This is a genomic window from Sinisalibacter aestuarii, from assembly GCF_027923545.1.
Lineage (GTDB): Bacteria > Pseudomonadota > Alphaproteobacteria > Rhodobacterales > Rhodobacteraceae > Sinisalibacter > Sinisalibacter aestuarii.
On sequence record NZ_BROH01000009.1, the window covers coordinates 56,761 to 113,692 of the forward strand.

Genomic DNA, 56,932 nt, shown 5'->3' on the forward strand with positions numbered 1-56,932 from the left:
CCCAGAAACGCCACTTTCGCCATTTCACCGCTCCGTCAATTGCATGCGCGTCAGACTGCCTTTATTGACGGGAGCCTGAGAGCAGGTCAACAAAGGTGGCGCATGGCAGGGGTGTTTCGCTGGACGGTCCGGGTGGTGACGGCGGTGCTGGTGCTCGCGGTGGCGGCGTTCGGCTTTGCCTATTACCTCGCCTCGCGTTCCCTTCCCGATTACGACGTGACCCGCCCGGCGCGCGGGATCACCGCGCCGGTCGAGATCGTGCGCGACCATGCCAATGTGCCGCATATCTTCGGCGAGACCGATGAAGACGTATTCTTCGGCCTCGGCTACGCCCATGCGCAGGACAGGCTGTGGCAGATGATCATGCTAAGGCGCACGGCGCAGGGGCGGCTGTCGGAGATCTTCGGCGCCCGCACGCTGGCGGTGGACGAACTCATGCGCCGGCTCGATCTCTATGCGCTGGCCCAGCAGGCGGTGGCCTATCAGAGCGACGAGACCCGCGCCGCGCTCACCGCCTATGCCCATGGCGTGAACGCCTGGCTCGACCGGGTGAACGACGAGGCGCTGGGGCGCGGCGCGCCCGAGCTCTTCCTGTTCGACAACGATATCTCTCCCTGGGTGCCCGCCGACAGCCTCGCGGTGCTGAAGCTCATGGCGGTGCAGATGGGCGGCCATATCCAGGAGGAAGTGCTGCGTGCCCGGGTGGCGCTGGCGCTGGACACGGACCGGCTGCACGACATCCTGCCCGACGCGCCCGGCACCGGCGTGGCGGCGCTGCCGGAATATGCCGCGCTGTTCGGGCTGGAGAAAACCGATTTCGCCGCCCTCGCCCCGCTGTCCGGGGGCGATCCGCTCTCGCCCGTCGCCGCGCCCGGCATGGCGGGGGCCTCCAATGCCTGGGCCGCCGCGCCCTCGCGCTCGGCCGCAGGCGGCACGCTGCTCGCCAACGATCCGCATCTGGGCTTCACCGCGCCGACGATCTGGTATCTCGCCCGGCTGGAACTGCAAAGCGGCGGCATCATCGGCGGCACGATCCCCGGCATGCCGGTGCTGCTGCTCGGCCGCTCCGAAAGCTTCGGCTGGGGGCTGACCTCGTCCTACATGGACGACCAGGACGTGTTCATCGAAAAGCTGAACCCCGACGCGCCGGGCGAAGTGCTCACCCCCGACGGCTACAGGCCGATGGAAGCCCGCGCCTCGATCATCCGCGTGAAAGACGCCGCCCCAGTCACCATCGAGCTGCGATGGACGGAGAACGGCCCGGTCCTGCCCGGCAGCCATTACGGGCTGGCGGCGGTCACCCCGCCCGGCCATGTCGCCGCGATCGGCTGGACGATGCTCTCGGCGCGCGATCGCTCGATGACCTCGGCGATGCGGCTCATGCAGGCGAAATCGGTGGCCGAGGGGATCGCCGCGGGCGCAGACTTTCTCGCCCCGTCGCAGAACGTGACGATGGTGGACGGCGAGCATATCGCGCTGAAGACCGTGGGCGCGATGCCCCGGCGCGCCGCCGATCACATGACGCTGGGCCGGATGCCCGCCCCGGGCTGGGAGGCGCAGAACCGCTGGCTCGGCTTCGAGGCTTATGAAGCCAATCCCGAATTCAGCGATCCGGCCGGCGGCATCGTCGGCAACACCAACAACAAGATCGTCGAGCGCCCTTTTCCGCTGCATGTAAGCTGGGACTGGGGCGACACCCAGCGCGTGCAGCGCTGGCAGCGGCTGATGCAGGCGCGCGAGGTGCATACCCGCGAAAGCTTCATCGAGGCACAGCTCGACCCGGTCTCGATCACCGCGCGCAACCTGCTGCCGCTGGTCGGGGCCGATCTGTGGTTTACCGGCGAGGCCGCACCCGATGGCACGCCCGAGCGTGCCCGCCAGCGCGCCCTGCAATTGCTCGCCGACTGGAACGGCGAGATGAACGAGCATATGCCCGAACCGCTGATCTACATGGCCTGGATGCGCGCGCTTCAGGACCGGCTGATCCGCGATGAGCTGGGCCCGCTCGCCAATGCGTTTACCCATGTCGAGCCGGTCTTCATCGAGCGGGTCTTCCGCGATGTGGACGGCGCCGGCGCCTGGTGCGACGTGGTGCAATCGGCGCCGGAGGAAAGCTGCACCGAGATCGCCCGCATCGCGCTCGATGAAGCGCTGATCTGGATCGGCGAGAATGTGGGCGGCGAGACCGAGGCGCTGCGCTGGGGCGATGTGCACCAGGCCACCCATGACCATGCGGTGCTGGGCGGGGTGCCGTTCCTGAAATGGTTCGTCAATATCCACCAATCCACCTCCGGCAGCGACAACACGCTGAACCGGGGCCGCACCATCGGCACCGGGCCGAACCCGTTTCTCAATGTTCACGGCGCGGGCTACCGGGGGGTATATGACTTCGCCGATCCGGATTCGTCGCTGTTCATCACGGCGACGGGGCAGTCGGGCCATTTCCTGAGCCGCCATTACGACGATCTGGGCGAGCTCTGGCGGCGCGGCGAATATATTCCGATGTCGCTCGACGAGGGCCTGGCCCGCGCCGCGGCCGAGGGGGTAACGACGCTGGTGCCGATGCAATAGCGCCGGGCGGGAGAATGCCCGGGAATCTCTCCGGAGCGGCTGCTAACCAATTGACTCTGAATGAAACTCTACGATTCTAGAATCCTGGAGTCGTAGACAGATCCCGGAACAGACTCTCCCCAGGCAAAGCCCGGCTTCTTTCTAAGAAACCGGGCCGAAATCTTAGAAAGATTTCGCTCTATCCATGGAGCTTCTGAAATTCCGCCTTCTGCCGCGCCGTCCAGGTCACATCGAGCGTCCAGCCCGCCTCGCCCTGCCGCTCGGCTTCGACCACATGCGCCTCATGCAGCCAGGCGCGCGCCTTGCCCTCGGCGAAGGCGAGCACCAGCGTTTCGCGGCTGCTCTCCTCGGCAAGCTGCGCCTCGACGGCGGCGGTGAGCGCGTCCAGCCCGGCCCCGGTCAGCGCCGAAATCGCCACCACATGATCGTTGCGCGCGGCTTCGGTCTCGCGCGCGGCGCGGGGATCGGCGTCAAGCAGGTCGGTCTTGTTCCAGACCTCGATGCGCGGCACGTCGCGCGGCATCCCCAGCTCTTCGAGGATCGCCTCCACGTCGCGCGCCTGCGCCTCGGTCTCGGCGGCCGAGATGTCGCGCACATGCAGGATCACATCCGCCCCGAGCACCTCTTCCAGCGTCGCGCGGAAGGCGGCGACAAGCTGGTGCGGCAGATCGGAGATGAAGCCCACCGTATCCGACAGGATCACCTTGCGCCCGGACGGCAGAACGAGGCCGCGCATCGTCGGGTCGAGCGTGGCGAAGAGCATGTCCTTCGCCATCACATCCGCGCCCGTCATCCGGTTGAACAGGGTTGATTTGCCGGCATTGGTATAGCCCACCAGCGCCACCACCGGAAACGGCACCTTGGCGCGGGCGGCACGGTGCAACTCGCGGGTTTTCACCACCTTGGCGAGCTGTTTGCGCAGCCGGGCGAGCTGTTCGTCGATCGCGCGCCGGTCGGCCTCGATCTGGGTTTCGCCGGGGCCGCCGACGAAGCCAAGGCCGCCGCGCTGGCGCTCAAGGTGGGTCCAGGCCCGCACCAGCCGCGTGCGCTGATAGCTGAGCGCGGCCATCTCGACCTGCAACACACCCTCGCGGGTGCGGGCGCGGTCCGAGAAAATCTCCAGAATAAGGCCGGTCCGGTCGAGGATCTTGACCTTCCATTCCTTTTCCAGATTGCGCTGCTGCACCGGGCTGACCGGCCCGTCGATCAGCACAAGCTCCACCTCGCCCGCCTGCAACCGCGCCTTGATCTCCTCGATCTTGCCGGTGCCGAACAGATGCCCCGGATGTGGCTTGGCAAGGCGCACGATCTCGGAGCCGGCCACCTCAAGGTTGGGCAAGGCGCCCGCCAGCGCCACGCCTTCATCGAGCGCGGCCCGCGGCTCGCGCCGCTCGCGGTCGGAGGTCAGCTCGGGATGGATCACCCAGGCGCGGGTGGCGGTTTTTTCGTGAGAGGTGAGGTCGGTGATCATAGGATATCACATGGGGACGGAGAGGCGCTTTCGAAAGCACATGCGATGGCGTTTCGCAACGCCACCGCCCCGCCGCGACTACCGTCGGGGCGGGAAAAGGATCGCGTTGTCCTGACGATTTGGATCAGCTCTCGTCGCCGTCGTAGAGGTTGATCGGCTGGGCCGGCATGATCGTCGAGATCGCGTGCTTGTAGACGAGCTGGCTCTGCCCGTCGCGCTTGAGCAGCACGCAGAAATTGTCGAACCAGGAAATCACCCCCTGGAGCTTCACGCCATTGATGAGGAAGATCGTCACCGGAACCTTGGCCTTGCGGACATGGTTCAAGAACGCATCCTGAAGGTTTTGCTTATCGGCAGCCATCGCTTCTTGCCCTTGTTCTCTCGTGCTGCCGCGATCCGGCAGGAATTACCCAACAACCTCAGTATGTAATGCCTCGGGGGCGATTTCCACCCCCTATTTCAAGGCTTATCTGCGCCACAGGTCGGGGCTGAACAGCGCGACGATGGCGAGCGTTTCGAGCCGGCCGAGGATCATCGCGGCGGTGAGCACGTATTTCGCCCCCACCGAGAGCGCGCCGTAGCTGATCGGCTCCACCTCCGCCAGCGCGGCCAGCGGCCCGGTGGTGGTGAGTGCCGCGACGGTCAGCACCAGCGCCTGTTCGAAGCTCTCGCCGGTGAAGGAAAACGCCCCCATCACCAGCGCCACCGACAGCGCCATCAGCATGAAGAACAGCCAGGCCATATAGGCGCCGCGCCGGCGCAAATGCCGCGCATCGCCGCCCGAGCCGCCAACCGAATGCGGATGCACCAGCCGCTCCAGCTCGCGCACACCATGCTTGTAGAGCGCGTAAACCCTGAGCAGCTTCGCACCCCCCGCCGTGGTCGCCACCCCGCCACCGATCAGCGCAAGCCCGAGCAGGATCAGCCCCGGTGTCTGCAGGCCCGACCAGTCCTGGCTCGCGGTCCAGGCCTCGCTGTGCCAGCCTGCGGTGGTCAGGAAGGACAGTACGGTAAAGACCGAGCCCCAGAGCGCGCCCAGCCCCTGCCAGACGCTCATCTCGCTGCCGCCCACCTCGTAGGCCCCGAGGAAGTGGCGCAGGAACAGAAAGCCCGGCACCAGCGTGATCAGGGCAAGCGCGATGCGGATTTCGGGATCGTGGCGCAGCGAGGCGAATTCCATCCCCTGCCCCTCGCGCGCGAAGGTGATGCGCGACAGCGCGAAGACAAGAAAGACGGCCACGACCACCTCGCCGCCCCAGCCCGCAGCGCCGCCACCGAGCCCGCCGACCGGCGAGATGCCGGAGGTCGACAGGGTCGACATTGCATGAGCCAGCGCCACCGAGGGGCTGTCGCCCGCGATCAGCAGCCCGCCCCAGAGCAGCAGCGTCAGCGCGCTGTAGATCGGCAGAAGCTGCGCGGCATGGGCGCGCACCCGTTGCGACAGATCGGCCCGCTCGGTGATCTGCGCATAGCCCAGCGCCACCACCTCTTGCGAGGGGGCACGGCGGCGCACCTCGAACCCGCCCAGCGCCATCGGTGCCAGAACCGAGATGGCGCCGACCCAGATGAACAGCCCGCCGAGCCAGCCCACCGTGGCACGCCAGGTGTGCAGCGGCGGCGCGAGCCGGGCGGGATCGTCAAACAGCGTGGCCCCGGTGGTGGTGAGCGCCGACACCATCTCGACATAGGCGTTGAGAAAGCTCGTATTGCCCACCGCCTCGTAAAACGGCAGCGCGAACAGGAAGGGCAGCGCCACGAACAGCGCCAGCAGCCCGGCCAGGTGGCGGCGCGGATGTTCGCGGCGCGGACGGCCCGCCATCGCGATGCCGATGAACAGCGCCACCACCAGCGTCAGCGCGCCTTCGTAGAAGAAGATCTCGGCAATCCGCGCCTCGCCGGTCGCCGCCGCATGGATGGCTGGGATCAGCATGGCAAGCCCACCCACCCCGATCAGGGTGACGATGAGCGGCAGGCGGGCGACCCAGGCGAGCATGGCGCGGGCGTCCTCAGAAGAAGTCGATCGAGACTTGCAGCAGGCGCTCGACCTCGGGCACGTCGGCGGCAAGGGCGAAGATCACCACCACGTCGCCTTCCTCGATCCGGGTGCTGCCCACCGGCTTGATCACCTCGTCGCCCTTCATCACCGCGCCGAGCAGCACGCCCTCGGGAAATTCGATATTGCGCACCTCATGGCCCGCGATCGGCGAGGTGGAGAGCACCTGCGCCTCGATCACCTCGGCCTCGGCATCGCCGACCGAGTAGACGCCACGCACCCGCCCGTGGCGGATATGGCGCAGGATCGAGCTTACCGTGGTGGCGCGCGGGTTGATATGCGCGTCGATATCGAGCGGCTCCATCAGCGGGATGAAGGAGGTATCGTTGATCAGGCAGATCGCCATCGGGCAGCCCGCCGCCTTGCCGCGCACGGCGGCGAGGATATTGACCTTGTCGTCGTCGGTAACGGCCAGGATCGCATCGGCCCGGGCGATGCCGGCTTCCTTCAGCAGTTCCATATCCATGCCGTTGCCATGCAGCACCACGGTGCGCTCCAGGGCGTCGGCGGCCTGTTCGGCGGTGTTGCGGTTGAGCTCGATCACCTTGGCGCGGATCCGGTCGCTGCGCTTTTCCAGCGCCTCGGCCACGGCGAGGCCGACATTGCCGCCGCCCAGGATCACCACCCGCTCCTGCCGCTTCACCTGCTTGCCGAAAATCTCCAGCGTCCGGTTCACATCGCCGGTTTCGGCGAACACGTAGATCTGATCGCCGGCAAAGAGCTGGTCGGAGGCTTCGGGCGCAAACAGCCGCCCCTCGCGCCGCACGCCGACAACGATGGCCTTCAGCGTCGAGAACAGATCGGTGAGCTGGCGCAGCGGCGTGTTGATCACCGGGCAATCGTCGTCGAGCTGCAGGCCCAGAAGCGTGCCGCGCCCGCCGAAGAAGGTCTCGGCATCGAAGGCGGCGGGGGCCGCGAGGCGGCGCAGCGCGGCCTCGGCCACCTCGCGCTCGGGGCTGATCACCACGTCGATCGGCAGATGCTCGCGGCGGTAGAGATCGGAATAGATCGCGTCGAGATAGCTCTGCGCGCGCAGCCGGGCGATCTTGCGCGGGATGGCGAAGATCGAATGCGCCACCTGGCAGGTGACCATGTTGACCTCGTCGGAATGGGTGGCGGCGACGAGCATATCGGCATCGCGCGCACCGGCGCGTTCCAGCACATCGGGGTAGGAGGCAAAGCCCGTCACCCCCTGCACATCGAGGGTTTCGGTGGCGCGGGCAACGAGATCGGGGTTGTTGTCCACCACCGTCACATCGTTGTTCTCGCCGGAAAGATGACGCGCGATCTGCCAGCCCACCTGGCCCGCGCCGCAGATGATGACCTTCATATGGGTCTCCGTTCTGTCACGTCGGATGATTGGCAGAGGCAGGGGGAAAGGTCAACGCGGGCGGTGATGCCGGGTGAGGAAGCGCAATGGCAGCGTTCACACGTCGCCATTGTCCAACCCTAAGGCTCGCGGCGCGCGCTGTCCTGCAAGGACCGCAGTATCTCGACGGCCCTTTCGCACAGATGTTCGGGAACAAACACATGATCGTGGTGAAACGCCGCGATCATGTTGCAGGGTATGTCGTGATCCGCCAGCGCCCCTGACACTGCCGCCGTCAGGCCAACGCCATGCAGCGAGGAATATACATTGAGGGTAATGCCGCGCATGGGCGCATCCGCGTTCAGACCATGTTTCAAAGCCACATCGCCCGGGATGAGAAGGGATGTGCCCTCGGCCTCACGAAAGACCGCACGGGCGCTGGACATCAGCCGCGCTTCCAACGCGCTATCCGTGATTGTAACGAACACGAACCTGCCCGCGCGCAGCTCCGGGGTCATACCCGAAACCATATCATGGGCCGTCTCGGCGCGTTTCACCATGTATTCCTCTCAATCGCTAAAGGTCTCGCGCAGGCGAGCGGCTATCCTGCGTCGCCGCTGTTCGGCCAGCCTACCCGGCACGCGCCGCAGATGATGATTTTCCAAGGGGTCTCCCGGCCGTCACGGTGAAGGATTGGGGGAGGCGGGGGGAAAGGTCAACGCGGGGGTGATGCGGGCAGCCGGTTTCTTTCTAAGAAACCGGCCCGAAATCTTGGAAAGATTTCGGAGCGTGCTGCGTCTGCGGTTCAGAACATGTCGCCATGAGCGCCGTAGCCCTTTTCGTCGATCTCCTGAAGCGCGCGGTAGCGTTTCACCCCCACCGCGTGGTTCGACATGACATTGGCGGCCCGGATGAACCATTCCCCGCGCTCCTCCTCGGTCTGGCGATTGAGCGCATCGTGATCGACCTTGTGATTGATCCACGGCCCGATCATCAGAAGTGAAATGGTTTCGCGGTGATGGTTGCAGACGGAATGCGCGAGCCGGTCGGCCGAATATTCCTGCGCCCGAACCTGGCTGACCCCGAAGGCCGGGATCAGACGCGGAAGGAAGGTGACGACGAGCCGCAGCAGCGACACATGGCGCAGCCGGTGATGCGAAAGCTCATGCGCGAGCACGAATTCGACGGTCTCGGGCGAGGTGTCCATCAACAGCGCGATCTCGGCATGAAGAACCACATATTTGGCGCGGGTATTGCACGACATCGCGTAGGCATTCACCACGCCATTGCCGTTCTTGATATAGAGCCGCGGCGGCGCCTCGAACCCAAGCCTCCGTGCAACATCCTGATAAAGCGCCCAGATTTCGGGAAACTGCTCGGGCCCCACGCGGACGGCATTCGCCTTGTCGCGCGCGATCTGGTAGAAGCGCATCACGAAGATGTAGAGCGGCGCGGCCAGCAGAAGCAGCGCATATGAGCCGAAATCAATGGCGTCTTCGCCCGCAGCATCCGCCGTTTCGGCGACCGCGCCCGGATCGGGCGTTGCCAGCCCGGCAATCAGGCTGACCAGGCCGACGGCCAGAACGACCAGCGAAATCAGAATACTGAGCGCCACCAGCGGCATTTCCCACCGGTGGCGGTAGCGCATTGGACTGCTTTTCGGATCGGCGAAGGCGGTGGCTTCGGGGCGTGGCGTGGACGTGTCGGCCATGGTGGCGGCTCCGTTCCCGGTGCCCCGATGCGGGGCGGGCTGGGGCAAGTTTACAGGCGCATGGCGATCCGGCCAATACCTGTTGGCTTTGTCCCACAGGGCCGGAACCTACTCCTCCCCCTCCTCCGCCACGTACGCCACCCGCGCGCCAGACTTCGTTCCCGTCACCACGCCGAGCGATTTCAGCTTGCGGTGCAGCGCCGAGCGTTCCATCCCGACGAAATTCGCCGTGCGCGAGATATTGCCGCCGAAGCGGTTGATCTGGGTCAGCAGATATTCCCGCTCGAAGGCCTCGCGCGCCTCGCGCAGCGGCAGGGTGGCCAATGCCGCGGGCAGGACCACACCGTCGCCGTCGCCGCTGCCGGTCTCCACCTCGTTGAGTTCGCCCGCCTCGATCGGCCCGGTGCCGTCGCCGAGGATCAGCACCCGCTCGATCACGTTCTTGAGCTGGCGCACGTTGCCCGGCCAGGTCATCGACTGCAGCATCGCCTTGGCCTCGTCGGTGATGTCGCGCAGCGGAAGGCCCTGATTGGCGTTGAAAATCCTGATGAAATAGCCCGCGAGCTCGGGAATGTCCTCGCGCCGGTCGGCCAGCGGCGGCACCGGGATCGGCACCACGTTCAGCCGGTGATACAGCTCCTCGCGGAAGCGCTTGGCCTCGATCTCGGCGGCGAGGTCGCGGGTGGTCGAGGAGATCACCCGCACATCGACATTGATCTTGTCGGCGCCGCCGACGCGGGTGAAGCTCTGCTCCACCAGCACCCGCAGGATCTTCGACTGGGTGCCGAGCGGCATGTCGGCCACCTCGTCGAAATAGAGCACGCCGCCATGCGCCTCTTCCAGCAGCCCCGGCTCGACACCGCGCTCGGCGGTCTCGCGGCCGAACAGAACCTCTTCCATCCGGTCAGGCTCGACGGCGGCGGAATTGACCACCACGAAGGGCGAGCGCGCCCGGTCGCTGCCGCCGTGGATGATCCGCGCCGCCAGTTCCTTGCCGGCGCCCGCAGGCCCGGTGAGCATCACCCGCCCGTTCGAGCGCATCACCTTGTCGAGATTGGATTTCAGCGTCTTGAAGGCGGTGGAGCGCCCGACCATCTCGACCGGCCCCTGATCCTTGCGCTTGAGTTCCACGTTCTCGCGCCTGAGCCGCGAGGTTTCCATCGCCCGGCCGATCACCACCATCAGCTGGTCGATGTTGAACGGCTTTTCGATGAAGTCGTAAGCGCCCTGCTTGATCGCGGCCACCGCGATCTCGATATTGCCGTGGCCCGAGATGATCACCACCGGCACTTCCGGGTGCTCGCGCTTGACCATCTTCAGGATGTCGATCCCGTCCATGGCCGAATCCTTCAGCCAGATATCGAGGATCATCAGCGCCGGAAGCTCGGCCTTGACCTGCGCCACCGCCTCGTCGGAGGTGCCGGCGAGCCGGGTGGTGTAGCCTTCGTCTTCGAGAATATCCGAAATCAGCTCGCGGATATCGCGTTCGTCGTCGACAATCAGGATGTCAGCCATGGGTCTCTCTCGTCCTCGTCACTCTGCGGCGTCGGGCACGGCTTCCGCCGGGTTCACCGGCAGCCGCACCACGGCCATCGCCCCCGGCCTGTCGGTGCCGCCGAACATCTCGGCGTCGACAAGCTGGAGCGTGCCGCCATGTTCTTCGATGATCTTCTTCACGATGGGCAGGCCGAGGCCGGTGCCCTTGTCGCGGGTCGTTACGTAAGGCTCGAACAGCCGCGAGCGATCCTCCGGCAGCCCGATCCCGTTATCCGAGATCGTGACGATCCCGGTTTCATCGTCGCGGGCCAGAACCACCCGGATCGTCGGCGTATGGCCTTCCGGGGATTCGCCCTTTTCCTGCAAGCTTTCAATGGCTTCGCCCGCATTCTTGATCAGGTTGGTGAGCGCCTGCCCGATCATCGTCTCGTCCAGCTCGGCATGGATCGGCGCGCCCGGCAGAGCGGCGGAAATCTCCACTCCCACCTGGCCCGCCTTTTGCAGCGTCACCGCGCCACGCACCAGCTCGACAAGGTCGGCCGGCTTCTTCACCGGCTCCGGCATCCGCGCGAATTTGGAAAACTCGTCGACGATCCGGCGCAGATCCTCGGTCTGGCGCACGATCACGCCGGTCAGGCTTTCAAGATCCTCGGCATCCGCTTCTTCCATCTTGCGCCCGAACTTGCGCTTGATCCGCTCCGCCGAAAGCTGGATCGGCGTGAGCGGGTTCTTGATCTCATGCGCGATCCGGCGCGCCACGTCGCCCCAGGCGGCCATGCGCTGCGCGGTGACCAGATCGGTCACATCGTCGAAGGCGATCACGTAGCCCTCCAGCGCGCCATCGTCGGAAAAGCGCGGCGCGATGCGCACCAGCAGCCGCTCCTGCCGGCCCATCCGGCTCAGCCCCAGCTCTTCCTGCACCCGCTCGCCGCCCTCGGCGCGCAGCCGGTCGAGCAGCGGCGCGAATTCCGGCACCACCAGCGCCAGATCGTCATGCGCCGGATCGCCGGCGTCGAGCCCCAGCATTGCCCGCGCCGCCCGGTTGAGGAAGGTCACCTTGCCGCCCGCGTCGAGCCCGACCACCCCCGCCGTCACCGACGACAGCACCGAATCGAACAGCCGGCGGCGGCGCTCGATCTGTTCGGTGTTTTCCAACAGGGCATCGCGCTGCACCTTGAGCTGGCGGGTCATCTTGTTGAACAGCCCCGAAAGCTGTTCGATCTCGTCGCCGGTCTCCTCCTCGACCACCTGCACGTCAAGATCGCCCTCGCCCACCCGCTCGGCGGCGGAGGCGAGCCGGCCCACCGGGCGGGCCAGCCGCTCGGCAAACCACATGCCCAGCCAGGTGGCGGCGAGCACGAGGATCGCGGCAAAGCCGAGATAGATCAGGCCGAACTCGAACAGCACCTGCCCGCGCTGGCTTTCAAGCTGCTGGTAGAAGCGCACGGTCTCCTGCGTCTCGTCGAGCAGATCGAGGATCTTGCCGTCCACATCGCGCGACACATAAAGCAGATGGTCGGGATAGGCGCCAAGATTGACCAGCGCGCGGAACTCGTTGATGTCCCAATCCTCGATCACCACGGTTTCGCCCGCCTGCGCGCGGGCGATGGCATCGGCATCGGGCTTTTCGAAGTCGAAGAGATAGGAGCGGTCGCCGCGCAGCCGGATTTCGCCATCTCCGTCAATGATATAGGCTTCCCGAAGCCCGCGCTGGATGCGCGTCTGCGCCTGCGCCAGCGCCTGCCGAAGCTGCGCCTCGGAAATGAAGACATTGGTCTGCTTGGCGAGGTTCAGAAAGCCCGCCACCGCCTCGGCATCGGCGACCAGCCCATCGCGGTGTTCGCTTTCATAGGCCTGCGCGGCGGCGAGCGAATTGCCCACCACCCGGCTTACCCGGTCGGAAAACCAGCCCTCAAGCCCGACATTCACCGTCAGCACGGCGAAGACGGCCACCAGCACGGTGGGCAGGAGCGCGAGAAAGGCGAAAACGCCGGTCAGCCGCAGGTGCAGCCGCGAGCCCGCCGATTTGTTGCGCCGCGCCATCACCATGCGCACCACGCCCGAGAGCACCAGCGCGGCCACGGCCAGCACGTAGACGAAATCCGCCAGCAGCACGAGGCGCAGCGCGTTGGATTGCACGCCCTGCTCCAGCGGGCCGAGCACGAGATAGGTCAGAATCGCCAGAACCGGGCCAAGCGTGACCACGCCGACGCTCAGCAACGAGCGGGTCTGGCGCAGGCGGCGCAGACGCGCGAGCCGCTCCCATGTCCAATGGCTGTTCGCGCTGCGCGCCACGTCGATCCCCCAAGGCCCGAATAATCGCCCGGCCTCCCGGCATCCGGTGGCAGCGCGCCCTCGTAATGCGGCGCATATGCCACGGCTGTGGCGGTTTTACATCAACTTGCGGCGGCGTGTCACCTCGATTCCCAGCTCGGTGATCTTCTTGCGCAAAGTATTGCGGTTGATCCCGAGCAGCTCCGCGCAGCGCGCCTGATTGCCGCCGGTGGCGTCGAGGGCGATCTCGATCAGCGGCACCTCGATCTCGCGCAGCACCCGCTGATAGACGCCGGGGGGCGGCAGCGCGCCGCCATGCAGATCGAAATAGCGCTTGAGATGGCGCGCGACCGAGGCCGACAGGTTCTCGGCCTCGTCCAGCGTCACCACCGGGCCGCCGGCGGGCGCGCCCAGGGTCTGCTCCACCTCGGCGCGCGAAATCTCGGCCTCGGCGCCGGTGACCATGAGCCGCTGAATGGTGTTTTCAAGCTGGCGCACATTGCCCGGCCAGGGATAGGCGCGCAGGATCTCGGTCGCCTCGGCGCTGAGCGCGCGGGGGCTGAGCCCGTCGCGCTCGGCGCGGGCGAGGAAATGCTCGGCCAGCGCCGGGATGTCTTCGAGCCGCTCGCGCAGCGAAGGCACCGGAATGGTGACGCCACCGAGCCGGTAGTAAAGATCCTGCCGGAACTCGCCCGTTTTCAGCCGGCGCGACAGATCGCCCTGCGAGGTCGACAGCACGCGCGGCGCCGGATCGGTCAGGCTGTCGAGCATCCGGGTGATGCGGGCCTGCGCCTCGGCGTCGAGATCGCCGATCTCGTCAAACAGCAGCGTGCCCTGCCCGACCTTGGCGAGAATCTTCGACGGCCCCTCCATCGGCACCAGATCGTCGGGCGTAACCACCACGAAGGGCAGGTTGCGCCGGTCGGAGAAATCGTGGATCGCCCGCGCGATCAGGCTCTTGCCGGTGCCGCTCTCGCCGGTGATCAGCACCGGCAATTCGGTGTTCATCACCCGCGCCACCAGCCGGTAGAGCGATTGCATCGCCGGCGTGCGGCCCACCAGCGGCAGATCGTCCCCCTGCCCCGCGCCGGCTTCGCGCACCGGCTTCGGCACGCGCCGCTTCTGCTCCAGCGCCCGCGCCGCCCGTTTCATCAGATCGGGCAGATCGAAAGGCTTCGGCAGGTAGTCGAACGCCTCCTTCTCCGCCGCCTGGATCGCGGTCATGATCGTGTTCTGGGCCGAGATCACGATCACCGGCAGGTCGGGCCGCGATTGCGCGATCTCCGGCAGCGCGTCGAGCCCGTTGCCATCGGGCATGACCACATCGGAAATCACCAGATCGCCCCGCCCCTCATCGACCCAGCGTTTGAGCGTGACCAGCGACGAGGTGGCATGCACCCGGCATCCCGCGCGGGTGAGCGCCTGCGTCAGCACGGTGCGGATCGTGCGGTCGTCATCGGCGACGAGAACTGTGCCGTCCATCTGGGTTTACTCCTTGTCCTTCGGGGCTACGGGCAGCGAAATGCGAAACTTGGTCTGACCGGGCACGCTGTCGACCGAGATCCAGCCGTCATGGTCAGAGATGATCTTGGAGACCAGCGCAAGGCCGAGCCCGGTGCCGTTTTCCCGGCCCGAAACGAAGGGCTCGAACACCTGGGCGGCGATCTCGGGCGGCAGGCCCGGCCCGTCATCGCTGATCTCCACCTGCAGGGGCAGGCCGGTGCCGGAGCCATCGGGGCGCCGGAGCCTCAGCGCGTGGTCATAGAACGTATGGATGCGGATCGTGCCGCCCTTGTCGCCCGCCGCCTCCGCCGCGTTCTTGAGCAGGTTGAGAAACACCTGCATGAGCTGGTCAGGATCGACATAGGTGTTGGGCAGCGAGGGGTCGTAATCCTCGACCAGCTTCATCCGGGCGGCAAAGCCCACCTCGGCCGATTTCTGCGCCCGGTCGAGCAGATCGTGGATATTGACCGATTTGCGCTCGGGCGGGCGCAGGTTGCCGAATTGCTCGACCTGTTCGAGCAGCGCCACGATGCGGCGGCTTTCCACCACGATCAGATCGGTCAGCTCCTGATCTTCGGGGCTGAGGCTCATCGACAGAAGCTGCGCCGCGCCGGTGATGCCGGCGAGCGGGTTCTTGATCTCATGCGCCAGCATTTCGGCCATGCCGATCGCCGAGCGCGCGGCGGTTTTCACCCCGAGCGATTTGCCCAGCTTCATCGCCAGCTGGCGCGGATGCATCAGGATGAGGATCTCGCCGTCGCGCCCCGTCACCGGCGCGATCTGCACATTGCATTCCACCGGCGGCGCATGGCCCGAGCCGACATCGACATTGTTGAGAAACATCGGCCCCTGATCGCGGCGGACCCGGGCGAAGGTGCCCTCTATGTTGGCGTCGATGCTGAGCCGGTCGAGCAGCGGCTTGCCGACGAGCGATTTCACACTGGCGTTCAGAAACGCCTCGCCCGCCGAATTCACCTCGCGGATGCAATCGTCGGGGCCGATCAGCAGCGCCGGCACCGGCAATGTGCTCCAGAGCGCATCGTTCTCCATCACGCAGCCTCCCTGTGTGGGCCGAGAGCGTCGGGCAAAAGCGCCAGCACGCGGGCCGGTTCGGGGGCCGAGAGAACGCTGCGGCGCAGATCGGGCGGGGTGGCGGCCTCGTCCATATACCAGCCCAGATGCTTGCGGATCACCCGCTTGCCCAGATCGGCGCCGTAGAAATCGAGCGCCGCCTCGTAATGCCCCGCCACCATCTCGACCAGCGCCGCGCCCTGCGGCACCTGCGGCGCCTCGGCGCCGGTGAGCGCCGCCGCGATCTCGGCCACGAGCCAGGGCCGCCCGCCGGTGGCCCGGCCCACCATCACGCCATCGGCGCCGGACTGGCCCAGCGCCGCCTCGGCATCGGCGGGCGAGGCAATGTCGCCATTGGCGATCACCGGGATCGTCACCGCCTGTTTCGTCGCCCGGATCGCCGCCCAGTCGGCCTTGCCCTTGTAGAATTGCTGCCGGGTGCGGCCATGAATGGTGACCATCTTCACCCCCGCCCCCTCGGCGCGGCGCGCCAGTTCCGGCGCGTTCAGCCGGTCGTGATCCCAGCCCAGCCGCGTCTTCAGCGTCACCGGCACCGAGACCGCGCCGACCACCGCCTCGATCAGCGTGAGCGCATGGTCGAGATCCTTCATCAGCGCCGAACCCGAAAGCCCGCCCACCACCTTCTTGGCCGGGCAGCCCATATTGATGTCGATGATCCGCGCGCCGTTTTCTTCCACCATCCGCGCCGCCTCGCCGATCCAGTAAGGGTCGCGGCCCGCCAGTTGCACGGCAGTGCCCGAAAGCCCAAATCCAAGCTCGGCCCGTTCGCGCACACCGGGCTTGGCCTGCACCATCTCCTGGCTCGCCACCATCTCGCTCACCACCAGCCCGGCGCCGAAGCTCTGGACGAGCTGGCGAAAGGGCAGATCGGTGATCCCGGCCATCGGGGCCAGAAAAACCGGGGGATCGAGTGTGATGTCGCCAAGCCTGACGGCCATATGCCTAATCCTTGAGCAGATGCCTGAGATATAGATGCGGCGCGCCGGAGCTGCAAAAATCCGCGCCACTTGCATGCGCGAAATTTCACCATTGCACAATATTTAATCAGTTGACCCCACGGCCAGCAGGCCCATTGTTCTTGAAATCGGCAACGCATAAACAAAGCGCATGGAAATCGCATGCATCATCGTCGCCGCCGGACGCGGCACACGGGCGGGTGGAGATGTGCCGAAGCAATGGCGCCACCTCCATGGCCGCCGCGTCGCCGACTGGACGGTCGCGGCCTTCCGCGAGCATGGCCGGATCGACCGGGTGGTGCTGGTGCTGCATCCCGACGATCTCGGCCAGGCGCGCGGCTTTCGCGATGTGCTGATCGCCGCCGGCGGGGCCACGCGCGATGCCAGCGTGCTGGCCGGGCTGGAGGCGCTGGCGGGCGATCCGCCCGATCTCGTCCTGATTCACGATGTCGCCCGCCCGCTCGTCGGCCCGGCGGTGATCGACCGGGTGATCGACGCGCTGGAGCACAGCGCCGGCGCGGCCCCGGCCCTGGCGGTCACCGATGCCCTCTGGATGGGCGATGGCGGGCGTGTCGCCGGCACGCAGGACCGCACCGGCCTCTACCGCGCCCAGACGCCGCAGGGCTTTCGCTACGGCGCGATCCTTGCCGCCCACCGCACCCATCCCGGCGGTGCTGCGGATGACGTGGAGGTCGCGCGCCATGCGGGGCTTGACGTGGCCATCGTCGAAGGCGACGAGGCCAATATGAAAATCACCGGCCCCGCCGATTTCGCGCGGGCCGAGAAACTTATGCAAAACGCGATGGGAGACGCCATGGATATCCGGGTCGGCCAAGGCTATGACGTTCACGCTTTCGAGCCGGGCGAGGCTTGCATCATCTGCGGCGTGCCGGTGCCGCATGACAAGAAACTCAAGGGCCATTCCGACGCCGATGTCGGCATGCACGCGCTGACCGATGCGATCTACGGCGCGCTGGCCGAGGGCGATATCGGCCAGCATTTTCCGCCCTCCGATCCGCAATGGAAGGGCGCGGCCTCGGATATCTTCCTGGCCCATGCCATCGAACTGGCCCGCTCGAAGGGTTTTGAGCTGGCCAATTGCGATGTGACACTGATCTGCGAACGGCCCAAGATCGGCCCCCATGCGGGCGCGATGCGGGCGGAACTGGCGCGGATCATGGCGGTGGATGCCGAGCGCGTCTCGGTCAAGGCGACCACATCGGAACGGCTCGGCTTCACCGGCCGCGAAGAGGGGATTGCGTCGATGGCCGTCGCAACGCTGGTGAAAGCATGAACAAGCTCATTGCCACCTTCTTCGGCGCGGGGCTGTTGAAGCCCGCCCCCGGCACCTGGGGCTCGCTCGCCGCCCTGCCCTTCGTCTGGCTGCTGCATGTGCTTGGCGGGCCCTGGCTGTTTGGCGTGGCCATCGTCGCGGTGTTCCTTATCGGCTGGTGGGCCACCAGGGGCTATACCGCGATGACCGGGGTCGAAGACCCCTCCGAAGTGGTGATCGACGAGGTGGTGGGGATGTGGATCGCCATGCTGCCCGTCTCGATCGGCGCGGCGGCGGCCGGCGCGGGCATCTTCGCGCTCTATCCCGGCTGGATCGCCGCCTTCTTCCTGTTTCGCTTCTTCGACATCGTGAAGATGGGGCCGGTCCGCTGGGCCGATGACCGGGGCGACGCAATGGGCGTGATGCTCGACGATGTCTTCGCCGGGATCTTCGCCGCGATCGTCGTGATCGCGCTCGCCGGGTTTTCGCATCTGGTGCTGATGTAATGACCACGCCGGCGGAGATACTCCGGCTCTGCCGCGTCAAAGGACTGACCGTCGCCAGCGCCGAAAGCTGCACCGGCGGCATGGTCGGCGCGGCGCTGACGGATGTGGCGGGCTCGTCCGATGTGTATGAACGCGGGGTCATCACCTATTCCAACGCCGCCAAGATGGCGCTGCTTGGCGTGAAAGCCGAGACGCTGGAAGCGGTCGGCGCGGTCTCGGAAGAGGTGGCGCGCGAGATGGCGGAAGGGCTGCTGGCCGCCGCGCCGGTGGATATCGCCGTTTCCGTCACCGGCATTGCCGGGCCGGGCGGCTCGGAGCACAAGCCCGAAGGCCGGGTCTGCTTCGGTCTCGCCACGAAAGCGGGCTGCACGGTGCGGACGGTGGAGTTCGGCGCATTGGGCCGGGCCAATGTGCGCGCCGCCGCCCGCGACCATGCGCTTGAGCTGATCGCCATCGCCGCGCGCGAGGCCTGAGGGCCGCTTGCCCCCTCTCACGGCGCCGCCCGCGGCCATGCGCCGGAGCAACGGTTTCATTTCCGCCGCCTCCGGGGGCAATCCGGCGCCATATTTGCTCAATTATTGATCATTTCTGAATCTGCGCGCTTTTTCATCATGCCGCGCGGGAAATGACGTTTGCCCACACGCCGACCCGGTCCATGAGACCCCAACCAAACAAGGAGGGGACAATGAACGGGGCTGATACCGCCTGGATCATCGTGGCAACCGCGCTCGTGCTGTTCATGAGCCTGCCGGGGCTCGCGCTTTTCTACGGAGGGCTGGTGCGGGCGCGCAACGTGCTCTCGGTTTTCATGCATGTCTACGCCATCGCCGCGCTGATGAGCGTGCTCTGGCTGGTCGTCGGCTATTCCATCGCCTTTGGCGAGGGCAATGCTGTCTGGGGCGGGCTGAGCAAGATGTTCCTCGGCGGCATCGGGGCCGACACTCTCTCGGGCACGATCCCCGAAGTGCTGTTCTTCGCCTTCCAGATGACCTTCGCCATCATCACCCCGGCGCTCATTGTCGGCGCCTATGTCGAACGGGTGGGCTTCGGCTTCGTGCTGACCTTCTCGGCGCTCTGGATGCTGCTCGTCTATGCCCCCGTCACCCACTGGATCTGGGGCGGCGGCTTTCTCGCCGATGGCGGCATCTTCGGCGCGACCGGGGTGAAGGATTTCGCCGGCGGCATCGTCGTGCATGAAACCGCCGGGATCGCGGCGATCCTGATCGCCGTCTTTCTCGGCCCGCGCCGTCACCGCACCACCCCGCCGCATTCGCCCGGCTATGTGATGATCGGCGCGTCGATGCTCTGGGTCGGCTGGTTCGGCTTCAACGGCGGCTCGCAGCTTGCCGCCGATGGCGGCGCGGCAATGGCGCTGACCGTCACCCATATCTCCGCCGCCACCGCCTCGCTGAGCTGGGCGCTGTGGGAACGGATCAAGTTCGGCCGCGCCTCACTCGTCGGCATCGTCACCGGCACCATTGCCGGGCTGGCCTCGATCACCCCCGCCTCGGGCTTTGTCGGCCCGGTCGAGGCGCTGATCATCGGCGCGGTGGCGGGCGTGCTCTGCCAGGAGGCGGTGAACCTCGTGCGCAACCGGCTGCATATCGACGACACGCTCGACGTGTTTGCCGTGCATGGCGTCGGCGGCATCTTCGGCACGATCATGATCGCGGTGTTCGGCGCGGGAAGCTGGGCGGCCCAGCTTGGCAGCCTCACCATCGTCGGGGCCTTTACCGTGGCCGCCACGGTGGCGCTCGTGAAGCTCACCGCGTTTGTCACGCGCCTGCGGGTCGACGCCGAAACCGAAACCAACGGGCTCGATCTCTCGGTCCATGGCGAGCGCGCCTACGAGATGAATTCCTAGGGCCGGCGGGGCGTTTTCATCTCGTCGGGCAGGATGTCTTCCGTCGGCCAGTGCCCGGTCATCAAGGCGAGGTCGAAGCCCTGGGTCAGCCCGGACGAGACCATCGCCGCGAAGGCCGGGGCCGGGTCGTAATCGAGCCGCAGGATGCGCGCGCCATCGGCATCGAGCCGGGCATAGCGCCCGCCGCGCCGCCCATCGTCGGGCGGGATGCCGATGGACCCGGCATTGAGCCAGGTCACCCCGCGAATGACGCGCTGGAAGGCAATGCCGCAATGGCCGGCAATGACCCCGTCGAGCGGCCCCGCCGCCGCTTCGATGGCGTTGATTTCCTGCTCGAACAACACTTCCGGCGAGCCGGGCCAGATATACCGCGCGATCCGGGTGAAGCCGCCATGCACCACCGCCCAGCGCCGCCCCTCATGGGCGAAGACGAGCGCATCGGGCAGGCCCTCCATCCAGTCGCGCGCGGCGGCGTCGGTGTGACGGTCGGCAAAGCGCCAGCCCGCGACCGCCCGGCGCATCGAGAGCGAACCGGGCGCGAAGCCCGCGCCGCTTTCGCCGGCGCAGGCGGCAAGCTGGCGCTCGATATTCCCGGCCACGACATGATGGCGATAAGCCCGCGTGGCGGCGATGCATTCGGCGGGCTGGGCGCAGGTGCCGGCGATATCGCCGGTGCAGATCACGTTGCCCGCCGGCACGCCCGCGCGCGACACGTCGCGCAACAGCGCGCCCAGCGCGGCAAGGTTGCCGACCGCCCCGCCATAGGCGATCACCGGGCCGGTGAGCGTACCGAGCGACGCGATCTTCATGCCCTCTCCCTTGAAACGCGGGTAAACCACCGCCATAGAAGTGCGAAACCACGCGAAAGACAACGCCCATGACCCCCGCCGAGACCGGCCCCCTCCTCGACACCGCCTTCTGGCTCACCGCCGGCGCAATCGCGCTGCTGCTGGTGCTGTCGGCCTTCTTCTCCGGCTCCGAGACCGCGCTTACCGCCGCCTCGCGCGGCAAGCTGCGCGCGCGCGCCGACAAGGGCGAGAAGGGCGCCGGCCGGGCGCTGGCGATCACCGACGACAATGAGCGGCTGATCGGCTCGGTGCTGCTCGGCAACAACCTCGTCAACATCCTCGCCACCTCGCTGGCCACGGCGCTGTTTACCCGGCTGTTCGGCGCCGAGGGCGTGGCGCTGGCCACGCTGGTGATGACGCTGCTGGTGCTGATCTTCGCCGAGGTGCTGCCCAAGACCTATGCCATCACCCGGCCCGAAGCGGCGGCGGGGCTGGTCTCCGGCCCGATCCGGATCGTGATCCTCGTCTTCGCCCCCATCGTCTCGGCGGTGCGCGCCTTCACCCGGGGGCTGCTGAAGCTGCTCGGGGTCGAGACCGACCCGAACGCCCAGCTTCTCGCCGTGCGCGAAGAGATCGTCGGCGCCATCACGCTCGGCCACAGCGAAGGCGCGGTGGAGAAGGAAGACCGCGACAGGATTCTCGGCGCGCTCGATCTGGGCGACCGCACGGTGGACGAGATCATGCTCCACCGCAGCCAGATCGAGATGATCGACGCCGAAAGCCCGGCCATCGAGGTGCTGCAACAGGCGCTGGCCTCGCCCCACACCCGCCTGCCCGTCTACCGTGGCGAGCCGGAAAACATCGTCGGCGTGATCCACGCCAAGGATATCAGCCGCGCGATGTACGCCGCCGGCGAAGCCGCTGGCGAAGCCGGGCTGACCAGGGCGCTGGCCGAGTTCGACATCATGCAGGTGGCGATGGAGCCCTATTTCGTGCCCGAAACCACCACGCTCGACGACCAGATGCGCAACTTCCTCAAGCGCCACACCCATTTCGCGCTGGTGGTGGACGAATACGGCACCCTGCAGGGCCTGCTCACGCTGGAAGACATCCTCGAAGAGATCGTCGGCGAGATCACCGACGAGTTCGACATGTCGGGCGACGAGAACGGCATGACCCGCCTCAATGACGGCAGCCTGATGGTCGAGGGCGCGATGACGATCCGCGACCTCAACCGCGCGATGGAATGGAACCTGCCCGACGAAGAGGCCAACACCATCGCCGGGCTGGTGATCCACGAGGCGCAGATGATCCCGAACGAAGGCCAGGTCTTCTCCTTCCATGGCTGCCGCTTCGAGGTGATGAAGCGCGAGCAGAACCGGATCGCCCAGCTGCGCATCCGCCCGCTCTGAGCGATGGCGGAGCTGATCACCTTCCGCGCCGGGAAGGCGGGCCGGATCACGCTGACCCGCCCGCAGGCGCTGAACGCGCTTTCCTACGAGATGTGCCGCGAGGTGGCCCGGGCGCTGGACGAGTGGCGCGACGATCCCGAAATCGCACTGGTGGTGATCGACGCCACGGGCGACCGCGCCTTTTGCGCCGGCGGCGATATCCAGGAAATGTATGAGACCGGCAGGCAAGGCGATTTCGACTATGGCCGCCGGTTCTGGGCCGACGAATACCGGATGAACGCCGCCATCGCCGAATATCCCAAACCGGTGGTGACGCTCCTGCACGGCTACACGATGGGCGGCGGCGTCGGGCTCGGCTGCCATGCCAGCCACCGTATCGTTTGCGAAACCAGCCAGATCGCCATGCCGGAAGTGGCCATCGGCCTGGTGCCGGATGTGGGCGGCACCCACCTGCTGGCCCGTGCGCCGGGGCGGATCGGCGAATATCTCGCTTCGACGGCGGCGCGGATGGGGCCGGGCGACGCGATCCATGCCGGCTTTGCCGACCTCTACGTGCCGCGCGAATTCTGGCTCGACCTCACCCTGCGGCTCGAAAGCACCGGCGATCTGTCGATCCTCGACGCGATGGCCGAGGCCCCGCCCCCCGGCCCGGTCGCGGCGGCGCAGGGCGAGATCGACCACCTTTTCGCCGGCTCGCCCGGCGAGATCGCCACCGCCCTCGCCGCCGATGGCAGCGACTTCGCCCAGGCCGCATTCGCCGCCCTGCGCCGCGCCTCGCCACTGGCGGTGGCCTGCGGGCTGGCCAATATCCGCGCCCGGCGCACGGATGGCGGCGGCATCCGCCCGGCCCTGCGCGCCGAATACCGCTTCACCTTCCGCGCCTCGGAAAAAAGCGACTTCCTCGAAGGCATCCGCGCAGCGATCATCGACAAGGACAAGGCCCCGCGCTGGCAACATGCGGGGCTGGACGAGGTGACCGGGGCCGAGGTGGCGGCGATGCTGGCCGATCTCGGCCCGGACGAGCTGCGGTTCTGAGGGGGGCCGGGCGCGGTGCTGGACCACCGAAGCACAGGACCTCGCCGCGCTGGAACCCGCCGCCCGCGCCACGCTGGAGCGGCTCAGCCCGGCCGAGCTGCCGCAGGGCGCGGTGCTGTTTCGCCCCGGCGAGGCGGTGAAGGGCTATGTGATCGTGCTCTCGGGCCATGTCGGCGTGCACCTGCTCGGCCCCAGCGGGCGCGACATCCTGCTCTACGAGGTGGCGCCGGGGCAAAGCTGCATCCAGTCCACCCTCGGCCTGCTGGGCGGCGAGGCCTATTCCGCCGAAGCCACCACCAGCCAGCCCACCCGGCTGGTGCTGCTGCCGAAACCGGTCTTTCTCGAACTCGTCGACAGCTCGGCCGCCTTCCGCAAGGTCGTCTTCGCCGCCTTCGCCGAGCGGATGCAGGCGATGATGCAGCTGATCGAAACCATGAGCTTCATGCGGGTCGAGGCGCGGCTGGCCACGCTGGTGCTGGAGCGCGCCGATGCCGATGGCACGCTGGCGATCACCCAGGCCGAAGTGGCCCGCGCCATCGGCACCGCCCGCGAAGTGGTGAGCCGCCGGCTCGACAAGCTCGCGCGCGCCGGGGTGATCGGGGCGGAACGCGGTCTGATCCGGGTGCTCGACCGCGCCGCGCTGGAAGCGCTGGCGACAAGCGCCGCCATGTGACCAGATCACATGCATGGGCGCGCGGGATGTGGTAGAAAGACCTGTCCGGCTTGGACATACGGAAAGGACGATCCATGTTCACCACCAACGAAGGCACCCTCGACCGCGCCCTGCGCGTCATCCTCGGCGCCGCCCTCATCCTTGGCTATTTCCTCAATCCCGGCGGAGCGTATAGCTGGCTCTACTGGCTCGGGATCATCCCGCTGGCCACCGGCCTGATCGGCTGGTGCCCGATCTACTCGATCTTCGGGGTCAAGACCTGCAAGACGAAATAAGCGTCGGGTGCGAGGGGGCCAGCCCCCTCGCGCTCCCCCGAGGTATTTATCGAACAGAGAAGGGTCAGAGGCCGAGGGTTGTGAACACCTTCGGAAGCTCTTCCGGCAGATCCTCGGCAATCAGCCCCGGCCCGAAGTTGCGTGCGGCTTCGACATGCAGCCAGGCGGCCATTTCCGCCGCCTTCACCGGCGCGAAGCCGCGCGCCATCAGCCCCGCGATCATCCCCGCCAGCATATCCCCCGCCCCCGCCGTCGCCAGCCAGGGCGCGGCGCGGTCATAGGCGGCGGCATGGACGGTGCAGCGCCCGTCCGGTGACGCGATCACCGTATCCGGGCCTTTGAACAGCAATGTGCAGCCGGCCCGGGCGGCGGCGGCGCGGGTGGCGTCGACCTTGGAGAAGGCCGGGCCTTTGGTGGCCGGAGCGGCCAGCTTTTCGGCAATGTCGGGGAAGAGCCGGGCGAACTCGCCAGCATGCGGGGTGAGCACCGTTTGATTGTGCACCAGCGCAAAGAGCGCGGCAGGGTCGCCCGCGAAGGCGGTGAGCGCATCGGCATCGAGCAACGTCGCCCGGTTGGCGGCGAGCGCCACCGGCACCAGCGCGCGCGCCCGCCCCAGCCCGAGGCCGGGGCCGAGCGCGAGGGCGTTGAGGCGGCCATCCTCCAGCACCCGGGCCAGCGCCGCTCCATCTTCCACCTCGCGCAGCATGATCGCGGTGAGCTGGGCGGCATTCTCGGCCAGCGCATCATGCGGGGTGGCGAGGGTGACAAGCCCCGCCCCCACACGCAACGCCGCGCGCGCCGCGAGGCGGGCCGCGCCGGTATGGCCGGTGGGGCCGGAAAGGATCAGGGCGTGACCGTGGGTATATTTGTGTCCCGCCAGCGTCGTCGCCTTGTCGAGCCTGTCGGCGTCGGGCGCGGGAACGAGACGGACGGGATGCATCGCGCCGGGGCCGCCGCGCTGCACATTCGGGCTCAGCCCGATATCGGCCACCACCACCCGGCCCGCGCGTGCCGGGCCCTGCCCCAGCACATGGCCGAGCTTCAGCGCGTGGAAGCTCACCGTCAGCGCGGCGGCGGCCACGCCATCGCCTTCGGGCGGCGCAAGCGGACGGCCCGAATCCATGCACAGGCCCGAGGGCGCATCGACGGCGACGACGCGCGCGCCCGCCCAGGCCATCTCGGCCAGCGCATTGGCCGCCTGCTGCGCCACGCCCGCCAGCGGCCGCCCAAGGCCGGTGCCGAACAGCGCATCCACCGCAAGATCGGCTCCGGCCAGCGGCAGCGGCAGCGCAAGCGGGGCCACCCGCCCCATCGCACACCACCGCTCATAATTGACCCGCGCATCCGGCGGCAGCTTGTCCGCCTCGCCGTAGAGAAGCACCTCCACCGCCCAGCCCCGCTCCGCCATGAGCCGCGCCACGACGAACCCGTCGCCGCCATTATTGCCCGGCCCGCAGAGCACCACCGTCCTGTGCCCTTCATCCTTGCCCAAATACTCCCGGGGGGTCCGGGGGGCAGCGCCCCCCGCCCCGCCCGCCGCAGGCGCAAGCTCCGGCCATTCGGCGAACACCGCCTCGACCACCCCCTGCCCGGCCCGTTCCATCAGCTCCAGCCCGCTCACCGCACCGGACGAGATCGCCGCCCGTTCGATGGCGCGCATTTGGGCAGATGTGAGCAGTTCACGCATGGATTTCGCCTCAAACTTTCGCAAATCGCCCCAATCTCGGGCAACCTGCACAAATTATGTGCAACGTAGCTGGAATCCCAGCGCTGGCTGCGCTACCAGAACCCTATCCAATTGAGGCCGCCCCGCGAAAGTGGTCACTGGGCGGCGAACCATTTTCCATGGGGGGACACCACATGAAAAAGATCGAAGCCATCATCAAGCCGTTCAAGCTCGACGAGGTCAAGGAAGCACTTCAGGAGATCGGCGTGCAGGGCCTCTCCGTGATCGAGGTGAAGGGCTTCGGCCGCCAGAAGGGCCATACCGAGCTGTATCGCGGCGCCGAATACGTGGTGGATTTCCTGCCGAAAGTGAAAATCGAGGTGGTGCTGCCGGCCGACCAGGTCGACGCCGCCATCGAGGCGATCATCGCCGCCGCCAAGACCGACAAGATCGGCGACGGCAAGATTTTCGTCACGCCTGTGGAACAGGCGATCCGCATCCGCACCGGCGAAACCGGCCTCGACGCCGTTTGACCCGCCCGCACCAGTTCAACGCCATATCAACTCAAAGGAAAGAGAGAGAATGAGCAAAGCTGATGTTCTCAAGCTGCTGAAGGACGAAGACGTCGCCTATGTCGACATCCGCTTCACCGATCCGCGTGGCAAGCTGCAGCACGTTACCGTCGCCGCCGAACTCGTCGACGAAGACTTTCTCGACGAAGGCTTCATGTTCGACGGTTCCTCGATCGCCGGCTGGAAGTCGATCGAAGCTTCCGACATGAAACTCATGCCGGACCCGAAATCGGTCTATATCGACCCGTTCTACGCCGAGAAGACCCTCTGCGTGCATTGCTCGATCGTCGAGCCCGACACCGGCGAACCCTATGAGCGCGACCCGCGCGGCACCGCCGAGAAGGCCGAAGCCTATCTCAAGGCGAGCGGCATCGGCGACGTGTCCTATTTCGGCCCGGAAGCCGAGTTCTTCCTGTTCGACGACGTGCGCATGTCGGTGACCCCCAACAAGGTGGCCTATGAGATCGACGCCGTCGACGCCGCCTGGAACACCGATACCGAATACGAGATGGGCAATACCGGCCACCGCGCCGGCTACAAGGGCGGCTATTTCCCGGTCAACCCGATCGACGACGGCCAGGATATCCGCTCGGAAATGCTCTCGACCATGAAGCAGATCGGCATGAAGGTCGACAAGCATCACCACGAGGTGGCGACGGCCCAGCACGAGCTTGGCCTGATCTTCGGCTCGCTTACCGAGCAGGCCGACGAGCTGCAGAAATACAAATACGTCATCCACAACGTCGCCCAGGCCTATGGCAAGACCGCGACCTTCATGCCGAAGCCGATCAAGGGCGATAACGGCTCGGGGATGCATGTGAACATGTCGATCTGGAAAGACGGCAAGCCGCTCTTCGCCGGCGACAAATACGCCGATCTGAGCCAGGAAGCGCTGTGGTTCATCGGCGGCATCCTGAAGCACGCGAAAACGCTCAACGCCTTCACCAACCCGGCCACCAACTCCTACAAGCGCCTGATCCCCGGCTTCGAAGCCCCGGTGCTGCGCGCCTATTCGGCCCGCAACCGCTCGGGCTGCGTGCGGATCCCGTGGACCGAGAGCCCGAAGGCCAAACGTGTGGAAGCCCGCTTCCCCGATCCGGCGGCGAACCCCTATCTCGCCTTCGCCGCCCTGCTGATGGCCGGCCTTGACGGGATCAAGAACAAGATCGACCCGGGCCCCGCCTCGGACAAGAACCTTTACGATCTGCCGCCGGAAGAACTGGCCGGGATCGACACGGTCTGTGGCTCGCTGCGCGAAGCGCTCGAAAGCCTGGAGAAGGATCACGACTTCCTGCTCGCCGGCGATGTCTTTACCAAGGACCAGATCCAGGGCTACCTCGATCTGAAATGGGAAGAGGTCTACGCCTACGAGCACACGCCGCACCCGATCGAGTACCAGATGTACTACTCCTGCTAAGGCGGCAGACGGCAACAATCGGGGCGCTCCTTCGGGGGCGCCCTTTTTCGTTCCGGCTGCGTTTTGCCGGCGGATTATCGCCGAGCGGCGCGCGATCGTGGCGCAAAATGGGGCAATCGCTGCAATTCGCGACGAATGTTTCCGGAACATGCCCTGATTGTCGGTGGATTTTCCACAATCGGCCCCAATTGCGACCACAATCTTATTGTTTCTTTGACCGTAACTGATGGCAAAAGCCCGAGCAGGAGGACCTGAAATGACTGGTCTTGCCAGAAGTACGATTACCGCGTTGTTTTACGCAGAACAAAAAGAACTCGATTTTCACGACCTGGCCTCGAAGCTGGCCTCGGCGATGCTGCACGCATCCGAAGGCGGGCTTGAGATCCGCACGGAATACGATGACGTGATCATCTTCGATCAGGCCGATGTGAGGATCGGGCTCGCCTATGGGCGTCTCGCTTCGGACTTCCCCGAGGTGCTCGCCGCGCAGGGCTGCGACGAATGCTTCATCGTCTCGGTCGGCGAGCGGCCAGACGGGATCGGCCGCGCCGACCATGCCGAGATTTGCGCCCGCATGGCCGCCCAGATCGAATCGCGCTACCCCGCCGATGGCGAGGTGGTGCTGGAGAGCGATGCGGCGTTCAACGAGACCACCTTCGACGATCTGCTGGACGAAACCGTCGCCGCCTTCCTCGAAACCACCGAGCCGGAGGCGCCGGTGCAGCCCGCCCGGGCAGAGATCTTCGGCCCCGACGACGAGGCCGAACATGCCGCCCCGGCGCATCTGAAACTGGTCGCCCGGGATGAGCCGCCGCGCCAGCGCGGGGCCGAGGCGTTCGAGCCCGTGCCCGAGGATTGGGTGCCGTCCGATCTGATCGCGCGCTATGACCGCGAGCAGGCCCAGCGTGGCGCCCCGCGCGCGGCGATGCGTTACGAGCCGCCCCGGCGGCGCCCGACCGCCGCCGCCAATACGCCCGGCGCCCCTGCCCGCGCCACAGCCGCGGCCCGTCCGCGCGGCGAGCGCGCCGCGGCGGCCTTCAGCCGCCTGCGCCCGCAGCCCACCCATGCCGCCGCGGCCGCCGATCACATGGGGGCAAAAACCCTGGCCAGGGCCGGCATCCATATCGGCGGGCTGGAACCGGAAACGGGCAGCATCTTCCCCCCGATCGCCGCCGCGCATGCCGCGCCGCTGGTGCATCGCGGTGCGATCAACGCGCTCAACGTGGCGGTGATGGCCTTTTCGCTGCCCATGGGCGCTTTCCTGATGACGCTGGCGCTGCTCGGCCGCGAAAGCCTGGTGATGTCGTCACGGGTGACGGCGGCGACCGGCGCGGGCATCGGCGTGACGCAGAGCGACACCGCGCTCCAGATTCTGCAATCCTTCATCTCCTGACGCGATCCGGCCCGCTTCGGCGGGCCGGTCTTCAGCTCACCGGGCGATGCGCAGCGAGCGCGGCGCGGTCCTCCCCGGTCAGCCGCTCGAAGGGGATCACATAGGTGTGGATCGAAAAGACAACGCTGCGCGGCACCGGCAGCCGGTTCAGCACCTGCCGCTCGATGCGCAGCCAGCGCGGGCCATCCGGCGGCAGCTTGCGGCGCTCGCCCTCGCGCCGGGGCTGGTGCAGATCGGGATCGGCATAGACCAGCGCGTTGGCCCGCCAGATCGGCCGCCCCTCGCGCAACCCGTCGAACAGCCGCTGCACCCGGCGCGCGATGTTGTCGTCATAGACCGGCACCGGCACGTGAATGCCGGTGAGCGGGCGCATGAATTTTTCCGACAGCGTCCAGCTCGCCGGGAAGCAAAGCACGGCGCCGGTCAGGATATGTTCCTCCGCCCCCTCGGGCTGCTGCATCACAACGAGGTCTTCCTGCACCAGCCGCGCGGCGGTGACGAGCGGCGCCTGGCGGTCGATCTCCACCGCGCGCCCGTCGGGGCAGATCACGCGGCCGCCCCGGCGGCTGTAGCCGGGCTTGGCCGCGATTTCGGCAAGCACCGCGTCAAGCAGCGCCTCCGCCGCCGGGCGCGCATCGGGGGCGAGCGCATGAACCTCGTCGCGCCGCGTGGCCAGCAAATCCTCGCGATAGGCCATCTGCGCGGCATAGACCTCATCGACCCGCAGCCAGTCGCCCGGCTCGACCGGGTTCAGCCCCGGCAGGCGGGCGGTGCGGGCTTCGGCCCAGGGCCGCAGCGGCAGCTCGGACTGGCAGATCGCGACCATCGCCGGCCCGGTCAGTCAGCCATGGTGAATTCGGCCCAGACCCCGTAATGATCCGAGCCCAGAAGCGGCAATTGCGTGACCTCGCCGCGCCCGCCGGAGGCGAACACGAAGTCGATCGGCACGCCCAGAAGCCCGCCGACGCGGCGGGTGGTGATCGCCGCCCCGATCCGGTTCACCCCGGCGCCATTGGCCACATCGCGCACCGGCCCGGATTGCGGCGCATTGTTGAAATCGCCGCCAATGATCTTGGGCCCCGGCACCTGGCTCAGATAGGCGCCCAGCCGCTGCGCCTGCCGGGCATGGCGCGGCTTGTCGCGGGTTTCGAGATGGACCGAAATCACCCAGACCCTGCCTTGCGGCATCTGCACCTGAATCGCCACCGCGCCGAGCGGCCGGATGCATTGATTGCTGCCCGGCACCAGCGGCCAGCGCGACAGCACCGCCACACCGCCGATCCCCTTGAAGGTGCAGAATTCCTGCGACGGATAAGCCTGCGCCAGCATCGCCAGCAGCTTGTCGTTGTCGCGGTTGACCTCCTGCAGCGTCACCGCATCCGGCGCGCGGGCGAGGATATCGCCGGCAAGCGCCCGCTCCTCGTCGTTCCGGAAGGCCATGTTTTTCTGGTAATGCGTGTAGGTATAGCCCTGCGCCCAGGCCGGCGGCGGCAGCAGCACGAGAAGGGCCAGAGCCAGGGTCTGGAACACAAGGAAGGCGGGCCGGAGCCGGAGAGCATGGTGCATCATGGCGCCCACTCTAGGGCATCGCCTCGGCCCGGCAAGAGCTTTCATATCGCTCACGCCATGGTGCGGCGGCGGCGTTTTGCCCCGCTTGCATCCCCCGCCCCTGCGGGCCACATCTGGCGAAACCCGCAGGAGACAGCAGCGATGAGAACCGAGACCCTCACCTTCACCGGACATGGCGGCGCCGAGCTGGCCGGGCGGCTCGACATGCCCGAAGGCCCGGTGCGCGCCACCGCGCTCTTTGCCCATTGCTTCACCTGCACCAAGAACATCCTGCCCGCCCGCCGCATCGCCGCCCGGCTGACCGAAGCGGGCATCGCCGTGCTGCGCTTCGATTTCACCGGGCTTGGCGACAGCGAGGGCGACTTCGCCGAGACCACCTTTGCCAGCAATATCGAAGATCTGCACGCCGCCGCCGAAGCGCTGGCCGCGCGCGACATGGAACCGAGCCTGATGATCGGCCATTCGCTGGGCGGCACGGCGGTGCTGAAGGCCGCCGCCGCACGTAAGGCGGTGAAGGCGGTGGTCACCCTCGGCGCACCCTATGCGCCCGATCACGTCACCCGCAACTTCGCCTGCCGGCTGACCGAGATCGAGAAGAACGGCGTGGCCGAGGTCGATATCGGCGGGCGGCCCTTCACCATCTCCAAAGCCTTCCTCGACGATATCGCCGAACAGGAACTCACCGGCGCGATCCACCGCCTCGGCGCGGCGCTTCTGGTGATGCATGCCCCGCGCGACGAGGTGGTGGGCATCCGGAACGCCACCGACATCTTCACCGCCGCCCTGCACCCCAAGAGCTTCGTTACGCTGGGCGATGCCGATCACCTGATCAGCAAGGCCGAAGACGCCGAATATGCGGCAACCGTGATCGCCGCCTGGGCCGGGCGCTATCTTGGCCTCGATCTTGAACTGCCCTCGCATGCGGCGATGCCGGTGCCCGGCAAGGCCGCGCCGGAGGGCACGGTGCGCGTCACCGAGCTGGACCCGGAGGGCTTTGTGCAGGAGGTGGCGAACGGGCCGCATCACTGGTTTCTCTCCGACGAGCCGCTGAGTGTGCCGCTGGCCACCAACCGGGGGCCGAACCCCTATGCGCTGCTCAAGGCCGCGCTCGGCTCCTGCACCTCGATGACGATGCGGATGTATGCGCGGGTGAAGAAATGGCCGGTGACGGGGATTTCCGTTGAAGTCACCCACCGCAAGGTGCCCGCCGAGGACGGCGCGACAGACGATCGCGGACGGCCGCTGAAGATCGACGTGTTCACCCGCTCGATCACCCTCGACGGCGATCTGGACGACGACCAGCGCGCCCGGCTGATCGAGATCGCCGACCGCTGCCCGGTGCACCGGACGCTGCATCAGTCGAGCCGGATCGAGACGCTTCTGGCCGGGTGACGCGCGGCGCCCGGCGTTTTTCTTCAGGTTGAGCGGACGCGCCGCGCATTCCCCCTTGACCTGCGCCCGCACTCACGGGAAACGAGCGGCATGAGCACCGGACGTTTGACGATTGATCTCGATGCGCTCGCCGCGAACTGGCGCGCGCTCGACGCGATGAGTGGCGCGCAGGTTCAGACCGCCGCCGTGGTGAAGGCCGATGCCTACGGGCTTGGCGTGGGCAAGGCCGCGCGGGCGCTGGCCGCCGCCGGGGCGCGGCGCTTTTTCGTCGCCGTCGCCGAGGAAGGCTGGGCGGTGCGCGAGGCGCTCGGGCCGGGGCCGGAGATCGGCGTTTTTTCCGGCCACATGGCGGGCGACACCGACATGATCCACGATCTGCATCTGGTGCCGATGCTGAACTCGATCGAACAGCTGACGCGCCATATCGAAGCGCTGCCGGGCCATCCCTTCGGCATCCAGCTCGATACCGGGATGAACCGCCTTGGCATGGAGCCGGCCGAATGGGCTGCGGTGCGCGATGTGGTGCTCGCCCAGGCGCCGCGCCTGCTCATGAGCCACCTCGCCTGCGCCGATGAGCCGGAGCACGAGATGAACCGCCAGCAGCTCGCCGCCTTCCACGAGATGACCGACGAGACCGGCGTGCCGCGCTCGCTCTCGGCCACCGGCGGCATCCTGCTCGGCCCGGATTATCACTTCGACCTCACCCGCCCCGGCATCGGCCTTTATGGCGGCTTGCCGTTCGAGGCGGCGCAGCCGGTGGTCGAGCTTGACCTGCCGGTGATCCAGATCCGCGATCTGGTGGCGGGCGAGAGCGTGGGCTACGGCAACACCTTCGTGGCCGAGCGCGCCACCCGCGTGGCGACCGTCTCGGGCGGCTATGCCGACGGGCTGTCGCGCCATCTGTCCAATCATGGCGTTCTGTTCCATGCCGACACGCCCTGCCCGATCCTCGGCCGCGTGTCGATGGACCTGATCGGCGTCGACGTGACCCATCTGGACGAGACCCCCAAGACGCTCACCATGATCGGCCCGCATCAGGGCGTCGACGATCTGGCCGAAGCCGCCGGCACCATCGGCTACGAGATCCTGACCCAGCTCGGCACCCGCTACGCACGTCGATATGCGCGCGGGCGAAGCTGAGGGAAAGCGCTCGCGCCCGCAGGCCCGATCGGATAATCCAAGCCTCATGCCCTGGCTCAGATACCTCAACCTCGCGCTTCTCGTGCTCTTCCCCATCGCCTGGTTCGCGCCGCTCCTGCGGGCGGGGATCAACCTGCCGCTGTTCGGGCTGGACGAGATCAGCGTGGTCTCCGGCCTTCAGGCATTGTGGGAAACGGATATCTTCCTTGCCCTGCTCGTCACCTTCTTCGCCATTTTCGCGCCGATCCTGAAGGTGATCGGCATTGCGCTGATCCAGTTCGGTCTGATGCGCCGCAAGGTTTTGCCGCTGCTGAACCTGATGGGCAAGCTGGCGATGGCCGATATCTTCCTGATCGCGCTCTATATCGTGGTGGTGAAGGGCGCCGGGATCGCCCGGGTCGAAACCGCCTGGGGGCTTTATCTGTTTACCTTCTGCGTGCTGGCCTCGATCTTCGTGGGGCTGATGACGCTGAAACGGGAGCGCGCGTGATGGCAAAGGCCCCGAGCTATGTGTGCCAGGAATGCGGCGCGGCGCATCGCAAGTGGTCGGGCCGCTGCGAGGCCTGCGGGACGTGGAATTCCATCATCGAGGAAAAGCCGCTTTCCGCCGGGCCGGCCTCGAAATCTCTTGGCGCGCTGCGCGGTTCGCCGGTCGCGCTCACCGACCTGGCCACCGAGGAAGCGCCGCCGCCGCGCACCATCTCGGGCGTGGCCGAGTTCGACCGGGTGCTGGGCGGCGGCCTGGTGCCCGCCAGCGCCATCCTTGTCGGCGGAGATCCGGGCATCGGCAAATCCACCCTGCTCCTGCAGGCCGCTGCAAGTTTCGCGCGCAATGGATTGAAAACCATATACGTTTCCGGCGAGGAGGCGAGCGCCCAGGTGCGGATGCGCGCCCAGCGCCTCGGCCTTGCCGACGCCCCCGTCAAGCTCGCCGCCGAGACCAACCTGCGCGATATCCTCACCACCCTTGAGGCCGAAAAGCCCGAGCTTGCCATCATCGATTCGATCCAGACGATGTGGGCTGACAATGTGGAAAGCGCGCCCGGCTCGGTGGCGCAGGTGCGCGCCGCCGCCCATGAGCTGACCACCTTCGCCAAGACCCGTGGCGTCTCGGTGGTTCTGGTCGGCCATGTCACCAAGGAAGGCCAGATCGCCGGCCCCCGCGTGGTCGAGCACATGGTGGATACGGTGCTCTATTTCGAGGGCGAGCGCGGCCATCAGTTCCGCATTCTGCGCGCGGTGAAAAACCGCTTCGGCCCCGCCGACGAAATCGGCGTGTTCGAGATGACGGGCGGCGGGCTGGCAGAGGTCGCCAACCCCTCCGCGCTGTTCCTGGCCGACCGCGAAGACCCGGCCCCCGGCTCGGTGGTGTTTGCCGGGATCGAGGGCACAAGGCCGGTGCTGGTGGAGTTGCAGGCGCTCGTCGCCCCCTCACCGCTTGCCCAGCCGCGCCGCTCGGTACTGGGATGGGATGCGGGGCGGCTCGCGATGATCCTCGCGGTGCTGGAAGCGCGGGTCGGCATCCCCTTCACCGGGCTTGACGTTTACCTCAACGTGGCCGGCGGCATGCGCGTCTCCGAACCCGCCGCCGACCTTGCCGTCGCCGCCGCCTTGCTCTCGGCGCGCGAGGATGCGGCGCTGCCGCGCGACACCGTGGTTTTCGGCGAAATCTCCCTGTCCGGGGCGCTGCGTCCGGTGACACAGGCGGAAAACAGGTTGAAAGAAGCGCAAAAACTTGGTTTCACAACGGCCATAGCCCCTGCGGGATCGAAATTCGGGCAAGGCTCGGGTATGACCCTGAAGACAATGGCCGATCTCGTCACCTTTGTGGGCGACACATTCGGAGCAGGCTGAGGCCGGAGAACAGGACAGCACATGGACGGGTTCACGATTGTCGACGGCGTGGTGGCGCTGGTTATCCTGGTTTCGGCGATTCTCGCCTATTCGCGCGGTTTCGTGCGCGAGGGCATGTCGATCGCCGGATGGATCGTCGCCGCGGTGGTCGCCTATATCTTCGCCCCCCGCGCCGTGCCGCTGATCAAGGAAATCCCGGTTCTGCGCGATTTCATCGCCGATAGCTGCGAACTCAGCGTGATCGCCTCCTTCGCCGGTGTGCTGGCGGTGGCGCTGGTCATTGTCTCGCTGTTCACGCCGCTGTTTTCCTCCGCCATCCAGCGCTCGGCGCTCGGCGGGGTGGACCAGGCGCTTGGCTTCGTCTTCGGCGTGCTGCGCGGGCTGTTGCTGGTGGCCATCGCGCTGGTGATCTACGATCGGGTGATCGTGACCGAGAGCTTCCCGATGGTCGACAATTCGCGCACCGCCAAGATCTTCGCGCGCACCTCCGGCAAGATCGACGAGCAGATCCCCGACGATGCGCCGGGCTGGATCGTCGAGCGCTACGAAGCGCTGGTGTCGTCCTGCACCGGGGCGGTTCCGGGCACAACGACGCAAGACACCGCCACGGAATAATCCGCGTCAGCCGTCTGACAGAAACGCCCCGACCTCCGACATCAGCAGCTCCCAGGCCGGATCCTGCGGCAGCGGAATGTGATTGGCGCTTTCCAGCGCCAGGAATTGCGCGTTGGGAATCGTCCGGGCGAGGATCTGTGCCTGTGCGAAGGGCTGCATCGCATCGTTGCGGGCATGCACCACCAGCGTAGGCGCGGCAACGCGCGCGGCATAGTCCGACGCATCGAGGCGCGAGATCGCGCGCCGGAGGGCCACCGCCCCCTCCGGCGAGATCGAGGCGCGCTGCATCTCGACAAAGGACGCCACCTGCTCCGGCGTGGCGTCGGGCATGAAAAATGCCGCGAAGGCGCGCATATAGGCCGCACCGTGTTCCGACCAGCCCTTGCGCGCCAGCGCCACGAAGGCGTCGGACAATTCCTTGTCTTCGACGCCACGGATCGCCGCGCCCTGAAGAAAGCCCCCGAGCAGCACCAGCCGGCGCACCCGTTCGGGGTATCGCGCCGCAAAGGCAATGGCGACGGGCACGTTTTGCGAGGGCGCGAAGATGTCGAAAGTATCCGCCCCCGCCGCGTCCGCCACCGCCTTCATGTCGTCGACCAGCAAGTCCAGCGTCTGCGCCCCGCCATCGCGCTGCGACAGCCCGGTGCCGCGCATATCGTAGCGAATGAGCCGCCGCCCCTGCCCCAGCCACTCCAGCAGCGGGCGCCACACCGGGTTGTCCCAATCCAGTTCGAGATGGGTCAGCCAGTGCCCGCCGCGCAGCAGGGCCGGGCCTTCGCCGGTGGCGCACCAAGCCAGCCCGGTGCCATCGGCGGCCGCGGCCAGGCGGATCGGCGGACGGGGCGCCCGCGCAGCCGCTGGCGGCGGCGTCTGCGTGCTCTCGACCGGCACCACGAGCTGTATCCCGCGCGACACCACGGTGTGAATCACCGCCTGCGCCCGGCCATTGTCGCCCACGGCACTGCGCGCCGCGCTGACCCGCGCGGAAATGGTCGAGTCCGACACGAAGCGGCCCTGCCAGATCACCTCGATCATGTCGTCGCGCGTGACCAGATCGCCGCCCTTTTCGGCAAGGAGCCGCAACAGGGAGAACACCTGCGGTTCGACGTCAACCGCCTTGCCCGCGCGCAGAAGGCGGTGTTTCGAAACGTCGAGGATACAATCGGCGAAGCGGAATTCCATTCGTCAGCCTAGCAGGAAATGCCCCGCAAACCCACGGCTATCAAAGGCATGCGGGGGCCGAAGGGTGAAAATCAGGAAAAACACAGGACCGTCTCAAGACGGTCTGAAAGCGGGCCGTCGCCCTGTGCGCCATGCTTGGACCATTGCCGTGATCCCAGAAGAAAGGCGCTCCAATGGCCCGCGATACCTTCCCGCAAACGCCCCGCCGCCGCGAAGACGGTTCGATCGACACCGATTTCTACATCCGCCGCGCCCACAGGCTGCGCGCCGACAACGCCCGCCGGATGGCGCAGGACGGACGGCGCGCCATGTTCAAGGCGCTGCACCTGAAACCCTGAGCAGGCGCCCGTGGCACGGGCAGCCGCGCCCGGAGCAATGGCGGAAAATGTTTTTCCGCCCGGTCAAAGGACGCGACGAAGTGTCATCGAAGCGTCACATCCGGCCCGTTGGCGGGTGACATGCCGCGCGCGAGCCCTTATGAGAGGGCCATCCCGCGCCCTCAGGATTCGCTGCAAATGACCTCCTGCGCCACCATGCCGCCCGCCCACCCTTTCGACGACGACAAGCTGAAGGAGGAATGCGGCGTCTACGGCGTGATCGGCCCCAAGGATGCCGCGAACTTCGTGGCCCTGGGCCTGCACGCGCTGCAACATCGCGGCCAGGAGGCAGGCGGGATCGTCAGCCACGATATGGATGCCGGCTTCAACTCGGCCCGCCGCTTCGGCTATGTGCGCGACAATTTCACCAAGGCCAGCCTGATGGAAACCCTGCCGGGGCCCATCGCCATCGGCCATGTGCGCTATTCCACCGCCGGGGCCAAGGGCGCGGCGATCCGCGACGTGCAGCCCTTCTTCGGCGAATTTTCGATGGGCGGCGCGGCGATTGCCCATAACGGCAACCTCACCAATGCCGAGGAATTGCGCCGCGAACTGATCGAGCGCGGCTCGATCTTCCAGTCCTCCTCCGATACCGAATGCATCATCCACCTGATGGCGCGCTCGATGGCGAAATCCATCCCCGACCGGATGGAGGATGCGCTGCGCCGGGTCGAGGGGGCGTTTTCCGTGGTTGCCATGACCCGCACCAAGCTGATGGGCGTGCGCGACCCGCTCGGCGTGCGCCCGCTGGTGCTGGGCCAGATCGGCGACGGCGATGGCTGGGTGCTGTCGTCGGAGACCTGCGCGCTCGACATCATCGGCGCCAAATATGTCCGCGAGATCGAGCCGGGCGAAATGGTGGTGATCTCGCCCGATGGCCGGATCGAAAGCCGCCGCCCGTTCCGCCCGGTCAAACCGCGCTTCTGCGTCTTCGAGCATGTCTATTTCTCGCGCCCCGATTCGATCATCGGCGGCCGCTCGGTCTATGAAACCCGCCGCCAGATCGGCGTGGAACTGGCGCGCGAGGCGCCGGTGGAGGCCGATCTGGTCTGCCCGGTGCCGGATTCGGGCACGCCCGCCGCCATCGGTTATGCCCATGAAAGCGGCATTCCCTTCGGCCTCGGCATCACCCGCAACCAATATATGGGCCGCACCTTCATCGAACCCACCGAGCAGATCCGCAACATGGGCGTGCGCCTCAAGCTCAACGTCAACCGGGCGCTGGTCGAGGGCAAGCGCGTGGTACTGGTGGATGACAGCGTGGTGCGCGGCACCACCTCGCGCAAGATCAAGGAAATGATCCTCGACGCGGGCGCCAAGGAGGTGCATTTCCGCATCGCCTCCCCGCCCACCGCCTGGCCCTGCTTCTACGGCGTCGACACGCCCGAGCGCTCCAAACTGCTGGCCGCGACGATGACCGAGGACGAGATGCGCGATTATCTCGGCGTCGACAGCCTGCGCTTCGTCTCGCTCGACGGGCTCTACCGCGCCGCCGGCGAAGCCGCCGGGCGCGACCCGCAACAGCCGCAATATTGCGATGCCTGCTTCTCCGGCGAATACCCGGTGGCGCCGTCGGACATGATCGCCAAGGGCTTCGAGGTGAAGGCCGCCGCCGAATGAGCGAGACGGCCCCGCTCGACGAAGACCCGCGCTGGCAAAAACTGATGGCGCGGGGCGGGATGGTATCTTTGCCCTTCGCCGCGCCGGATGGCTGGCCGCACGGGCCGATCCCGCCGGGCGAGAAATCGCTGGAGATCGGCGAAGACAGCCTGTCGCCGCTCTATTGCACCCTCGCCGGCCACCGCTTCCTGCGCGCGCTTCTGCTGTTGCCGATCACGGGCGCGCGCACGGTCTTCGGCTTCGAGAGCTGGGCCAGCGTCTCGGAAGACAGCTGGCGCGCCTTCCTCGCCGCGCGGGCGGGCGGCGAGGCGTTTCGCGGCAGTTTCGCCTGGCTCGGCAACAGCCTGCCCGGCTTCGCCCAGGCCGAGCCGGTGCCCTGCAACCTGGTGCCCGGCCCGGCGGGCCAGCCGCCCCGGCTGCAACCGCAGCCCGGCACCGCCCTCAACCGCGCCCAGAGCGACGGGATCTCCACCGCCCGGCTCGCCGCGATCTATGCCGGGGCCGGGCAGGACATCGCCACGCTGCTCGAAGGCTAACGCCGCCTTAACCCTGCCCCGCTAGGTTTGCCCCGGCACGAGCGGAGAGCGGCATGTCGGACACATCCAGCGCCCTAGGCGGCGCGCCCAACGCCTTTGTCGCGCAAGAGGCGACGAAACGCGCGGTGATGCCGCTGGACGAGGCGGCGCTGGTGGGCGTGGCCGGGCCGGAGGGCGCGATGCGGGCGCTCATCCGGATGGGCGACGGGGCGGTGATCTCGGGGATGGAAGGCGAGCGCATCGCACTTGGCCGGCTGATCGAGGTCTCGCCCGCCGGCGCGGTGCTGGAGCTTGCCAATGGCAATGCCACCTTCCTGCGGCCCTATCCCTGGGGGCTGGACCTGCCCGGCGGGTGACAGCGCGCCGCGCCGCCGCCGGCGCGCGGGATGGCCGGCGGGGAATGAGTATTTCTGCAAGGGTGAAGATGCAGGCTTGCCCTGCGCGCCGCACGGGCGCAGGCTCGCCGCATGGCAAAGCCCGAAACCCATGACGCCTATCTCGCCGCCCTGCCCGCCGATCAGCGGGCGGCGCTCATGGCGCTGCGCGACCAGATCAAAGCCGCCGCACCGCAGGCGCGGGAGGTGTTTTCCTACGGCGTGCCCGCCTTCCGCATCGGCCCCGGCACCGGCAAGGTGCTGGTCGGCTACGCGGCGATGAGGGCGCATTGCGGGCTTTACGTGTTCGAGGGCGAGCTTGTGGCGCGCTTCGCCGACAAGCTCGCCGGGTTCTCCACCGCCAAGGGCACGATCCGCTTCACCCCGGATGCGCCGCTGCCCGCCGCCCTCGTGGCCGAGATCGTCGCCGCCCGGCTGGCCGAACTCGGCTGACGCGGCGCTTTCGCGCACTGGACACGCCCGGCGCCGGGTGAGATACGAAGGCCCACCTGACCCCGGAGGAAAAGCATGTCGGAGAAGATCGCCCTCATCACCGGCGCCTCGCGCGGCCTTGGCGCGGCACTGGCCGTGGAGCTTGCGCCGACCCACCATATCGTCGCAGTCGGGCGCACCACCGGCGCGCTGGAAGAGATCGACGACAGGATCAAGGCGGCGGGCGGCGAAGCCACGCTCGCGCCGATGGACATCGCCAATGCCGAGGCGATGGCGCAGCTTTGCCGCGCGATCTACGACCGCTGGGGCAAGGTCGATCTCTGGGTCCACACCGCGATCGAGGCGATGCAGCTCACCCCCACCGCGCAGCTCGCGCTGCAGGAGGAGGATTTCGGGAAATCGCTGAAGGTGAATGTCGAGGCCACGGCGCGGCTGATCGCCTATGTCGCGCCGCTGCTGGGCGAGACCGGCACGGCGGTGTTCTTCCGCGACGATCATGCGGGCGAGAGCTTTTATGGCGGCTATGGCGCGACCAAGGCGGCGCAGATGGCGCTGGCCGGGAGCTGGCAGAAGGAATCGCAGCGCATCGGCCCGAAGGTGAAGATCGTCGAGCCGAAGCCGCTTGCCACCGCGATGCGCGCGCGTTTCCACCCGGGCGAGGACCGTTCGGAGCTGGCCTCGCCCTGGGACGAAGCCAGGCGCCTGCTGCCCGAAATCCTCGCCTGACCCACCACGACTGATTCATCTTGGCAACAATGCCGCGGCGGCGATGCGCGGCCGGGCGGGCCCGGCTTGCTCCGCCCGCGCCCCTCGCCTATTGACGAGACACCACCAACAGGCCGCCCATATGCGCATTCTCATCACCAATGACGACGGGATCAACGCTCCGGGTCTCGACGTGCTCGAAGCCATCGCGAAAGACATTGCCGGACCGGGGGGCGAGGTCTGGATCGTGGCCCCGGCCTTCGAGCAATCGGGCGTGGGCCATTGCATTTCCTATTCGCGCCCGATGATGCTGGCCGAACTGGCGCCCCGCCGCTTCGCCGCCGAGGGCACGCCCGCCGATTGCGTGCTGGCCGCGCTTGGCGATGCGATGCCGGGGCGGCCCGATCTGGTGCTGTCGGGCGTGAACCGGGGCAACAACGCCGCCGAGAACACGCTCTATTCCGGCACGATCGGCGCGGCGCTGGAGGCGGCGCTGCAAAGCCTGCCCGCGATCGCCCTGTCGCAATATCTCGGCCCCGACAACATCGACGCGCCGGATATCTTCGAGGCCGCGCGGGTGCATGGCGCGGGCGTGGTGCGGCGCCTGCTGGACGCGGCGCCCTGGGACGACGGGGCGGATTACAGGCTGTTCTACAACGTCAATTTCCCGCCCCTGCCCGCCGCGCGGGTGCAGGGCGTGCGCCCCGCCGCGCAGGGCTGGCGGCGCGATACCGTCTTCTCGACCGAACCCACGCTCTCGCCTTCGGGGCGGCGCTTTCTCTGGGTCAAGGGCGGGCCGCAGCACGAGCCGACCGCGCCCGGCACCGATGCCGCGGTCAATCTCGACGGCTATATCTCGGTCACGCCGATGCGCGCCGATCTTACCGCCCATGACCGGCTGGCCGATCTGGAGCGCGTCTTTTCATGACCCCGCCGGCCGCCAGCGACGCGGAACGCAAGATGCAGTTTCTCTTCGCGCTGCGCTCGAAGGGGGTCACGGACAAGCGGGTGCTCTCGGCGATGGAAACGGTGGACCGGGGGCTGTTCGTCAAGGGCATCTTCGAAGACCGCGCCTATGAAGACATGCCGCTGCCCATCGCCTCGGGCCAGACCATCAGCCAGCCCTCGGTGGTCGGGCTGATGACCCAGGCGCTCGATGTGCAGCCGAAATCCAAGGTGCTCGAAATCGGCACCGGCTCCGGGTATCAGGCGGCGATCCTCGCCCGGCTCGGGCGGCGGGTCTATACCGTCGACCGCCACCGCACGCTGGTGCGCGAGGCGCGGGCGGTGTTCGACGCGCTCGATCTGCACAATATCACCACCATCACCGGCGATGGCAGCTTCGGCCTGCCCGAGCAGGCGCCCTTCGACCGGATCATCGTCACCGCGGCGGCGGAAGACCCGCCGGGCCCGCTCTTGGCTCAGATGGCGATCGGGGGTATCATGGTTTTGCCGGTGGGGCAGTCCGACGCCGTGCAGACGCTTCTGAAAGTGACGCGCCTGAATGCGGGGTATGATTATCAGGAGCTCATGCCGGTGAGGTTCGTGCCCCTTCTGGAGGGGCTGGGGTAACGTATGAGTGGCCGCGCGCCCTGGCTTCAGGGGCCGGCAAAGGCAGCAACGGCAGGCGCCGCAAGAGCGCTCCGAACAGGCAGGCCCCGGACCGGGGTGAAAAGGACAAGAGCATGACTTTCCCGACCCGATTTTCCGCGCGCTTCGGCTTCGTGACGGCATCGCTTCTGGCGCTGGCGAGTTGCGGCGACGGCGGCATGGGCGATTTCGATTTCGACATGCGCGGCTTTGCCGGCGGCTTCACCACCGCCGATGCGGCACGCGACGCCCGCACCGCCGCCAGGCCCACGCCCGATGCGCGCGGCGTGATCTCCTACCCGACCTACGATGTCGCCGTCGCCCGCGAGGGCGAGACCATCGCCCAGATGGCGGGCCGTCTCGGCCTCGGCCCGAACGAACTGGGCCGCTACAACGGCATCCCGCCCGAAACCGCCTTGCGCGGCGGCGAGATCATCGCCCTGCCGCGCCAGGTGGGCAGCGCCGGCACGCCCGGCTCGGCCACGGCGGGCGGCACGATCGACGTGACCACGCTGGCCGGCAACGCGCTTGACCGTGTCGGCTCCGGCACTGCGCCCGCAAGCAGCGCCGCCGCCGGGCCGGAACCGGTGCGCCACCAGGTGACGCGCGGCGAGACGGCCTATTCCATCGCCCGCAATTACGGCGTGTCGGTGCGGTCGCTGGCCGAATGGAACAGCCTCGACAGCGCCCTGTCGGTGCGCGAGGGCCAATACCTGCTGATCCCGGTGGTTGTGGAGCCGGTGCGCAGCGCCGCGCTTGCCGAGGCCCCCGGCGTGGGTTCGGCCACCCCGGTGCCGCCCTCGGCGGGCACACCGCTGCCCACCGAAACGGCGGCGCCGGCCGCCGCCACCGCCGCCCCCAGCTCGCCCGGCCTCGGCGCCGCGCGCACCGCCGCCTCCAATGCGCGGATGACGATGCCGGTGGATGGCAGCGTCGTGCGGGCCTTCGAGAAGGGCAAGACCGACGGGATCGACATCTCGGCCAGCGCCGGGGCATCGGTGCGCGCCGCCGCCGCCGGCACCGTGGCGGCGATCACCCGCGACACCGATCAGGTGCCGATCCTGGTGCTGCGCCATTCGGGCAATCTGCTCACCGTCTATGCCGGGATCGACAATATCAAGGTCGAGAAGGGCGACAGCGTGAGCGCGGGCCAGGTCATCGCCAATGTGCGCGCCGCCAACCCCTCGTTCCTGCACTTCCAGGTGCGCGAAGGCACGCTCAGCGTCGACCCGCTGAGCTATCTGAACTGAGGGCAGGCCCGCCGCCTGCCCCCCGACGCCTGGTGAACAAAGAAGCCGTCAGCCCTTTTTGGGCTTCGGCTTGTCGAGATGCTTGCGCAGGCGCGAGGGGGCGCCCCAGTTCTTCTTGTCCTTGTAGGGGTTCTTCTCGGCCTGGCTGCGCATATGCAGCCGGATCGGCGTGCCGGGCATGTCAAAGTCATCCCGCAACCCGTTGATAAGATAGCGCGAATAGCTTTCCGGCAGCTTGTCGGGATGCGAGCACATCACCACGAAGCCGGGGGGCCGGGTCTTGACCTGGGTCATGTAGCGCAGGCGGATCCGGCGGCCACCCGGCGCGGGCGGCGGATGGGCCGAGACCATGCCTTCAAGCCAGCGGTTGAGACGCGCGGTGGAGACGCGGGCGTTCCACGTCTCATGCGCGCGCATGACCGCCGCGTGAAGCCGGTCGAGCCCCTTGCCCGTCTTGGCCGAGATCGTCACCAGCGGCGCGCCGCGCAGTTGCGGCAAGAGCCGCTCGAAGGCTTCGCGCAACTCCGACAGCTTTTCCTGCTTGTGGCGCTCGGCATCCCATTTGTTGACCGCCACCACCACGGCGCGGCCTTCGCGCTCGGCAAGGTCGGCGATGCGCAGATCCTGCTGCTCGAAGGGGATTGCCGCGTCCAGCAACACGATCACCACTTCCGCGAACTTGACCGCGCGCAACCCGTCTGCGACGGATAATTTCTCAAGCTTTTCCTGAACTTTCGCCTTCTTCCTCATCCCCGCAGTGTCGAAGATGCGGGTGGGCACATCGCCCCAGTCGAAAGCAAGCGAGATCGAATCGCGGGTGATCCCGGCTTCCGGGCCGGTCAGCAGCCGCTCCTCGCCAATGAGTTTGTTGATCAGGGTGGACTTGCCGGCATTGGGCCGCCCGACCACCGCCACCTGCAAGGGCCGCGCCCGGGTGGGCTTGCGCACGGCCTCGTCGTCATCCTCGTCCGACACGCTCACATCGGTCTCGGGCGCCTCGGCGGCCACGCGGGCGGCGCGTTCGGCCATTTCCTCGGCAATCGGCGTGAGCACGGCGGCAAGCTCGGCCATCCCCTCGCCATGCTCGGCAGACAGCGCCAGCGGCTCGCCCAGCCCCAGCCCCCAGGCCTCGATCAGCCCGGCCTCGGCGGCTCGGCCCTCGGACTTGTTGGCGGCGAGGATCACATGGGCGTTCTTGCGGCGCAGGATATCGGCAAAGACCTCGTCGGTCGGCAGTACCCCGGCGCGGGCGTCGATCAGGAACAGGCAGGCATCGGCCATTTCCACCGCCCGCTCAGTCAGCTTGCGCATCCGGCCCTGCAGGCTCTCGTCGGTGGCTTCCTCCAGCCCCGCCGTGTCGATCACGGTGAAGCGGAGCGGCCCGAGCCGCGCCTCGCCCTCGCGCAGATCGCGGGTAACGCCGGGCTGATCGTCGACCAGCGCAAGGCGTTTGCCCACAAGGCGATTGAAGAGCGTGGATTTGCCCACATTGGGCCGGCCCACGATGGCGAGGGTGAACGTCATGACCTATCCCCGGACAGCGAAGCGCGCGTCATACACCCGTTCGCGCCGGGCATCAACGCATCCCGATCAGGTCGCCCTTCTCGGTCATCAGCATCATCATGCCGCCGACGATGATCGGCCGGCTGGCCGCGCCGGCGGGCAGCTCGACGATGCCCAGCGGCGTGCCGTCTTCCGGGTTGAACGCCCGCAGGAAGCCATCGCCCGACGCGATCCAGACCCGGCCCGAGGCCAGCACCGGGCCAAAAGCCGGCCAGACCGATTTGAGCTTGCGCGGCTTGTCGGCGCGCTCATAGCGCGGCAGCGCCACTTCCCAGATCTTTTCGCCGCTGGCCGCCGAGAGCCGCACCAGCCGGGCCTCGTCATTGACGAAGAAGACCGAACCGCCGGCCACGCTCATCGTGCCCTGCGCGCCCTCCTCGACATTCCAGCGCGCCCGGCCATCGTTGAGGCCGATCGCCACGGCACGGCCCGACGCGGTGGCGGCAAAGACCATGTCGCCCGACACCACCGGCTCGCCGGTAAAGGCCTGCAGCACGCGGCGGGCGCGGCCCGGACGGTCGCCCGCCACGCGGGCATTCCAGCGCACAGTGCCGTTGGCGGCGTCGACGCCCAGCATCGAGCCATTGGCCAGCGGGAAGAGCACGATATTGCCGCTCACCGCCGGGGCAGCCGTGCCCGAAACGCCGCTTTGCGTCGGCACGCCGGCAAGGCGCCAGCCGATCCGGCCGGTATCGGTGTTCACCGCATAGGCCACGGAATTGCCGGTGGTGACGAAGACCTGCCCGCCCGACACGGTCGGCGCGCCGTTCACCGCGGCCTCGAATTTCTGCCGCCACAGCACATTGCCGGAGGCGGGATCGAGCGCCACCAGCTCGCCCTGGGTGGTGGTGGCGAAGAGCTTGCCGTCGCCCAGCGCGAGGCCGCCGCCGGAGGCGGTGCCGTCCCGCTCGCCCGGCGCGGTGAGATTGGCACTCCACAGCGTCGCGCCGCCCACCGCATGGGCCATCACATTGGCATGGCTGTCCATCGTGAAAACGCGCCCACCTTCGGCCACCGGCTCGGCGGTGATGCGGTATTTGCGCTCGTTGCCGGCACCGGCCGAGGCGCTCCAGGCCAGCACCGGCTGGGCCGACAGCGTGGCATGGGGCAGGCTGTGCTGGGCATTGGCGCCGCGATGGGTCCAGCTTGACGGCGCCCCCGCAGCACCAAGGCTGATCGCGCGGGCCTGGTTCTCGAACGGCGCGGTGCGCTCGCCCGCCACTTCGGTGGCTCCGGCCACCGCCTGCGGATCGGTCGTGTCATAGCCGGGGCTGCGGATGTCTTCGCGCAAACCGTCGAGGATCAGTTCCTTCGAACATCCCGTGACCGCCAGGGCCATCGCACCGACAAGGGCCAGGTTCCGCATCGCCTTCATCTTTTCCACCCGCTTGCCCCCCAAGCTCATCTGCTCATCTGCTCTTCTCTGTTGTCGTCCGCCCCGGCGCTCAGCCTGCGGCGGCGGGATCGCCTCCCAGCGCCACAATCAACTGTGTGGCCCTTTGGCGCAAGGGTCCAGATGCTTCGGTATCGGTCAAAAGCGCCTGCAGACGGGCCAGCGCGGCATCGGTGTTGCCAAGTTCGATCTCAGCCAGCGCCATCTGCTCCTCGGCCAGCACCCGGAACGCCCCGCCCGGCGCGGTCAGCGGCTCCAGCGCCGCAAGCCGGGTTTCGGCATCGACCACACCGCCGGGCAGCATCGCCCGCTTCAGCGCCGCGAGATCACGGTAGAGCACCGGCAGCGACGGATCGGCGGCCAGCGCGGCAAGGGTTTCGCTGGCCTGAGCCGGATCGCCCGCCTCGGCGGCTTCGATCAGGCCAAGCAGCACCGCCGTCTCACCGCCGGCGGACACCGCGGCCAGCGCCTCGGCGCGGGCACCGGCATCTTCGGTCTCGACGGCGGCGAGGATCGCATCGCCGACGGCTTCCGCCGCCGCGCGATCGCGCGCCTTCATCCATTCGTTCACCGCCGCGCCGCCGACCACAAGCACCACGGCGACCACACCGATCCAGCCATATTTGCGCAAGGCGCCATAGAGTTTGTCGCGGCGGACCTCCTCGGTCACCTCGTCGATGAAGGATTCGTGGTTTGACACGTGCTCGGCCTCCGCAAGATTTGCCCCTCTTTAACGCGAAGGCGCGATCATTGCCAAGGGTTGCGCAAAAAGTGGCGGCAAGCCGCAACATCTGGCGGCAAATTGGCGCGTTCCGGTTGAGCGGGCGGCAATTTCGCCTTATCTCGGAAAGGATTATCGGCGCGCGACACCGCGCCCGAACCGCTGGATTGTGTATCAGACATGCGCCCAATTCCGATCCTCACCGCGCTGGCCGCCATTGGCGTCCTGTTCCTTCTCGTTTTCCAGCGCGACACACTGCGCGGGATCGCCGGGTTCGAGCCCGAGCCTGCCGCCGCCGTCGCCCCCGCGCCAGACACATCTGCCGCGGGCGATGCCATGCCCGAAGGCGTGTCGGTCATCGCCATCGCCTCGACGGCGCGCGAGATCGACAGCGCGGTGGTGCTGCGCGGGCGCACCGAGGCCGCCCGCACGCTCGATCTGATGGCCGAGACCAGCGGCAAGGTCGTCTCGCCCGCCATCCCCAAGGGCCGGCTGGTGACCGAAGGCGATGTGCTGTGCGAGATCGACATGGGCACGCGCGAGGCGGCGCTGGCCCAGGCGCAGGCGGCGCGCGACGAAGCGGCGCTGGTGCTGCGCAATGCCGAGGCGCTGGCCGCCGACGGCTTTGCCGCCGAAACCCGGGTGGCCTCGGCGCGCGCGGCGATGGAGGCCGCCGGCGCGGCGGTCGCCCAGGCCGAGCGCGACATCGCCAATACCCGCATCACCGCGCCGTTCGATGGCGTGCTGGAGAGCGACACCGCCGAGCCCGGCAGCCTGCTGATGGCCGGCAGCCCCTGCGCCCGGCTGATCGACCTCGACCCGATCCGCCTTGTCGGCTTCGTCGCCGAGGTGGATGTGGAGCGCATCGCCCCCGGCGCGCAGGTGGGCGCGCGGCTTTCCACGGGCCGCGAGGTGCCGGGCCGGGTCACCTTCGTCTCGCGCTCCGCCGACAGCGCCACCCGCACCTTCCGCGTCGAGGCCGAGGTGGCGAATGCCGATCTCTCGATCCGCGACGGCCAGACCGCTGAAATCCTGATCCGTTCCGAGGGCCGGATGGCGCATCTGCTGCCGCAATCGGCGCTCACCCTCGATGACGCGGGCACGCTCGGCGTGCGGATCGCCGAGCCGCAGGGCGCGGGGCATGTCGCCCGGTTCGTGCCGGTCGAGCTTCTGCGCGACACCCGCGAAGGCGTCTGGGTTGCCGGCCTCGCCGACAGCGCCACGGTGATCGTCTCCGGCCAGGATTACGTGACCGACGGCGTCGCCCTCGCCGTGACGATGCGGGAGAGCGGCACATGACCCATATCGTCGACTGGGCCGCATCCCGGGCGCGCATGGTGCTCGCCTTCATCGCCCTGTCGCTGATTGCCGGGGTCGCCGCCTATATCGGCCTGCCGAAAGAGGGCCAGCCCGATATCGAGGTGCCGGCGCTCTTCGTCTCCGTCCCCTTCCCCGGCATCTCCGCCGCCGACAGCGAGCGGCTGCTGGTGCAGCCGATGGAGAACGAGCTCGGCGATCTCGACGGGCTGAAGAAGATGACCGGGACGGCGGCGGAAAATTATGCCGGCGTGGTGCTGGAATTCGAGTTTGGCTGGGACCGCTCCAAGGTGATCGCCGATGTGCGCGACGCGATGAACCGCGCCGAGGCCGACTTTCCCGCCGGGGCCGAGAGCTACAGCGTCAACGAGTTCAACTTTTCCGAGTTTCCGTTTCTGATCGTCAACCTCACCGGCGAGGTGCCCGAGCGCAGCCTGATCCGGCTGGCGCAGGATCTGCAGGACAAGATCGAGGGGATCGACGCGGTGCTGGAGGCCACGCTGACCGGCTACCGCGACGAGATGCTCGAAGTCGAGATCGACCCGCTGAAGCTGGAAGCCTACAACGTCACCGCCGCCGAACTGATCAACGTGGTGGTGCAGAACAACCAGCTCATCGCCGCCGGCGCGATCACCACCCCGTCCGGCGCCAATGCGGTGAAGATCCCCTCAAGCTTCGACGAGGTGGCCGATATCTATGCCCTGCCGGTCAAGGTGAACGGCGACAGCGTGGTGACGCTGGGCGATCTCGCCACCATCCGCCTCACCTTCGCCGACCGCACCGGCACCGCCAGCTTCAACGGCGAGACGACGGTGGCGCTGCAGGTGGTCAAGCGCAAGGGCTTCAACCTGATCGACACCGCCGCCCAGGTGCGCGCCGTTGTCGAAGGCGCGCGCGCCGAGTGGCCGCAGGCGCTGCACGACGCGGTGCAGGTGCAGTTTTCGAACGACGAATCGGTGACCGTCACCAGCATGGTGCGCCAGCTCGAAGGCTCGGTGATCACCGCCATCGCGCTGGTGATGGTGGTGGTGCTGGCGAGCCTCGGAATGCGCTCGGCCCTGCTCGTGGGCTTCGCCATCCCCGCTTCGTTCCTGCTCACCTTCGCGCTCTTCGCCGGTCTGGGTTTTGCGGTGAACAACATCGTCATGTTCGGCCTGATCCTCGCCGTGGGGATGCTGGTGGACGGCGCCATCGTGGTGGTGGAATACGCCGACAAGCGGATCGCCGAGGGCACCGGGCCGATGCACGCCTATGTCGAGGCGGCCAAGCGGATGTTCTGGCCGATCGTGTCGTCGACGGCGACGACGCTTTCGGCCTTCCTGCCGATGCTGCTCTGGCCCGGTGTGGCGGGCGAATTCATGGAGATGCTGCCGCTCACGCTGATCTTTGTGCTCACCGCCTCGCTGGTGGTGGCGCTGGTTTTCCTGCCCATCGTCGGCGGCATTGCCGGGCGGATGAGCCGCACGCTGGACCGCAGCTCCAACGTGCTGCGCCCGCTGCCGCTGGTGCTGCGCCTTGGACTGGTGGCGCTGGCGACGGCGGGGCTGTTCCTCGGCGCGATGCAGCTTCTGAACCCCGGCTACCTGCTGCCCGACACCATCGCCCGCCCCGTGGCGATGACCTTCGGCCTCGTTCTCTTCGCGGGCTTCGCCACGCTCACCACCGTGGCGCTCGACGCGGTGAAGATCCACCGCGCGCCGAAGAAGATCGTGGCCGGCTACCGGCGCAGCCCGTTCGGGCGGCTGATCGCCTTCATCACCGGCAACCCGGTGATGCCGCTGGTCGCCATCGCGCTGGTTCTGGCCTTCATCGCCGAAACCTTCCTCTATTACCGCGACCACAATAACGGCATGGAATTCTTCGCCGATCTCGAACCGGAACAGGCCATCGTCTATGTCCGGGCCCGCGGCAACCTTTCGATCGAGGAGAAGGACGCGATGGTCGCCGAGGTTTCCGACGCGGTGCGCGCGGTGACCGGGGTGACCAACGTGTTCGCCTTCGCCGGTGAGGGCGGGATCTCGAAGAACACCGCCGGCGCCAGCGGCCCGCGCGACCAGATCGGCCAGGTGCAGGTGGAAATGACCGCCTGGGACGACCGGCCCGTCACCGTCGAACCCGCCCGGCTGCTGGGGATCATCCCCTATGAGAAGCGCAGCGTCGATCCCGGCTATGCCGGCGATTACGTGCTGGACGAGATCGAGGCGCGGCTCGCGCGCCTGCCCGGCATTCGCTTCGAGATCATGCCCATCGTGATGGGTCCGGCTTCGGCCAAGCCGGTGCATCTGCGCCTCACCGGCGATGACTGGGCGGCGCTGACCGAGGCCACCGCGATCACCCATGCCCGGCTGGCCGCGATGCCGGGCCTCACCGATATCGAAGACAGCCGCCCCCTGCCCGGCCTCGACTGGGAGCTTGAGGTCGATGTCGAGGCGGCCGGGCGCTATGGCACCAATGTGGCCACCGTCGGCGGCATGGTGCAGCTCGTCACCACCGGGCTCCTGCTCGACACGATGCGGGTGGAAAGCTCGGACGAAGAGATCGAGATCCGGGTTCGCGTACCGGAGAAGGACCGGGTGCTCGCCACGCTCGACACGCTCAGGCTGCGCACCAATGACGGGCTGGTGCCGTTGTCGAATTTCGTCACCCGCAAGCCGGTGCCGACACTGGGCCAGATCGACCGGGTCGATCAGCAGCGCTTCTTCGACCTGCGCGCCGGGGTGGCGGAGGGGCTGGTGATCCTGCGCGCGGGCCGCGACGATCCGGGCGAGGTGATGACGCTGGACGAGGCCGACCGGCGCATCGCCGAAGACAGCGCCACGCGCTACACCAAGGTGCCCGTCACCCCGTCGGAGCGGATCGCCGCGATCACCGAATGGCTCGACACCGGGCCGCTCCCCGCCGGGATCGGCTGGGAATGGACGGGCGACGAACAGGAACAGGCCGACAGCATGGCCTTCCTGTCGAAAGCCTTCGGCGCGGCGCTGTTTTTGATGTTCATCATCCTGCTGGCGCAGTTCAACTCGCTCTACAACTCGGTTCTGGTGCTGCTCGCGGTGGTGCTTTCGACCGCCGGCGTGCTGGTGGGGATGCTGGTCATGGGCCAGGCGTTTTCGGCGATCATGACCGGCACCGGCATTCTCGCGCTGGCGGGGATCGTGGTGAACAACAACATCGTCCTGATCGACACCTACCAGGATTATTCGCGCTACATGCCGAAGCTGGAGGCCATCGCGCGCACCGCCGAAGACCGGATCCGCCCGGTGCTGCTGACCACGATCACCACGATGGCGGGGCTGACGCCGATGATGTTCGCCCTGTCCTTCGATTTCATCGGCGGCAGCTACTCTGTTGCCGCGCCCACCGCCCTGTGGTGGACCCAGCTCGCCACCGCGGTGGTGTTCGGCCTTGGCATCGCCACGGTGCTCACCCTGATCTTCACCCCCGCCATGCTGGCGCTGCGCATCTGGATCGCCAGGGGCGCCTATGGCTCCGTGGCCCGGCTGAAGGCGCTCACCCTCGGCGGCGCCAGCCGCGCGGCGCGCGACATTGCACTGACCAAGGCGGCCCGCAAGACGCCGCTGGGCGACCTCGTCTGGGATTTCGGCGACGAGGCGGAACCCGACGAGGGTGAAGAGGCCCCGGCATTCACCGATGTGGAGACGGTCCTGCGCGACCATGGCAGCGCCCGAACGGCGGCCAACAGCGCGCCGCAGGACGACGAGGCCGGGGACGCGGACGACAACCGCGACGCCGACGGCAACCCGCTCAGGGCCGCCGAGTAAAGCGCATCAGCTGCGCCTGCGCCCGCAGCGAAAGCCGGTCGATCACCTGCCCGATGCCGAGCCGCCGCCAGCGCGGCGCCCAGCCGTCGCGCCGGGCGCGGCCCGCCTCGGCCTGCGCCGGATCGCGCCCGGCCTCGGCAAGAAGCGCTGCGCCGCTCTGCAGCTCATAGCCGAAAAAGGCCACCAGTTCGGGATCTTTCGCCAGCACCGCATTGGCCCAGTCCCATTCCTGCGCGGTGAGAAAGGCAAGTTGGCGGCGGGTCTGGTCTTCGATCCCGCGGGTTCGTTCATTGGCCTTGCCGATGATCGTGCCAAGCGGGCGGGTCTCGATCCCGAGCGCGCGGTTCAGCACCTCAGGCGCGGCGCAGAAATCCTCGTAAGAGATCCGTCCGATCCCGGGATGCGCCTCGACCGCCTGCCGCATGAACCGCGCCCGCCGCTGCCAGCGCCGTGCCGCGTCCTGCACCGCTTTGCGGCTGAGCGGCGGGTTGGCGTAATTGTAGAGCACGGAGGCGACGAAGAAATACGGCGAGGCGGCGGAAAACACCGCCCGCATATCCGGCCCGAAGGTCTCGAAAATCGCATCGGCGCGCAGAAAGTCGGGCGGCGAGGCCTCGATGAACAGATCCTTGCCCGCCCGCCGCGCGAGCCGCTCCCATTCACGCCGGATGAACCGCCAGTCGAGCGGGCGCGCCGGATCGTCCCAGGCGTGGCTCATCTGGCGCCAGACCGCCGGCGCCATCTGGCCCTCGTTGTTGCCATAGGGCGGCAGATAGCCGCCGGTCTGCTGCGCCAGGTAACGCGCCATGACCGTGGTGCCGGAATTGTTGAGCGAGAACAGGAAGATAAACCGCACCGCCCGGTGATCCACCGCCTCCGTCACGCCGCCGCTTCTTCTTCCTCGGCCGCCTGCCGGACCCACATCGCGGCGTATTTGCCGCCCCGGTCCAGCAGCGCGTCATGGGTGCCCTCTTCGGTGACCACGCCGTTTTCCAGCACCACGATCCGGTCGGCATCGACGATGGTCGAGAGCCGGTGCGCGATGGTGATCACGGTGCGGCCCTGGCCCATCGCCTTGAGGCTCACCTGAATATCGCGCTCGGTCTCGGTGTCGAGCGCGCTGGTGGCCTCGTCGAGCAGCAGGATCGGCGGGTTCTTCAGCAGCGTGCGGGCGATCCCCACCCGCTGCTTCTCGCCGCCCGAAAGTTTCAGCCCGCGTTCGCCCACCGCCGTCTCGTAGCCCTCCGGCAGCGACATGATGAAATCGTGGATCTTCGCCGCCTTCGCCGCCGCCTCGATCTCGGCAAAGCTGGCGCCAGCCCGGCCATAGGCGATATTGTAGCGGATCGTGTCGTTGAACAGCACCGTATCCTGCGGCACCACGCCGATGGCGGCGTGCACGCTGTCCTGCGTCACGTCGCGCAGATCCTGCCCGTCGATCGTCACCGCCCCGCCGCTCACGTCGTAGAAGCGGAACAGCAGCCGGCCGATGGTGGATTTGCCCGAGCCGGACGGGCCGACCAGCGCCACCGTCTCGCCCGCGGGCACATCGACGGTGATGCCATGCAGGATCGGTCGGGCCGGATCGTAACCGAATTCGACGGCGTCGAGCCGGACATGGCCGCCGGTCACCTTGAGCGGGGCCGCCCCCGGCTTGTCGGTCACCTCGGCGGGCTGTTCGAGCAGATCGAACATCTCGGCCATATCCACCAGCGCCTGGCGGATCTCGCGGTAGACGGAGCCGAGAAAGTTCAGCGGCATGGTGATCTGCACCATATAGGCGTTGACCATGACGAAATCGCCCACGGTAAGCTGGCCGTTCTGCACGCCGATAGCGGCAAGGATCATCACCGCGACAAGGCCCGCCGTGATGATGAAGCTCTGCCCGGCATTGAGGAAGGCAAGCGATTGCGAGGTCTTGACCGCCGCCGTCTCGTAGCCCGCCATCGAAGCGTCGTAGCGCTCGGCCTCGCGCCTGTCGGCGTTGAAATACTTCACCGTCTCGAAGTTGAGCAGCGAGTCGATGGCCTTCTGGTGCGCCTCCTGGTCCTGGTCGTTCATCTGCTTGCGGATCTTCACCCGCCACTCGGTGACCGTGAAGGTGAACCAGACATAGAGCGCGATGGTGGCGACGACGACGGCCAGATACCAGACATCGAACAGCCAGAAAAAGATCGCCGCGACCATGAACAGCTCAAGAAACAGCGGGCCGATGTTGAACAACAGGAAGCGCAGCAGGAATTCCACCCCCTTCACGCCCCGTTCCATGATCCGGCTGAGCGTGCCGGTCTTGCGGGTGATGTGGTAGCGCAGGCTCAGCGCGTGGATGTGCTGGAACGTTTCCAGCGCCAGCGCCCTCAGCGCACGCTGCGCCACCTTGGCAAAGACCGAGTCGCGAAATTGCTGGAACCCGACCGACAGGAACCGCGCCACGCCATAGGCCACGGTCAGCCCGATGGCCCCCATCCCCAGCATCCAGGCGCTGCTGACCTCACCCTCGCCGGTGAGCGTATCGACCGCGGTCTTGTAAAACAGCGGCGTGGCCACCGCGACGAGCTTGGCGGCAAACAGGAAGAGCATCGCCACAACGACGCGCACCTTGATCTCGGTCTGACCTTTGGGCCAGAGATACGGCGCCGCGCGCCGGATCGTGCGCATCCCCTGCCCCTTGCGCGCTCCGCTCACCATCTCGTCGGAAATCGTCGTGCGCCCGCCGCCTCGTCTCATGCCTGTCCCCTTCATTGATGAAGGTGAGATAGGCCCGGCGGCGCGAAAAGGCCAGAGGCGGCCCGCCCATTGCGCCGGTCCGGCGCGGCGGCGGCGCTATTCGTCACTGTCCGGCAGGGTGAAGACCTGGCCGGGATAGATCCAGTCGGGATCGCGGATCTGGTCGCGGTTGGCGTCGAAGATCTTCCAGTACTCGATCCCTTCGCCGTAGCGGCCCTTGGCGATGGCCCAGAGCGTATTGCCCGGCTGCACGGTGACCGCCGAGACCGGCTGGCCGCTCGCCGCCGCCTGCGCACCCGCCGCCGCCAGCACCGCCGGCTCTTCGCGCAGGAACGGCGTTTCGACCCGCGAGATCACCTTGCCCTCGGCGGTCACGCTGTCCACACGCAGGGTATAAACCCCCGCTTCGACATCGGGCAGCGGTGCGCGCCATTGCCCGCCGGGGCCGACCTCGGCGCTGCCCACGGGCGCGTTGTCGAGGTAGATGTTGAGCCGGGTCTCGCCCAGGCCCCGCCCGGCAAGCGCCACTTCGCCGCGGTCGTCATAGGCGATCGCGTCGATCGAGAGTTGCGGGTTCGGGCCGGGATCCTGCAAGACCTGCACCCCGTCCGGCCCGGCCAGCAGGATGCGCGGCGCGGGCGGTTCGGCGGCAGGGGCAGGCGCCGGTTCGGGCGCCGGTGATGCGGGTTCGGCGGCTGGCGCCGGGGCGGCTTCGGGGGCGGGTTCCACCGCAGGTGCGGCGTCCGGCTCAGATTCAGGCGCCGTGCCGGGTTCCGGCGTGGCGGGCGCGCTTGGTGTGGCCGGCGCGCTCGGCGCCTCCGGCGCAGCCGGGGCCTCCGCCACGGCCTCCGACCCGGTTGCCGGTGCTTCGGCGGCCATCGCCTCGCCCGCAGACTCCGCCGCCGGTTCGGCAGGCGGCGCGGCGGTTTCGGGGGCCGGCGCGGAAGGTGTGGGCTGCGCGGGCGCTTCGGCCTCTCCCGGCATCTCCGCCGGGGCAGGATCGGCCAGCGCCACCGTTTCTTCCGGCATCTCGACGCCTTCGACGATCACGCTCGTCACCGAGGGCAGCACCGTGCCGTCGGGCAGGCGCGCTTCCAACGTCATCACCCGGTCCACATCCATCGGCGGCAGCGAGAACATGGCAACGAAATTCGCCCCGCCATCGGCATCGGCTTCGGCCACCGGCGCGCCATCGACGATCACCGATATGGCGGCGCCCGGCTCGGCCCGGCCGGCGACCAGCGCGCTGCCGTCAGGGCGGATGCGCACCACGTCGAACCCCGGCGCGAGCGCCTCGGGGGGCTCGGGCGCCTCGGGTGCCGCTGGAGCGGCCTCCGGCGCTTGCGCCTCCACCTGTGGGGTTTCGTCCTCGGTGGCGGGTGCCACGGGCGCCTCAATCTCCTCGGGCGCGTCGCTCTCCGCCGGGGTATCCGGCACGGCAGCCACCTCGGCAGGCGGCAT

At 67.7% G+C, this 56,932-nt stretch carries 52 protein-coding genes (2 of these 52 running past the window's edge); 28 read left to right on the plus strand and 24 right to left on the minus strand.

Annotated features, from left to right (window positions below; all coding sequences use genetic code 11):
- On the minus strand, positions 1–23 hold the beginning of the coding sequence (locus QMG28_RS14505; RefSeq protein WP_281843037.1) for an NAD(P)-dependent oxidoreductase. Its footprint begins 850 nt before the window's first position; only the first 23 of its 873 coding nucleotides appear in the window; its start codon is at positions 21–23; its stop codon lies beyond the left edge, outside the window.
- A gap of 79 nt (positions 24–102) precedes the next feature.
- On the opposite strand from QMG28_RS14505, the gene QMG28_RS14510 reads away from it, so the two are divergent.
- Positions 103–2,571 (plus strand): penicillin acylase family protein, encoded by a 2,469-nt coding sequence (locus QMG28_RS14510; RefSeq protein ID WP_281843038.1) that lies wholly within the window; start codon positions 103–105, stop codon positions 2,569–2,571.
- Between the two features lie 178 nt (positions 2,572–2,749).
- Here the strand turns inward: QMG28_RS14510 and hflX are convergent, their stop codons facing one another.
- The 11 genes from hflX to dusB form a co-directional block, all read right to left on the minus strand.
- Positions 2,750–4,042, minus strand: coding sequence for a GTPase HflX (hflX, locus tag QMG28_RS14515; protein ID WP_281843039.1), 1,293 nt, complete (start codon positions 4,040–4,042; stop codon positions 2,750–2,752).
- 124 nt (positions 4,043–4,166) lie between these two features.
- On the minus strand, positions 4,167–4,403 hold the full coding sequence (hfq, locus tag QMG28_RS14520) for an RNA chaperone Hfq (RefSeq protein ID WP_281843040.1): 237 nt from the start codon (positions 4,401–4,403) through the stop codon (positions 4,167–4,169).
- Positions 4,404–4,508: 105 nt separating this feature from the next.
- On the minus strand, positions 4,509–6,035 hold the full coding sequence (locus QMG28_RS14525) for a potassium transporter TrkG (protein ID WP_281843041.1): 1,527 nt from the start codon (positions 6,033–6,035) through the stop codon (positions 4,509–4,511).
- A 13-nt stretch (positions 6,036–6,048) separates the two neighbouring features.
- On the minus strand, positions 6,049–7,425 hold the full coding sequence (trkA, locus tag QMG28_RS14530; protein ID WP_281843042.1) for a Trk system potassium transporter TrkA: 1,377 nt from the start codon (positions 7,423–7,425) through the stop codon (positions 6,049–6,051).
- 119 nt (positions 7,426–7,544) lie between these two features.
- Entirely contained in the window at positions 7,545–7,964 is a 420-nt protein-coding gene (locus QMG28_RS14535; RefSeq protein WP_281843043.1) for an ACT domain-containing protein, read from the minus strand.
- A gap of 245 nt (positions 7,965–8,209) precedes the next feature.
- A complete protein-coding gene (locus QMG28_RS14540) occupies positions 8,210–9,115 on the minus strand; it encodes a M48 family metallopeptidase (RefSeq protein WP_281843044.1) in 906 nt (301 codons plus the stop codon).
- Positions 9,116–9,223: 108 nt separating this feature from the next.
- Positions 9,224–10,630 (minus strand): nitrogen assimilation response regulator NtrX, encoded by a 1,407-nt coding sequence (gene ntrX, locus QMG28_RS14545; protein ID WP_281843045.1) that lies wholly within the window; start codon positions 10,628–10,630, stop codon positions 9,224–9,226.
- A gap of 18 nt (positions 10,631–10,648) precedes the next feature.
- Positions 10,649–12,907, minus strand: coding sequence for a sensor histidine kinase NtrY-like (locus QMG28_RS14550; protein ID WP_281843046.1), 2,259 nt, complete (start codon positions 12,905–12,907; stop codon positions 10,649–10,651).
- Positions 12,908–13,003: 96 nt separating this feature from the next.
- The gene (locus QMG28_RS14555) at positions 13,004–14,368 is read right to left on the minus strand and encodes a response regulator (protein WP_281843047.1); all 1,365 of its coding nucleotides are present in this window, start codon (positions 14,366–14,368) and stop codon (positions 13,004–13,006) included.
- Positions 14,369–14,374: 6 nt separating this feature from the next.
- Positions 14,375–15,439 carry a two-component system sensor histidine kinase NtrB gene (locus tag QMG28_RS14560; protein WP_281843142.1) on the minus strand — a complete coding sequence of 355 codons (1,065 nt, stop codon included), beginning with the start codon at positions 15,437–15,439 and terminating at the stop codon, positions 14,375–14,377.
- Complete coding sequence (gene dusB, locus QMG28_RS14565) at positions 15,439–16,419, minus strand: tRNA dihydrouridine synthase DusB (RefSeq protein ID WP_281843048.1); 981 nt, start codon at positions 16,417–16,419, stop codon at positions 15,439–15,441. The genes QMG28_RS14560 and dusB overlap by 1 nt, the downstream gene beginning before the upstream one ends.
- Positions 16,420–16,588: 169 nt before the next feature.
- On the opposite strand from dusB, the gene QMG28_RS14570 reads away from it, so the two are divergent.
- The 4 genes from QMG28_RS14570 (at position 16,589) to QMG28_RS14585 (ending at position 20,080) form a co-directional block, all read left to right on the plus strand.
- Positions 16,589–17,731, plus strand: coding sequence for a bifunctional 2-C-methyl-D-erythritol 4-phosphate cytidylyltransferase/2-C-methyl-D-erythritol 2,4-cyclodiphosphate synthase (locus tag QMG28_RS14570; protein ID WP_281843049.1), 1,143 nt, complete (start codon positions 16,589–16,591; stop codon positions 17,729–17,731).
- Positions 17,728–18,216 (plus strand): phosphatidylglycerophosphatase A family protein, encoded by a 489-nt coding sequence (locus tag QMG28_RS14575; protein WP_281843050.1) that lies wholly within the window; start codon positions 17,728–17,730, stop codon positions 18,214–18,216. The genes QMG28_RS14570 and QMG28_RS14575 overlap by 4 nt, the downstream gene beginning before the upstream one ends.
- Positions 18,216–18,689 (plus strand): CinA family protein, encoded by a 474-nt coding sequence (locus tag QMG28_RS14580; protein ID WP_281843051.1) that lies wholly within the window; start codon positions 18,216–18,218, stop codon positions 18,687–18,689. Before QMG28_RS14575 ends, QMG28_RS14580 begins: the two co-directional genes overlap by 1 nt.
- Before the next feature lie 212 nt (positions 18,690–18,901).
- Positions 18,902–20,080 (plus strand): ammonium transporter, encoded by a 1,179-nt coding sequence (locus QMG28_RS14585; RefSeq protein ID WP_281843052.1) that lies wholly within the window; start codon positions 18,902–18,904, stop codon positions 20,078–20,080.
- Here QMG28_RS14585 and QMG28_RS14590 read toward each other — a convergent pair.
- Positions 20,077–20,889 carry a metallophosphoesterase family protein gene (locus tag QMG28_RS14590; RefSeq protein WP_281843053.1) on the minus strand — a complete coding sequence of 271 codons (813 nt, stop codon included), beginning with the start codon at positions 20,887–20,889 and terminating at the stop codon, positions 20,077–20,079. The two genes, QMG28_RS14585 and QMG28_RS14590, sit on opposite strands and share 4 nt — an antisense overlap.
- A gap of 68 nt (positions 20,890–20,957) precedes the next feature.
- On the opposite strand from QMG28_RS14590, the gene QMG28_RS14595 reads away from it, so the two are divergent.
- The 4 genes from QMG28_RS14595 to QMG28_RS14610 all read left to right on the plus strand — a co-directional run bounded on the left by QMG28_RS14595 (position 20,958) and on the right by QMG28_RS14610 (position 24,263).
- On the plus strand, positions 20,958–22,280 hold the full coding sequence (locus QMG28_RS14595) for an HlyC/CorC family transporter (protein ID WP_281843054.1): 1,323 nt from the start codon (positions 20,958–20,960) through the stop codon (positions 22,278–22,280).
- Positions 22,281–22,283: 3 nt separating this feature from the next.
- Positions 22,284–23,315 carry an enoyl-CoA hydratase/isomerase family protein gene (locus tag QMG28_RS14600; RefSeq protein WP_281843055.1) on the plus strand — a complete coding sequence of 344 codons (1,032 nt, stop codon included), beginning with the start codon at positions 22,284–22,286 and terminating at the stop codon, positions 23,313–23,315.
- Positions 23,287–23,988 carry a Crp/Fnr family transcriptional regulator gene (locus QMG28_RS14605; protein ID WP_434784447.1) on the plus strand — a complete coding sequence of 234 codons (702 nt, stop codon included), beginning with the start codon at positions 23,287–23,289 and terminating at the stop codon, positions 23,986–23,988. The genes QMG28_RS14600 and QMG28_RS14605 overlap by 29 nt, the downstream gene beginning before the upstream one ends.
- Before the next feature lie 74 nt (positions 23,989–24,062).
- Positions 24,063–24,263: a YgaP family membrane protein gene (locus QMG28_RS14610; protein WP_281843056.1), complete on the plus strand. Its 201-nt coding sequence runs from the start codon at positions 24,063–24,065 to the stop codon at positions 24,261–24,263.
- A gap of 64 nt (positions 24,264–24,327) precedes the next feature.
- Here the strand turns inward: QMG28_RS14610 and QMG28_RS14615 are convergent, their stop codons facing one another.
- The gene (locus QMG28_RS14615) at positions 24,328–25,950 is read right to left on the minus strand and encodes an NAD(P)H-hydrate dehydratase (protein WP_281843057.1); all 1,623 of its coding nucleotides are present in this window, start codon (positions 25,948–25,950) and stop codon (positions 24,328–24,330) included.
- 173 nt (positions 25,951–26,123) lie between these two features.
- On the opposite strand from QMG28_RS14615, the gene QMG28_RS14620 reads away from it, so the two are divergent.
- The 3 genes from QMG28_RS14620 to QMG28_RS14630 all read left to right on the plus strand — a co-directional run bounded on the left by QMG28_RS14620 (position 26,124) and on the right by QMG28_RS14630 (position 29,311).
- Positions 26,124–26,462, plus strand: a complete 339-nt coding sequence (locus QMG28_RS14620) for a P-II family nitrogen regulator (protein WP_281843058.1) — start codon at positions 26,124–26,126, stop codon at positions 26,460–26,462.
- 49 nt (positions 26,463–26,511) lie between these two features.
- A complete protein-coding gene (gene glnA / locus QMG28_RS14625; RefSeq protein ID WP_281843059.1) occupies positions 26,512–27,918 on the plus strand; it encodes a type I glutamate--ammonia ligase in 1,407 nt (468 codons plus the stop codon).
- Between the two features lie 289 nt (positions 27,919–28,207).
- Positions 28,208–29,311 (plus strand): hypothetical protein, encoded by a 1,104-nt coding sequence (locus QMG28_RS14630; protein WP_281843060.1) that lies wholly within the window; start codon positions 28,208–28,210, stop codon positions 29,309–29,311.
- A gap of 31 nt (positions 29,312–29,342) precedes the next feature.
- On the opposite strand, the gene QMG28_RS14635 is transcribed toward QMG28_RS14630, so the two are convergent.
- Positions 29,343–30,137 (minus strand): heme-dependent oxidative N-demethylase family protein, encoded by a 795-nt coding sequence (locus QMG28_RS14635; RefSeq protein WP_281843061.1) that lies wholly within the window; start codon positions 30,135–30,137, stop codon positions 29,343–29,345.
- 11 nt (positions 30,138–30,148) lie between these two features.
- Positions 30,149–30,880 (minus strand): endonuclease/exonuclease/phosphatase family protein, encoded by a 732-nt coding sequence (locus QMG28_RS14640; protein WP_281843062.1) that lies wholly within the window; start codon positions 30,878–30,880, stop codon positions 30,149–30,151.
- Positions 30,881–31,021: 141 nt separating this feature from the next.
- Here QMG28_RS14640 and QMG28_RS14645 point away from each other — a divergent pair, with 141 nt between their 5' ends.
- From QMG28_RS14645 to QMG28_RS14665, 5 genes are all read left to right on the plus strand, one after another.
- On the plus strand, positions 31,022–32,272 hold the full coding sequence (locus tag QMG28_RS14645) for a bifunctional alpha/beta hydrolase/OsmC family protein (RefSeq protein ID WP_281843063.1): 1,251 nt from the start codon (positions 31,022–31,024) through the stop codon (positions 32,270–32,272).
- Between the two features lie 90 nt (positions 32,273–32,362).
- On the plus strand, positions 32,363–33,412 hold the full coding sequence (gene alr, locus QMG28_RS14650) for an alanine racemase (RefSeq protein WP_281843064.1): 1,050 nt from the start codon (positions 32,363–32,365) through the stop codon (positions 33,410–33,412).
- Positions 33,413–33,458: 46 nt separating this feature from the next.
- A complete protein-coding gene (locus QMG28_RS14655) occupies positions 33,459–33,902 on the plus strand; it encodes a paraquat-inducible protein A (RefSeq protein WP_281843065.1) in 444 nt (147 codons plus the stop codon).
- Positions 33,902–35,266: a DNA repair protein RadA gene (radA, locus tag QMG28_RS14660; protein ID WP_281843066.1), complete on the plus strand. Its 1,365-nt coding sequence runs from the start codon at positions 33,902–33,904 to the stop codon at positions 35,264–35,266. Before QMG28_RS14655 ends, radA begins: the two co-directional genes overlap by 1 nt.
- A 21-nt stretch (positions 35,267–35,287) precedes the next feature.
- Entirely contained in the window at positions 35,288–35,881 is a 594-nt protein-coding gene (locus QMG28_RS14665) for a CvpA family protein (protein WP_281843067.1), read from the plus strand.
- A 6-nt stretch (positions 35,882–35,887) separates the two neighbouring features.
- Here QMG28_RS14665 and QMG28_RS14670 read toward each other — a convergent pair whose 3' ends face one another.
- Positions 35,888–37,063 (minus strand): alpha/beta hydrolase, encoded by a 1,176-nt coding sequence (locus tag QMG28_RS14670; protein WP_281843068.1) that lies wholly within the window; start codon positions 37,061–37,063, stop codon positions 35,888–35,890.
- A 173-nt stretch (positions 37,064–37,236) separates the two neighbouring features.
- Here QMG28_RS14670 and QMG28_RS14675 point away from each other — a divergent pair, with 173 nt between their 5' ends.
- The 9 genes from QMG28_RS14675 to QMG28_RS14715 all read left to right on the plus strand — a co-directional run bounded on the left by QMG28_RS14675 (position 37,237) and on the right by QMG28_RS14715 (position 43,968).
- A complete protein-coding gene (locus tag QMG28_RS14675) occupies positions 37,237–37,401 on the plus strand; it encodes an RSP_7527 family protein (RefSeq protein ID WP_281843069.1) in 165 nt (54 codons plus the stop codon).
- 195 nt (positions 37,402–37,596) lie between these two features.
- Positions 37,597–39,060 (plus strand): amidophosphoribosyltransferase, encoded by a 1,464-nt coding sequence (gene purF, locus QMG28_RS14680; RefSeq protein WP_281843144.1) that lies wholly within the window; start codon positions 37,597–37,599, stop codon positions 39,058–39,060.
- Positions 39,057–39,596 carry a DUF2199 domain-containing protein gene (locus QMG28_RS14685; protein WP_281843070.1) on the plus strand — a complete coding sequence of 180 codons (540 nt, stop codon included), beginning with the start codon at positions 39,057–39,059 and terminating at the stop codon, positions 39,594–39,596. Before purF ends, QMG28_RS14685 begins: the two co-directional genes overlap by 4 nt.
- A 53-nt stretch (positions 39,597–39,649) precedes the next feature.
- Complete coding sequence (locus QMG28_RS14690) at positions 39,650–39,952, plus strand: hypothetical protein (protein WP_281843071.1); 303 nt, start codon at positions 39,650–39,652, stop codon at positions 39,950–39,952.
- Positions 39,953–40,063: 111 nt separating this feature from the next.
- Positions 40,064–40,423, plus strand: a complete 360-nt coding sequence (locus QMG28_RS14695; RefSeq protein ID WP_281843072.1) for an iron chaperone — start codon at positions 40,064–40,066, stop codon at positions 40,421–40,423.
- A gap of 75 nt (positions 40,424–40,498) precedes the next feature.
- Positions 40,499–41,149 (plus strand): SDR family NAD(P)-dependent oxidoreductase, encoded by a 651-nt coding sequence (locus QMG28_RS14700; RefSeq protein WP_281843073.1) that lies wholly within the window; start codon positions 40,499–40,501, stop codon positions 41,147–41,149.
- Between the two features lie 121 nt (positions 41,150–41,270).
- Positions 41,271–42,056: a 5'/3'-nucleotidase SurE gene (gene surE / locus QMG28_RS14705; RefSeq protein ID WP_281843074.1), complete on the plus strand. Its 786-nt coding sequence runs from the start codon at positions 41,271–41,273 to the stop codon at positions 42,054–42,056.
- On the plus strand, positions 42,053–42,700 hold the full coding sequence (locus tag QMG28_RS14710) for a protein-L-isoaspartate(D-aspartate) O-methyltransferase (protein WP_281843075.1): 648 nt from the start codon (positions 42,053–42,055) through the stop codon (positions 42,698–42,700). Before surE ends, QMG28_RS14710 begins: the two co-directional genes overlap by 4 nt.
- A 113-nt stretch (positions 42,701–42,813) precedes the next feature.
- The gene (locus QMG28_RS14715) at positions 42,814–43,968 is read left to right on the plus strand and encodes a peptidoglycan DD-metalloendopeptidase family protein (protein ID WP_281843076.1); all 1,155 of its coding nucleotides are present in this window, start codon (positions 42,814–42,816) and stop codon (positions 43,966–43,968) included.
- 48 nt (positions 43,969–44,016) lie between these two features.
- On the opposite strand, the gene der is transcribed toward QMG28_RS14715, so the two are convergent.
- From der to QMG28_RS14735, 4 genes are read right to left on the minus strand one after another with little or no spacing between them, the layout of a single operon-like run.
- Positions 44,017–45,492 carry a ribosome biogenesis GTPase Der gene (der, locus tag QMG28_RS14720; RefSeq protein WP_281843077.1) on the minus strand — a complete coding sequence of 492 codons (1,476 nt, stop codon included), beginning with the start codon at positions 45,490–45,492 and terminating at the stop codon, positions 44,017–44,019.
- Between the two features lie 52 nt (positions 45,493–45,544).
- Complete coding sequence (locus tag QMG28_RS14725; RefSeq protein WP_281843078.1) at positions 45,545–46,936, minus strand: outer membrane protein assembly factor BamB family protein; 1,392 nt, start codon at positions 46,934–46,936, stop codon at positions 45,545–45,547.
- Positions 46,937–46,976: 40 nt separating this feature from the next.
- Positions 46,977–47,624, minus strand: coding sequence for a hypothetical protein (locus tag QMG28_RS14730; protein ID WP_281843079.1), 648 nt, complete (start codon positions 47,622–47,624; stop codon positions 46,977–46,979).
- Between the two features lie 47 nt (positions 47,625–47,671).
- Entirely contained in the window at positions 47,672–47,827 is a 156-nt protein-coding gene (locus tag QMG28_RS14735) for a hypothetical protein (RefSeq protein ID WP_281843080.1), read from the minus strand.
- Here QMG28_RS14735 and QMG28_RS14740 point away from each other — a divergent pair.
- Together QMG28_RS14740 and QMG28_RS14745 are read left to right on the plus strand one after the other, a co-directional pair.
- On the plus strand, positions 47,826–48,944 hold the full coding sequence (locus tag QMG28_RS14740; protein ID WP_281843081.1) for an efflux RND transporter periplasmic adaptor subunit: 1,119 nt from the start codon (positions 47,826–47,828) through the stop codon (positions 48,942–48,944). The genes QMG28_RS14735 and QMG28_RS14740 overlap by 2 nt on opposite strands.
- Positions 48,941–52,744: an efflux RND transporter permease subunit gene (locus QMG28_RS14745; protein WP_281843082.1), complete on the plus strand. Its 3,804-nt coding sequence runs from the start codon at positions 48,941–48,943 to the stop codon at positions 52,742–52,744. Before QMG28_RS14740 ends, QMG28_RS14745 begins: the two co-directional genes overlap by 4 nt.
- Here the strand turns inward: QMG28_RS14745 and QMG28_RS14750 are convergent.
- The 3 genes from QMG28_RS14750 to QMG28_RS14760 form a co-directional block, all read right to left on the minus strand.
- Positions 52,728–53,627, minus strand: a complete 900-nt coding sequence (locus QMG28_RS14750) for a hypothetical protein (RefSeq protein ID WP_281843083.1) — start codon at positions 53,625–53,627, stop codon at positions 52,728–52,730. The genes QMG28_RS14745 and QMG28_RS14750 overlap by 17 nt on opposite strands.
- Positions 53,624–55,432 (minus strand): ABCB family ABC transporter ATP-binding protein/permease, encoded by a 1,809-nt coding sequence (locus QMG28_RS14755; protein ID WP_281843145.1) that lies wholly within the window; start codon positions 55,430–55,432, stop codon positions 53,624–53,626. Before QMG28_RS14755 ends, QMG28_RS14750 begins: the two co-directional genes overlap by 4 nt.
- 135 nt (positions 55,433–55,567) lie before the next feature.
- Positions 55,568–56,932 carry the 3' portion of a LysM peptidoglycan-binding domain-containing protein gene (locus QMG28_RS14760; protein WP_281843084.1) on the minus strand. 108 nt of this gene lie beyond the right edge of the window, so the window shows 1,365 of its 1,473 coding nt (coding positions 109–1,473); its start codon lies beyond the right edge, outside the window — the gene reads right to left on this strand; it ends in the stop codon at positions 55,568–55,570.

Coding starts and splice junctions, on each gene's coding strand:
- QMG28_RS14595 (WP_281843054.1), top strand. CDS start 20,958: ATGACCCCCGCCGAGACCGGCCCCCTCCTCGACACCGCCTTCTGGCTC.
- QMG28_RS14525 (WP_281843041.1), bottom strand. CDS start 6,035: ATGCTCGCCTGGGTCGCCCGCCTGCCGCTCATCGTCACCCTGATCGGG.
- QMG28_RS14575 (WP_281843050.1), top strand. CDS start 17,728: ATGAACAAGCTCATTGCCACCTTCTTCGGCGCGGGGCTGTTGAAGCCC.
- der (WP_281843077.1), bottom strand. CDS start 45,492: ATGACGTTCACCCTCGCCATCGTGGGCCGGCCCAATGTGGGCAAATCC.
- QMG28_RS14725 (WP_281843078.1), bottom strand. CDS start 46,936: ATGAGCTTGGGGGGCAAGCGGGTGGAAAAGATGAAGGCGATGCGGAAC.
- QMG28_RS14590 (WP_281843053.1), bottom strand. CDS start 20,889: ATGAAGATCGCGTCGCTCGGTACGCTCACCGGCCCGGTGATCGCCTAT.
- QMG28_RS14580 (WP_281843051.1), top strand. CDS start 18,216: ATGACCACGCCGGCGGAGATACTCCGGCTCTGCCGCGTCAAAGGACTG.
- QMG28_RS14745 (WP_281843082.1), top strand. CDS start 48,941: ATGACCCATATCGTCGACTGGGCCGCATCCCGGGCGCGCATGGTGCTC.
- QMG28_RS14685 (WP_281843070.1), top strand. CDS start 39,057: ATGAGCGAGACGGCCCCGCTCGACGAAGACCCGCGCTGGCAAAAACTG.
- QMG28_RS14665 (WP_281843067.1), top strand. CDS start 35,288: ATGGACGGGTTCACGATTGTCGACGGCGTGGTGGCGCTGGTTATCCTG.
- QMG28_RS14695 (WP_281843072.1), top strand. CDS start 40,064: ATGGCAAAGCCCGAAACCCATGACGCCTATCTCGCCGCCCTGCCCGCC.
- QMG28_RS14640 (WP_281843062.1), bottom strand. CDS start 30,880: ATGATGCACCATGCTCTCCGGCTCCGGCCCGCCTTCCTTGTGTTCCAG.
- QMG28_RS14585 (WP_281843052.1), top strand. CDS start 18,902: ATGAACGGGGCTGATACCGCCTGGATCATCGTGGCAACCGCGCTCGTG.
- hflX (WP_281843039.1), bottom strand. CDS start 4,042: ATGATCACCGACCTCACCTCTCACGAAAAAACCGCCACCCGCGCCTGG.
- QMG28_RS14510 (WP_281843038.1), top strand. CDS start 103: ATGGCAGGGGTGTTTCGCTGGACGGTCCGGGTGGTGACGGCGGTGCTG.
- dusB (WP_281843048.1), bottom strand. CDS start 16,419: ATGGCCGTCAGGCTTGGCGACATCACACTCGATCCCCCGGTTTTTCTG.
- QMG28_RS14710 (WP_281843075.1), top strand. CDS start 42,053: ATGACCCCGCCGGCCGCCAGCGACGCGGAACGCAAGATGCAGTTTCTC.
- QMG28_RS14670 (WP_281843068.1), bottom strand. CDS start 37,063: ATGGAATTCCGCTTCGCCGATTGTATCCTCGACGTTTCGAAACACCGC.
- hfq (WP_281843040.1), bottom strand. CDS start 4,403: ATGGCTGCCGATAAGCAAAACCTTCAGGATGCGTTCTTGAACCATGTC.
- QMG28_RS14740 (WP_281843081.1), top strand. CDS start 47,826: ATGCGCCCAATTCCGATCCTCACCGCGCTGGCCGCCATTGGCGTCCTG.
- ntrX (WP_281843045.1), bottom strand. CDS start 10,630: ATGGCTGACATCCTGATTGTCGACGACGAACGCGATATCCGCGAGCTG.
- QMG28_RS14715 (WP_281843076.1), top strand. CDS start 42,814: ATGACTTTCCCGACCCGATTTTCCGCGCGCTTCGGCTTCGTGACGGCA.
- QMG28_RS14690 (WP_281843071.1), top strand. CDS start 39,650: ATGTCGGACACATCCAGCGCCCTAGGCGGCGCGCCCAACGCCTTTGTC.
- surE (WP_281843074.1), top strand. CDS start 41,271: ATGCGCATTCTCATCACCAATGACGACGGGATCAACGCTCCGGGTCTC.
- QMG28_RS14570 (WP_281843049.1), top strand. CDS start 16,589: ATGGAAATCGCATGCATCATCGTCGCCGCCGGACGCGGCACACGGGCG.
- QMG28_RS14540 (WP_281843044.1), bottom strand. CDS start 9,115: ATGGCCGACACGTCCACGCCACGCCCCGAAGCCACCGCCTTCGCCGAT.
- purF (WP_281843144.1), top strand. CDS start 37,597: ATGCCGCCCGCCCACCCTTTCGACGACGACAAGCTGAAGGAGGAATGC.
- QMG28_RS14755 (WP_281843145.1), bottom strand. CDS start 55,432: ATGGTGAGCGGAGCGCGCAAGGGGCAGGGGATGCGCACGATCCGGCGC.
- trkA (WP_281843042.1), bottom strand. CDS start 7,425: ATGAAGGTCATCATCTGCGGCGCGGGCCAGGTGGGCTGGCAGATCGCG.
- alr (WP_281843064.1), top strand. CDS start 32,363: ATGAGCACCGGACGTTTGACGATTGATCTCGATGCGCTCGCCGCGAAC.
- QMG28_RS14555 (WP_281843047.1), bottom strand. CDS start 14,368: ATGGACGGCACAGTTCTCGTCGCCGATGACGACCGCACGATCCGCACC.
- QMG28_RS14600 (WP_281843055.1), top strand. CDS start 22,284: ATGGCGGAGCTGATCACCTTCCGCGCCGGGAAGGCGGGCCGGATCACG.
- QMG28_RS14700 (WP_281843073.1), top strand. CDS start 40,499: ATGTCGGAGAAGATCGCCCTCATCACCGGCGCCTCGCGCGGCCTTGGC.
- glnA (WP_281843059.1), top strand. CDS start 26,512: ATGAGCAAAGCTGATGTTCTCAAGCTGCTGAAGGACGAAGACGTCGCC.
- QMG28_RS14675 (WP_281843069.1), top strand. CDS start 37,237: ATGGCCCGCGATACCTTCCCGCAAACGCCCCGCCGCCGCGAAGACGGT.
- QMG28_RS14610 (WP_281843056.1), top strand. CDS start 24,063: ATGTTCACCACCAACGAAGGCACCCTCGACCGCGCCCTGCGCGTCATC.
- QMG28_RS14735 (WP_281843080.1), bottom strand. CDS start 47,827: ATGTCTGATACACAATCCAGCGGTTCGGGCGCGGTGTCGCGCGCCGAT.
- QMG28_RS14635 (WP_281843061.1), bottom strand. CDS start 30,137: ATGGTCGCGATCTGCCAGTCCGAGCTGCCGCTGCGGCCCTGGGCCGAA.
- radA (WP_281843066.1), top strand. CDS start 33,902: ATGGCAAAGGCCCCGAGCTATGTGTGCCAGGAATGCGGCGCGGCGCAT.
- QMG28_RS14560 (WP_281843142.1), bottom strand. CDS start 15,439: ATGGAGAACGATGCGCTCTGGAGCACATTGCCGGTGCCGGCGCTGCTG.
- QMG28_RS14615 (WP_281843057.1), bottom strand. CDS start 25,950: ATGCGTGAACTGCTCACATCTGCCCAAATGCGCGCCATCGAACGGGCG.
- QMG28_RS14645 (WP_281843063.1), top strand. CDS start 31,022: ATGAGAACCGAGACCCTCACCTTCACCGGACATGGCGGCGCCGAGCTG.
- QMG28_RS14620 (WP_281843058.1), top strand. CDS start 26,124: ATGAAAAAGATCGAAGCCATCATCAAGCCGTTCAAGCTCGACGAGGTC.
- QMG28_RS14535 (WP_281843043.1), bottom strand. CDS start 7,964: ATGGTGAAACGCGCCGAGACGGCCCATGATATGGTTTCGGGTATGACC.
- QMG28_RS14655 (WP_281843065.1), top strand. CDS start 33,459: ATGCCCTGGCTCAGATACCTCAACCTCGCGCTTCTCGTGCTCTTCCCC.